This is a genomic window from Caballeronia sp. A2-2 (assembly GCF_057612605.2).
The window spans coordinates 403,364-461,034 of record NZ_CM173618.1 but is presented as its reverse complement, the minus strand read 5'-3'; the positions used below and the strand labels follow the sequence as shown (position 1 = coordinate 461,034).

General features: G+C 56.7%; 51 protein-coding genes and 1 pseudogene (2 of these 52 running past the window's edge). 27 read left to right on the top strand and 25 right to left on the bottom strand.

Features of this window, described 5'->3' with window-relative positions:
* The 6 genes in view from ACZCWR_RS25660 to ACZCWR_RS25635 are tightly spaced (at most 57 nt apart) and all read right to left on the bottom strand, a layout consistent with a single transcriptional unit that may run on beyond the window.
* Positions 1-631, bottom strand: the 5' portion of a protein-coding gene (locus tag ACZCWR_RS25660; RefSeq protein WP_487305837.1) for an NAD(P)-dependent oxidoreductase. It extends 278 nt beyond the left edge of the window; only the first 631 of its 909 coding nucleotides appear in the window; its start codon is at positions 629-631; its stop codon lies off the left edge, out of view.
* 4 nt (positions 632-635) lie between these two features.
* Complete coding sequence (locus ACZCWR_RS25655; protein ID WP_487305836.1) at positions 636-1,706, bottom strand: 2,3-butanediol dehydrogenase; 1,071 nt, start codon at positions 1,704-1,706, stop codon at positions 636-638.
* 57 nt (positions 1,707-1,763) lie between these two features.
* Complete coding sequence (locus tag ACZCWR_RS25650; RefSeq protein WP_487305835.1) at positions 1,764-2,735, bottom strand: ABC transporter permease; 972 nt, start codon at positions 2,733-2,735, stop codon at positions 1,764-1,766.
* A complete protein-coding gene (locus ACZCWR_RS25645) occupies positions 2,732-3,685 on the bottom strand; it encodes an ABC transporter permease (RefSeq protein ID WP_487305834.1) in 954 nt (317 codons plus the stop codon). Before ACZCWR_RS25645 ends, ACZCWR_RS25650 begins: the two co-directional genes overlap by 4 nt.
* The gene (locus ACZCWR_RS25640; protein WP_487305833.1) at positions 3,669-5,189 is read right to left on the bottom strand and encodes a sugar ABC transporter ATP-binding protein; all 1,521 of its coding nucleotides are present in this window, start codon (positions 5,187-5,189) and stop codon (positions 3,669-3,671) included. Before ACZCWR_RS25640 ends, ACZCWR_RS25645 begins: the two co-directional genes overlap by 17 nt.
* Before the next feature lie 47 nt (positions 5,190-5,236).
* A complete protein-coding gene (locus ACZCWR_RS25635) occupies positions 5,237-6,478 on the bottom strand; it encodes a substrate-binding domain-containing protein (protein WP_487305832.1) in 1,242 nt (413 codons plus the stop codon).
* 147 nt (positions 6,479-6,625) lie between these two features.
* On the opposite strand from ACZCWR_RS25635, the gene ACZCWR_RS25630 reads away from it, so the two are divergent.
* The 3 genes from ACZCWR_RS25630 to ACZCWR_RS25620 all read left to right on the top strand — a co-directional run bounded on the left by ACZCWR_RS25630 (position 6,626) and on the right by ACZCWR_RS25620 (position 9,877).
* Entirely contained in the window at positions 6,626-7,546 is a 921-nt protein-coding gene (locus tag ACZCWR_RS25630; protein WP_487305831.1) for a helix-turn-helix transcriptional regulator, read from the top strand.
* A gap of 437 nt (positions 7,547-7,983) precedes the next feature.
* A complete protein-coding gene (locus ACZCWR_RS25625) occupies positions 7,984-8,712 on the top strand; it encodes a hypothetical protein (protein ID WP_487305830.1) in 729 nt (242 codons plus the stop codon).
* 271 nt (positions 8,713-8,983) lie between these two features.
* Positions 8,984-9,877, top strand: a complete 894-nt coding sequence (locus ACZCWR_RS25620; protein WP_487305829.1) for a hypothetical protein — start codon at positions 8,984-8,986, stop codon at positions 9,875-9,877.
* Between the two features lie 86 nt (positions 9,878-9,963).
* Here ACZCWR_RS25620 and ACZCWR_RS25615 read toward each other — a convergent pair whose 3' ends face one another.
* Both ACZCWR_RS25615 and ACZCWR_RS25610 read right to left on the bottom strand, forming a co-directional pair.
* Entirely contained in the window at positions 9,964-10,881 is a 918-nt protein-coding gene (locus ACZCWR_RS25615) for a LysR family transcriptional regulator (protein ID WP_487305828.1), read from the bottom strand.
* A gap of 177 nt (positions 10,882-11,058) precedes the next feature.
* On the bottom strand, positions 11,059-11,928 hold the full coding sequence (locus ACZCWR_RS25610) for a MurR/RpiR family transcriptional regulator (protein WP_487305827.1): 870 nt from the start codon (positions 11,926-11,928) through the stop codon (positions 11,059-11,061).
* 287 nt (positions 11,929-12,215) lie between these two features.
* Between ACZCWR_RS25610 and ACZCWR_RS25605 the strand changes: the two genes are divergently transcribed.
* The 10 genes from ACZCWR_RS25605 to ACZCWR_RS25560 all read left to right on the top strand — a co-directional run bounded on the left by ACZCWR_RS25605 (position 12,216) and on the right by ACZCWR_RS25560 (position 22,948).
* Positions 12,216-13,544, top strand: coding sequence for an aminotransferase family protein (locus tag ACZCWR_RS25605; RefSeq protein ID WP_487305826.1), 1,329 nt, complete (start codon positions 12,216-12,218; stop codon positions 13,542-13,544).
* 1 nt (position 13,545) lies between these two features.
* The gene (locus ACZCWR_RS25600) at positions 13,546-15,126 is read left to right on the top strand and encodes an aldehyde dehydrogenase family protein (RefSeq protein ID WP_487305825.1); all 1,581 of its coding nucleotides are present in this window, start codon (positions 13,546-13,548) and stop codon (positions 15,124-15,126) included.
* Between the two features lie 18 nt (positions 15,127-15,144).
* Positions 15,145-16,464, top strand: coding sequence for an acetyl ornithine aminotransferase family protein (locus ACZCWR_RS25595; RefSeq protein WP_487305824.1), 1,320 nt, complete (start codon positions 15,145-15,147; stop codon positions 16,462-16,464).
* A 61-nt stretch (positions 16,465-16,525) separates the two neighbouring features.
* Complete coding sequence (locus ACZCWR_RS25590; protein WP_487305823.1) at positions 16,526-17,311, top strand: ABC transporter substrate-binding protein; 786 nt, start codon at positions 16,526-16,528, stop codon at positions 17,309-17,311.
* Between the two features lie 81 nt (positions 17,312-17,392).
* Entirely contained in the window at positions 17,393-18,082 is a 690-nt protein-coding gene (locus ACZCWR_RS25585) for an ABC transporter permease (protein ID WP_487305822.1), read from the top strand.
* Positions 18,079-18,894, top strand: a complete 816-nt coding sequence (locus ACZCWR_RS25580; RefSeq protein WP_488876522.1) for an ABC transporter permease — start codon at positions 18,079-18,081, stop codon at positions 18,892-18,894. Before ACZCWR_RS25585 ends, ACZCWR_RS25580 begins: the two co-directional genes overlap by 4 nt.
* The gene (locus tag ACZCWR_RS25575) at positions 18,881-19,648 is read left to right on the top strand and encodes an ATP-binding cassette domain-containing protein (protein WP_487306146.1); all 768 of its coding nucleotides are present in this window, start codon (positions 18,881-18,883) and stop codon (positions 19,646-19,648) included. The genes ACZCWR_RS25580 and ACZCWR_RS25575 overlap by 14 nt, the downstream gene beginning before the upstream one ends.
* Before the next feature lie 181 nt (positions 19,649-19,829).
* The gene (locus ACZCWR_RS25570) at positions 19,830-20,231 is read left to right on the top strand and encodes an HAD family hydrolase (RefSeq protein ID WP_487305821.1); all 402 of its coding nucleotides are present in this window, start codon (positions 19,830-19,832) and stop codon (positions 20,229-20,231) included.
* A 110-nt stretch (positions 20,232-20,341) separates the two neighbouring features.
* Positions 20,342-21,985 carry a N,N-dimethylformamidase beta subunit family domain-containing protein gene (locus ACZCWR_RS25565; RefSeq protein WP_487305820.1) on the top strand — a complete coding sequence of 548 codons (1,644 nt, stop codon included), beginning with the start codon at positions 20,342-20,344 and terminating at the stop codon, positions 21,983-21,985.
* Between the two features lie 561 nt (positions 21,986-22,546).
* Complete coding sequence (locus ACZCWR_RS25560; RefSeq protein ID WP_487305819.1) at positions 22,547-22,948, top strand: GNAT family N-acetyltransferase; 402 nt, start codon at positions 22,547-22,549, stop codon at positions 22,946-22,948.
* 131 nt (positions 22,949-23,079) lie between these two features.
* On the opposite strand, the gene ACZCWR_RS25555 is transcribed toward ACZCWR_RS25560, so the two are convergent.
* The 9 genes from ACZCWR_RS25555 to ACZCWR_RS25515 all read right to left on the bottom strand — a co-directional run bounded on the left by ACZCWR_RS25555 (position 23,080) and on the right by ACZCWR_RS25515 (position 30,447).
* Positions 23,080-23,943, bottom strand: a complete 864-nt coding sequence (locus ACZCWR_RS25555) for an anti-sigma factor family protein (protein WP_487305818.1) — start codon at positions 23,941-23,943, stop codon at positions 23,080-23,082.
* The gene (locus tag ACZCWR_RS25550; RefSeq protein ID WP_487305817.1) at positions 23,940-24,458 is read right to left on the bottom strand and encodes an RNA polymerase sigma factor; all 519 of its coding nucleotides are present in this window, start codon (positions 24,456-24,458) and stop codon (positions 23,940-23,942) included. The genes ACZCWR_RS25555 and ACZCWR_RS25550 overlap by 4 nt, the downstream gene beginning before the upstream one ends.
* Positions 24,459-24,925: 467 nt before the next feature.
* A complete protein-coding gene (locus ACZCWR_RS25545; protein ID WP_487305816.1) occupies positions 24,926-25,255 on the bottom strand; it encodes a DUF4148 domain-containing protein in 330 nt (109 codons plus the stop codon).
* Between the two features lie 599 nt (positions 25,256-25,854).
* Entirely contained in the window at positions 25,855-26,280 is a 426-nt protein-coding gene (locus tag ACZCWR_RS25540; protein ID WP_487305815.1) for an organic hydroperoxide resistance protein, read from the bottom strand.
* A 225-nt stretch (positions 26,281-26,505) separates the two neighbouring features.
* A complete protein-coding gene (locus ACZCWR_RS25535) occupies positions 26,506-26,808 on the bottom strand; it encodes a DUF4148 domain-containing protein (protein WP_487305814.1) in 303 nt (100 codons plus the stop codon).
* A gap of 61 nt (positions 26,809-26,869) precedes the next feature.
* The gene (locus ACZCWR_RS25530) at positions 26,870-27,133 is read right to left on the bottom strand and encodes a hypothetical protein (protein ID WP_487305813.1); all 264 of its coding nucleotides are present in this window, start codon (positions 27,131-27,133) and stop codon (positions 26,870-26,872) included.
* A 107-nt stretch (positions 27,134-27,240) separates the two neighbouring features.
* The gene (locus ACZCWR_RS25525; protein WP_487305812.1) at positions 27,241-27,810 is read right to left on the bottom strand and encodes a TetR/AcrR family transcriptional regulator; all 570 of its coding nucleotides are present in this window, start codon (positions 27,808-27,810) and stop codon (positions 27,241-27,243) included.
* A gap of 318 nt (positions 27,811-28,128) precedes the next feature.
* The gene (locus ACZCWR_RS25520) at positions 28,129-29,214 is read right to left on the bottom strand and encodes a YeiH family protein (protein WP_487305811.1); all 1,086 of its coding nucleotides are present in this window, start codon (positions 29,212-29,214) and stop codon (positions 28,129-28,131) included.
* A gap of 804 nt (positions 29,215-30,018) precedes the next feature.
* Entirely contained in the window at positions 30,019-30,447 is a 429-nt protein-coding gene (locus ACZCWR_RS25515) for an RrF2 family transcriptional regulator (RefSeq protein ID WP_487305810.1), read from the bottom strand.
* A gap of 138 nt (positions 30,448-30,585) precedes the next feature.
* On the opposite strand from ACZCWR_RS25515, the gene ACZCWR_RS25510 reads away from it, so the two are divergent.
* Positions 30,586-31,308, top strand: a complete 723-nt coding sequence (locus ACZCWR_RS25510; protein WP_487305809.1) for an NAD(P)H-dependent oxidoreductase — start codon at positions 30,586-30,588, stop codon at positions 31,306-31,308.
* 505 nt (positions 31,309-31,813) lie between these two features.
* Here the strand turns inward: ACZCWR_RS25510 and ACZCWR_RS25505 are convergent.
* From ACZCWR_RS25505 to ACZCWR_RS25485, 5 genes are all read right to left on the bottom strand, one after another.
* Positions 31,814-32,749, bottom strand: a complete 936-nt coding sequence (locus ACZCWR_RS25505; RefSeq protein ID WP_487305808.1) for a LysR family transcriptional regulator — start codon at positions 32,747-32,749, stop codon at positions 31,814-31,816.
* Between the two features lie 77 nt (positions 32,750-32,826).
* A complete protein-coding gene (locus ACZCWR_RS25500; RefSeq protein WP_487305807.1) occupies positions 32,827-34,077 on the bottom strand; it encodes an acyl-CoA dehydrogenase family protein in 1,251 nt (416 codons plus the stop codon).
* A gap of 25 nt (positions 34,078-34,102) precedes the next feature.
* The gene (locus ACZCWR_RS25495) at positions 34,103-34,867 is read right to left on the bottom strand and encodes an SDR family oxidoreductase (RefSeq protein WP_487305806.1); all 765 of its coding nucleotides are present in this window, start codon (positions 34,865-34,867) and stop codon (positions 34,103-34,105) included.
* Between the two features lie 36 nt (positions 34,868-34,903).
* Positions 34,904-35,932, bottom strand: coding sequence for a phosphotransferase family protein (locus ACZCWR_RS25490; protein ID WP_487305805.1), 1,029 nt, complete (start codon positions 35,930-35,932; stop codon positions 34,904-34,906).
* A gap of 24 nt (positions 35,933-35,956) precedes the next feature.
* Entirely contained in the window at positions 35,957-36,631 is a 675-nt protein-coding gene (locus tag ACZCWR_RS25485) for a histidine phosphatase family protein (protein WP_487305804.1), read from the bottom strand.
* Between the two features lie 382 nt (positions 36,632-37,013).
* Between ACZCWR_RS25485 and ACZCWR_RS25480 the strand changes: the two genes are divergently transcribed.
* From ACZCWR_RS25480 to ACZCWR_RS25460, 5 genes are all read left to right on the top strand, one after another.
* Positions 37,014-38,018 (top strand): AraC family transcriptional regulator, encoded by a 1,005-nt coding sequence (locus ACZCWR_RS25480; protein WP_487306145.1) that lies wholly within the window; start codon positions 37,014-37,016, stop codon positions 38,016-38,018.
* 172 nt (positions 38,019-38,190) lie between these two features.
* Complete coding sequence (locus ACZCWR_RS25475; RefSeq protein WP_487305803.1) at positions 38,191-39,993, top strand: acyl-CoA dehydrogenase; 1,803 nt, start codon at positions 38,191-38,193, stop codon at positions 39,991-39,993.
* 38 nt (positions 39,994-40,031) lie between these two features.
* Positions 40,032-41,738, top strand: a complete 1,707-nt coding sequence (locus ACZCWR_RS25470; RefSeq protein WP_487305802.1) for an electron transfer flavoprotein-ubiquinone oxidoreductase — start codon at positions 40,032-40,034, stop codon at positions 41,736-41,738.
* A gap of 39 nt (positions 41,739-41,777) precedes the next feature.
* Complete coding sequence (bktB, locus tag ACZCWR_RS25465; RefSeq protein ID WP_487305801.1) at positions 41,778-42,974, top strand: beta-ketothiolase BktB; 1,197 nt, start codon at positions 41,778-41,780, stop codon at positions 42,972-42,974.
* A 19-nt stretch (positions 42,975-42,993) separates the two neighbouring features.
* Positions 42,994-43,848 carry a 3-hydroxybutyryl-CoA dehydrogenase gene (locus tag ACZCWR_RS25460; protein WP_487305800.1) on the top strand — a complete coding sequence of 285 codons (855 nt, stop codon included), beginning with the start codon at positions 42,994-42,996 and terminating at the stop codon, positions 43,846-43,848.
* Positions 43,849-44,213: 365 nt separating this feature from the next.
* Here ACZCWR_RS25460 and ACZCWR_RS25455 read toward each other — a convergent pair whose 3' ends face one another.
* Positions 44,214-44,900 (bottom strand): TetR/AcrR family transcriptional regulator, encoded by a 687-nt coding sequence (locus tag ACZCWR_RS25455; RefSeq protein WP_487305799.1) that lies wholly within the window; start codon positions 44,898-44,900, stop codon positions 44,214-44,216.
* A gap of 62 nt (positions 44,901-44,962) precedes the next feature.
* Here ACZCWR_RS25455 and ACZCWR_RS25450 point away from each other — a divergent pair, with 62 nt between their 5' ends.
* The 3 genes from ACZCWR_RS25450 to ACZCWR_RS25440 all read left to right on the top strand — a co-directional run bounded on the left by ACZCWR_RS25450 (position 44,963) and on the right by ACZCWR_RS25440 (position 50,352).
* On the top strand, positions 44,963-47,146 hold the full coding sequence (locus ACZCWR_RS25450; protein WP_487305798.1) for an alpha/beta hydrolase fold domain-containing protein: 2,184 nt from the start codon (positions 44,963-44,965) through the stop codon (positions 47,144-47,146).
* A gap of 126 nt (positions 47,147-47,272) precedes the next feature.
* Complete coding sequence (locus tag ACZCWR_RS25445; RefSeq protein WP_487305797.1) at positions 47,273-48,961, top strand: long-chain-fatty-acid--CoA ligase; 1,689 nt, start codon at positions 47,273-47,275, stop codon at positions 48,959-48,961.
* 308 nt (positions 48,962-49,269) lie between these two features.
* Positions 49,270-50,352 carry a porin gene (locus ACZCWR_RS25440; protein ID WP_487305796.1) on the top strand — a complete coding sequence of 361 codons (1,083 nt, stop codon included), beginning with the start codon at positions 49,270-49,272 and terminating at the stop codon, positions 50,350-50,352.
* A 344-nt stretch (positions 50,353-50,696) separates the two neighbouring features.
* Here ACZCWR_RS25440 and ACZCWR_RS25435 read toward each other — a convergent pair whose 3' ends face one another.
* Together ACZCWR_RS25435 and ACZCWR_RS25430 are read right to left on the bottom strand one after the other, a co-directional pair.
* Positions 50,697-51,137 (bottom strand): sigma-70 family RNA polymerase sigma factor, encoded by a 441-nt coding sequence (locus tag ACZCWR_RS25435; protein WP_487305795.1) that lies wholly within the window; start codon positions 51,135-51,137, stop codon positions 50,697-50,699.
* 309 nt (positions 51,138-51,446) lie between these two features.
* On the bottom strand, positions 51,447-52,493 hold the full coding sequence (locus tag ACZCWR_RS25430; protein WP_487305794.1) for an alpha/beta hydrolase: 1,047 nt from the start codon (positions 52,491-52,493) through the stop codon (positions 51,447-51,449).
* 245 nt (positions 52,494-52,738) lie between these two features.
* Between ACZCWR_RS25430 and ACZCWR_RS25425 the strand changes: the two are divergent.
* From ACZCWR_RS25425 to ACZCWR_RS25405, 5 genes and pseudogenes are all read left to right on the top strand, one after another.
* A pseudogene (locus ACZCWR_RS25425) lies at positions 52,739-52,894 on the top strand (helix-turn-helix domain-containing protein); the annotation flags it as partial.
* 87 nt (positions 52,895-52,981) lie between these two features.
* The gene (locus ACZCWR_RS25420; RefSeq protein ID WP_487306144.1) at positions 52,982-53,734 is read left to right on the top strand and encodes a substrate binding domain-containing protein; all 753 of its coding nucleotides are present in this window, start codon (positions 52,982-52,984) and stop codon (positions 53,732-53,734) included.
* Between the two features lie 332 nt (positions 53,735-54,066).
* Positions 54,067-55,173, top strand: coding sequence for an IS5 family transposase (locus ACZCWR_RS25415; protein ID WP_487302694.1), 1,107 nt, complete (start codon positions 54,067-54,069; stop codon positions 55,171-55,173).
* A 243-nt stretch (positions 55,174-55,416) separates the two neighbouring features.
* Entirely contained in the window at positions 55,417-56,991 is a 1,575-nt protein-coding gene (locus ACZCWR_RS25410) for an EAL domain-containing protein (RefSeq protein WP_487305793.1), read from the top strand.
* Between the two features lie 70 nt (positions 56,992-57,061).
* Positions 57,062-57,671, top strand: the 5' end (the start) of a protein-coding gene (locus tag ACZCWR_RS25405; protein ID WP_487305792.1) for a methyl-accepting chemotaxis protein. The gene runs 980 nt beyond the window's last position; 610 of the gene's 1,590 nt are visible here — the first part of the coding sequence; the start codon lies at positions 57,062-57,064; its stop codon lies beyond the right edge, outside the window.

Here is a 57,671-nt window from a genome sequence, read left to right as displayed (position 1 = left end):
TCTCGGCCCAGTCGAGGCCGCCCTTTGTGCCGAGGGTGAGCGCTTCAGCCAGCAGCACGGCCGTGGAGCCGACGAGATGATTGATGGCGAGCTTCAGATAACGTGCCTGCTGCTCCTCGCCGACGTAGTACTGGCGTGCCGACATGGCCTGGAAGACGGGCAACGCGCGGCCGTACGCGTCTCGAGGGCCGGATGCGAACACGGTGAGCTGCGCCTTCTCTGCAAGGACGGTGCTGCCCGAGACGGGCGCGCAAATATAGCCAATTCCGCGCTCGCGCGCCGCGTCGCGAACTTCACCCGACGCTGTGGGCGATACCGTGCTCATGTCGATATAGACGGCGCCCTCGGGTGCGTTTTTGATCACACCGTGTGCGCCGAACGCGACCTTACGCAATACGGCGTCGTCGGGGATGATCGAGAACACGAGCGGGACCGAACGCGCGACGCTGGCGAGGTCCTCGGCGCCGCGGGCGCCAAGCCGAACCCCTTCGTCAATGCGCGCTGGGTCGACGTCATAGACGGTCACGTCGAAGCCCGCGGCGAGAAGATTGCGCAGGATTGGCGTGCCCATCTTGCCGAGGCCGATCCAGCCGATCTGTTGTGCGTTGTGTTTCTCTTGCGTTTGGGGCATGTCGTCACCGTACTTGGGGATTGATGAGGATTTTCATCTTGTCGCTGCCTTTGTCGCTTAGCACGTCAAAGCCTTTTTCGACGACATCGTCGGCATTGATCAGGTCGTGGATGAGCTTTTCCACCGGAAATTTGCCGTTCGCAATCATGCCAATGATGCGCGGCCAGATGGTCACGGGGTAACACCACGTTCCCTCGATTCGAATGTCCTTCAGCGACCATTTCATTGGGTCGACTCTGGCTGTGCCGACGTGCAGACCTGCCTGGACCACGGCGCCCGCCGAACGCACGGCATCGACGCAGGCGTTCAGCGCATGCTGGTGGCCCGCGCATTCAATCGCAACGTCGACGCCCACGCCTTCTGTCAAATCGCGAATCTTTTGCGGCAGGTCGCCGTCGGAGGGGTCGAAGATTTCAGTCGTGACGCCAAAGCCGGCCATCTTTGCGGCGCGCGCCGCGTTGGGTTCGCTGACGAAGATCTTCGTGGCTCCCGCTCCGTGACAGGCGAGGGCAGCGAGCACGCCGATCGGGCCCGCCCCTGTAATCAGCACCGTCGAGCCGACCGTGACGCCGCCCCGGTCCACGGCATACAGCGCGACGGCGGCTGGCTCGATCAGCGCACCCTGCTTGTCGCTGACGGTGTCGGGCAGGCGATTCGCGTGATAGTCGTTGAGCACGGTGTATTCCGCCATCCCGCCGCCGTCCCAACTGAGCCCGACGCAACCCATCTTCGTGCAGAGATGGCGCATGCCGCGCGCGCAGTAGTAGCACTGACCACACGATGCGAGCGGCATCACCGAGATGCGGTCACCGCGCTGCACATTCTTCACGTCCTTGCCGACTTCGACGACCTCCGCACTGAACTCATGACCGAGAACCTGAGGCGCTTTTGCTCCCGTCAACGCATGCGGCTCGGTCGGCACGACGATGGGACCCGCCTGATACTCGTGCAGGTCGGTTCCGCAGATGCCGCACCACAGCGGTTTGACGATCATCTGGCTCGCGCCCATGCTCGTCGGGTCGGGGACGTTCTCGACCCGGATATCGTGCGCACAGTGAAAACGCACTGCTCTCATATTCGACTCCTTGGTTAGACGGGCCATTTCGAATGGCCTCGTATGGATCTGGAAGATTCAGCGTTGCCGGCGGCTCACGTAGCACGCGGATGCGCCGATGATGATGACGCCCTTGACGATGATCTGCGCCTGCACGGGCATGCCGATCAGCAGCACGATGTTGAAGACGATGACGAGAATGGCTGCACCCGCGAGGCCGCCCAGCAGCGAGCCGCGGCCGCCGGAGAGCGCGAGCCCGCCCATCACAGCGGCGACGATCGAATCGAGTTCGAAACCGCGCCCCACCCAGTTGTCGACGATGCCGACATAGCCTGACAGGATCAGTCCCGCCAGCCCCGCAAGCAGCGCACTAATCACGTAACACGCGATACGCACGGTGTCGGGGCTCACGCCGACCAGTCTCGCGGCAACGGCGTTGCCGCCCACCATGTACACGCGCCGTCCGAACGTGGACAGATGCAGCAATGTGCCGAACACGATAGTGCACACGAACAGCAACAGCACGTTGACGGGCACTGCCGCGATCGAGCCTGTTCCCATCACGTGAAAAAGCGGTGGTACGTTGCCGGAAGGCGCGCCCTGCGTGTAGGCGAAGCGCAGGCCGTCGAGCACGACGGCGGTGGCGAAGGTCGCGAGAAACGGCGACACCTGACGCTTCGTGACAAGCAGGCCATTGAGCAGCCCGGAACCAATGCACAGTACGAGCGTGACGCCAAACACAGCTGGCGCCGAATGGTTCGTATCGTCGAACGCAGTGGCGGTCACGGCCGCCGTCGCCATCACAGAGGCCACGGACAGATCGAGTCCGCCCACGAGAATCACGAACACCTGGCCAATCACGACGATGCCAAGCGGCGCGAACTGCACCAGCATGTTGACGACGTTATCGGCACGAAGGAAAGTGGGCGACCACGCGCCCGAAAGCGCAATCAGCACCACGAGAAACAGATAGATGCCATAGCGCTGTATGACACGCAGCGACAGCGTGCGCAACGGTGTGGCTTCGCTGCGCGGAGCAATCGAGTTCATGCGAGCCTCCGTTTCTGCTGAACGTTGACGCAGACGGCCGCGATGATCGCGATGCCCTGCACGATGAGCTGATACTGGGACGGCACGCCGGCAAAGTTGATCAGGTTGTTGAGCATGCTGAGCAGGTACACACCAAGCAACGTGCCGACGACGCCGCCGCGCCCCCCGCTCAGAATCGTGCCGCCGACGACCACGGGCGTTATGGATGCAAGCGTGTAGTTGGCGCCGAGATACGGCTGACCCGAGCCGAACTGGGCGGCGAGATAAATGCCCGTGAGGCCGGCGCAGAGGGACGAGAACGTGTAGACGGATAGAATCACCCGTTTGCGCGGAATGCCCGAGAGCGTTGCCGCGTTGTCGTCGTCGCCGACGAGATAGACGTACCGGCCTAGGCGCGTATTGCGCATGAAGTACGACACACCGGCATAAAGAAGCAGCACGACGGTGGCGGTGACGGGCACGTTGGCGTAGCGTCCATAAGCCAGCGCGTCGAAGCCGTCCGGCACGCTGCCTGCGGGGCCGTTCGCGTAATACAGGATGCCGCCTTGCAGAATGGCACCCATACCCAGCGTGATGATCAGCGGATGCACACGCAGCGAGAGCACGAGCAGACCATTGGCCAGTCCCACCAACGCAGACAACGCAATCGCGGCCGAAATCGCCGTGCCCCAACCGCCGTGGGTCGCATCGGAGATGCCGGATGTGAGCGTGGCTGTCACGCTGATCAACGAACCAACGGACAGATCGATGCCGCCTGTTAGAACGGCCAGCGTCTGCCCCAGCGCGACGAGCGCAAGGCCCGTCGCCTGCTGATGGACGTTCAGCAGATTGGACAGCGTGGAGAAGCGGTCGTTGACGCTTGTGCCCGTGACGAACAGCACCGCGATCAACACTGCGACGATGAATGGCGCTGCGTTCGGTGCGACGTGGCGTCTAATGAGCGTACGCATGAGCGCCTCCCGTCTGCGTGAGCTGCGTGCCGCCCGTCGCGAGCGCCATGATGTCGTGCTCGGTCATCTGCTGGCCGCTGACTTCGCCCGCGATACGCCCTTCGCGCATCACCAGCACGCGGTTGGACATGCCGATGACTTCCTGTAGCTCGGAACTGATCATCAGGATGCCGAGGCCGCGATTCGTCAGTTCGCGCATGAGGCGATAGATTTCGGCCTTTGCGCCGATGTCGACCCCACGGGTTGGTTCGTCGAGAATCAGCACGCCGGTGCACACGCGTACCCATCGGCTGATGAGTACCTTTTGCTGGTTGCCGCCCGACAGCGTTGCGACGCTGCCCGCCGGTCGGGCGCCTGCGATGCCGTATTCGCGGATGGCATCCGCGCCTGCCGTGCGCTCTTCTTTGGCTCTCAGCAACCCGAAACGGGACACGCGTCGTAGGGTAGTCGCCGTGACGTTCTGCGCGACGTTCAGGTACATCAGCAAACCTTCGGATTTACGGTCTTCCGTGACGAAGCCGAGACCGAGGCGAATCGCCGTTGCCGGCGTCATACGCGTATGGCGCGTGCCACGCACTTCGACCGTGCCGCGTGCGGGCAGCGCGCCGAACAAGCCGGATGCGAGTTCCGTGCGGCCCGAGCCGACCATACCCGCGAGCCCGACAATCTCGCCAGCGTGTACACATAGCGACGCGTCGAAGACGCGATCTCCAACGTTCAGACCGTCGACCTTCATGAGCACCGTGCCGCCAGGGGGCAACGTAGGCTTGGGCGGATAGATGTCTTTCATTTCGCGGCCGACCATCATGCGCACGAGATCGGCGCGTGTAGTTTCCGACACTAGCTGTGTACCGATCTTGCGGCCGTCCTTCATGACGGTCACGCGGTCGCACAGTTCGAAGATTTCGTCGAGTCGGTGCGAGATGTAGATAATGGCGACGCCTCGCTCGCGCAGCACGCGCAGCCGTTCGAACAGAAGTTGCACCTCCTTGCCGGCGATGACGGCAGTCGGTTCGTCGAGGATAAGGACGCGTATCTCGCTCGCCATCGCCTTTGCAATCTCAACCATCTGCTGGCTCGCGACAGAGAGCGCGCCGACCCGCTCGCGCGGATCGAGTTGTACGCCGAGCTCATGCAGCAGCGTCGCGGCGCGCTCGTTCATCTTGCGGTGGTCGATCGTGCCGAGCCGTGTGCAAGGTTCGATCCCCGCGAAGATGTTCTGCGCGACGCTCGACTGCGGAAACAGCACGAGTTCCTGATAGATGATGTGAACCCCGTGCGCCTTTGCGTCTGCGGGGGACTTCCACGCGACGGGCTGACCGTCGAAGCACAATGCGCCCTCGTCTGGCAGATACACGCCCGCGAGCACTTTCATCAGTGTCGATTTGCCCGCGCCATTCTCGCCGACCAGTGCGTGAATTTCTCCGCCGCGTACGCCGAAGCTCACGTCATCAAGGCTCTTGACGCCAGGAAACTGCTTGACGATGTCGCTGACCTGGATCACGTCGGGCGGTGGAGCGCTTCCACCTGAAAAACCTATTATGTTCGCGTTCATTTTTCACCCGGCAGCTTGATCTTGAACGTCGATGGGTTGTAGTCCGCTCCCATGCCGCCGTCGATGATCTTGTCGGGCGGACCCTTGGCATCAACCACCTGATCGATGTACTGGTCGGGATGCGGCACTGATGCTGTCTCGTCGCCGCGCGTCAGCGCGATCTGCGGGCTGATCTCGAAGATTTTCGGCAGCGGTTGGCCCTGCAAAACCTTGAGCGCGACATCGAGTGACGTACCGCCCATTGAAGGCGGATAGCCAATTTCAAGCATCGGAATCTTGTATTGCAGCGCCAGTTGCAGCGGACCGTTAAGGTCGGCTGTCGTGTGCGGTGGAATTTCGCCGGGCTTGAAGCCCGCCGCGAGGAACGCTTCGATCGAGCCTGCGACGGGCAAGCCGTGCGCGCACCAGACGGCATTAATTGAGCGCCCGTATTTTGCGATCATCGCCTGCATCTGCTGCTTGGCCTTTACGGGGCTCCAGTCGGAGTAGACCGTGTCGAGCACTTTGATGCCGGGATATTGCGAGAACACTTGGTGCGCGGCCGCTTCACGGTCGGCGCTAACGCTTGAGCCCGCCTGGCCCGCCAGCATGATGACGTTGCCCTTGCCATGCAGCTTCTCGACGATCCATTGCGCCCACACGCGGCCCATCATCGCATCGGATCCCGTCACGAATGATACGAAGTTATCCGATGAAATGCGCCGGTCAACCATCACGACGGGAATGCCCTGTTTCATCGCGCGCGTGACAACGGGGTCGAGCGCCTTTTGCGTGTTCGCACTGACGATGAGCAGGTCCACGCCGCGCGAGATCAGATCCTGAATGTCGGCGGCCTGTTTGGCGTCGTCCATGTTCCCGTTGGTGATGAGCAATTGTTTGATCTGGTCGGGATGGTCTGCCGCAGCTTTCATTAGCGAGTGTTGCATCACAACCCGCCAGCTGTCGCCGAGTCCCGCATTGGAGAAGCCAATAACATATGGCGGCTTCTTCTTGAACTTCGAGGTATCGGAGAACGGAATCTGCACCGCCGGATTGAACAGGAACGTGCGCGCGGCGCCAGTGTAGTCTGCTCGAGCGGCGCAGGAAGCCGTCAATGTGATTGCTGCAGCGGCAAATATGCTTGCGCGCTGAAAGCGGGTCGAACGACGCATGAGTGTCTCCGTAAATGTTTTAATATCCGTCGGGGGAGCCGCGCGTCGTTGTACCGACCTTCCAACGAGTCTAGCGGTCAGACGCACCGGTTAGGGCTTCGATGGCCTGCGTTGCCGCCGCTTCGGACACGGCGTGCTCCCCGACGGCGTCAATTTGGCACGGTTGTCGGAGCGCATCTAGCAATTGGCATTACTAGTAATGGCAGTAACAGGGAAAGAGTGAGGAGACGAAACATGGAAAAACAGCAGCGTCTGAACGAACTGGCCGATTTCCTAAAGACGCGTCGTGCACGTCTTCGGCCCAAGGACATCGACTTTCCAAGCGGCACGCGGCGCAAAACACCAGGACTGCGCCGCGAAGAGGTTGCGGAGCGCGCAGGTATCAGCGTGACTTGGTATGCATGGCTCGAACAGGGCAGGGAAGTGAATGTCTCGTTTAAGACAATCGAAAGCCTGGCAAATGCGCTGAAGCTCTCGCCGCACGAGCGCACGCATCTGTTCGAGCTCGCCAACCATTACACGCCGCCTGGCCCGTATCCGATTGCGCAAAACGTGACGGACACAGTTCGTCGGATGCTCGATCAGCTTGGCAACATGCCAGCATATGTCGTCGACGGCAATTGGAATTATGTGACGTGGAACGAAGCGGCTGTACGGGTGTTCGCCGACTTTCGCAAAATGCCCGCAGGTCGCTGCAATCTGCTGTGGTTCACGTTTCAGCAAGACGGCGCGCGTGCGCTTTTTCAGGGCTGGGATGCCTACGCGAAATGCGTATTGGCGCAGTTTCGAGGCGACTATATTCTTCGGCCTTCCGGAGAGGTTTTTCTGCGTGATCTCGTCGAAGAACTCAGCGATACGGATGCGGACTTCTGCCGCTGGTGGGCGGAGCATGAAGTGCTCAAGCGCAGCGACTGGCGCAAGGTGATCGAGCATCCGGTGGCAGGGTTACTCGAACTCGACGCCCTATCGCTGGAAGTGCCTGATGCGCCGGGGATGCGCATCATGGTCTACACGCCGGCGCCTTCAACGGATACTGCTCAGCGTATCGAGGCGCTGATGAAAGCCAGCAATGCGGCTGCTATTCCTGTTCACGCTGCAACCGTACTTGATACGTTCCGGAAGTCTCGAGTTTCCAAATCGGGGCGCAGTGGATAGCTCCTTGAGGGCGAGCTCTACTGTTTTCGGCGTGATGATAGGAAGCCAACGCTAAGAATGGGCACGGCGACGCGCGGCGCATACGCCTGCCCGTGACACGGACTCCCGTCGTATCGCTGAGTAAAGCCTGTCTCGGCGGGTCGAATGAGGTGGGACGCGTACAAGCCTTGATTGCTGTCGTGTTAATAGACTCTGGCATGTCTTGCTGGGCTGCGGAGAAACGTCAGAATAGCGCAGATCAAGTGGTGCAAAATGCCCCACCTTGCGATTAGCACGCGCAATGCTTTGCCGTATTTTCGGTCGGTACCATCACTAACCAATTTTTGGAAGTGAGGCCGTCGTAAATGCGATACACGCCATCGAATGAGGCAACGAGAGATTAGAGAAGTGCACGATCTTTCATATACTTTCGCTTTCGTGGTTTCGAAGGGACGCTCATGTGGCAGACGCAATGGCACCAGGTGCCGGATTTTCTGGCGCAGATCAACTGGCCGGACTGGATTTCCGTTGTCGCGACGTCCAGTGCAGTAAGTTCAATTGTTGTCTTGCTCATGCAAGGTCTTCGGAACAGATTTTCACGCCGACGTGAACGTGGCGACGCAGCGCTTGAGGTCGCGCTCTCGCTCGAAGCCTATGCACGTGCGTGTCGCGCCATGATACATCGAGCCGAGTGGGCACGAAGCGCCGGGGAGGGCAATGGGTTCGAGCGCGATGGCATCGAGCGCGCGGGTCATCAAGAGATGATGGCGAGTGTCATGCTCCCGCCCTTCCTCTTTCCCGAACGGATCCAATGGCAACGCTTCAGCCGGCGCGTCGTGTCAGATTTGCGGGATTTTCCCGCGCGAATTCATACGGAGCGGGAGGAACTGTGCGTATTCGCTGACTTCGGCGATTCGATCGGTCTTTATGATGAAGTGAACCTTGCAAGCGCGAGGGCAGCGCGCGATGCCTTAGCGTTGGCGCGGGAAACGCGGAAGAAAAACGGCTGCGTGCCGTGGCGTCCCGGCGCCAAGGATGCAGATCTTAATTGCGAACTCGCAGCGTTGATCGCGCGCGCGGAAGAGCGTCGGCAGGCGCGTCCAAGTCGTTCGTCTGCGACTTCTATAAGTGACGCGGGCACTATCTCGACCGTCAGGGAGACAGTTCGAGCAAGCGGATGCCCGTGACCTGAAGACATTGCGCTTGGTGACCACCAATCCAAACAAGGCTGAAGAACGACCGAATGTGTTTCACGATGATGAGACACCTGTGTACAAGGGCAAGTCCGTCGAATGGCCTACGCTGCTGCCATGGTGCAGGCATTAAATTCTTTTGGATGATCGATCGGTCGCTGTGCCGTGCAGGGGTGCACGCGTAAGCGTCGGGACAAAGTAAGAGGACGGGATGAGTTCGTCAGAGATTTCTCGTATTAGAGAGCGGTCAAAAAGCAGAAAGAAGTTGAACGAGATCTACGATGATTCGATCAACGCATATTTGATCCATTACTCATGCGAGTCGTTTTACGTAGCTCCAGGGCAACCTGCGGTAGGCGGATCGACTCGAGTCACATCTATCGCCGTTCGAAACTTGAAATCCGCCCAGACAAAGACATGGTCAATACACAAATCGGCCGAGCTGAAGGGGCAATTACCGGCTTTGACGGCGATTCTTCCTGCTGCCGGCGCGGCCGCCGCAGCAGCTGCTGCAGCAGCAGGTCCGGGAGGGTCCGCAGGCATTCCTGCAGGGGTGCTTTCGGCGACTCTTGATCCGTTCGAGCGAGACATGCTCGATGGCTACTTTGATTTTTTGTCGAGAAACACCGACAGCACGTTCATTCACTGGAACATGCGGGACGACAACTACGGATTCTCCGCGCTGGAGCATCGATACCGAGTGCTCGGCGGGCAACCGACGGTCTTGCAGGATCATCGCAAGTTTGACTTGGCCCGAGAACTCGTCACGTTGTACGGCCTGACGTACGCACCCCACAAATCACCGAGCGGCCGAAAAGGCCGGTTGATGAGCATAGTCGAAATGAACCGTATTTCGGACGTTGATGCTTTACAGGGCGCAGAAGAAGCCGAAGCCTTTGTGAACGGTGAGTACTTGAAACTGCACCAGTCGACCCTTCGAAAGGTCGATATTCTTGCGAATATTTTTGACCGGACACACGATAAAAGTCTAAAGACGAATGCGACCTTCACTGACAAATACTTCGTGCATCCGATAGCTCTTGTCGAACTTGTAAAGAATAACCCCGTTGTTACTGCGCTGATATTTATTTCAACGTTGGGCGTAGCGTTTCTAAACTATCAAAAGATCATCTTCGGCTTAGCACATTGGGGCCATTGAGAATAGCCGTTGCGCGCGTGCAACCACGCCAGAGACAAGGAGGAGTCAGCCATACCGCGGACTGTTTTTGTCTTCGTAACATGCGTTTAATCCGCGGTGTCGCTGATTGCGGGAATAAGGGGTTGAGCCAGCGCCATTTCAATAAAAACGCGCATGGCATCAGTGACGTAGCGCTGTTTGTGTTTCAGTAATAGAAACTCTCGTAGATACGCAGGTCGGTCTACAGTAGCAAGGGTTCCCGCGCGAAGCGACGCGGCGGCGACAAGGCGCGACATCACTGTCGCACCAGCGCCAACCTCTACCGCAGTCCTTATTGCTTCGTTCGAAGGTAGTTCCATGCCTACCCTAAGTTTTGAAGCATCGATACCGAAGCTTTGTACGAACTTCTCAAAAACTCGGCGTGTGCCTGATCCTTTTTCGCGCAAGACCCAGTCCGTTGATCGTAGGTCAATCTCGGAAGGCGAGAACGCTGGATTAGCCCATGGATGGCTAGGAGCAACGACTATAATGAGCTCGTCGCGGGCAACTGTTCGGATCTCCACGGCGTCGGCATCTATCTGGTCTTCCACAAAGCCAAGGTCCACCATTCCATCATTTATCTGGCGAACGACATGATCTGTATTGCTAATTGACAGTTTCAATACAATCCCGGGGTACGCCTCCCGAAAGCGCTGCATTACCATCGGCATCCAATAATTCGCAACTGTTTGGCTCGCTGCAAGCGACAGAGTCCCACGACGCAATCCGGCTAGGTCCGCTAGAACGTTCGACGCAGCTAGTGAGCGCGCTAAGACTGCTCGAGCCTCTACGAGGAATGCCTGTCCCAGGTCGGTCAAGACGATGCTTCTGCGTATGCGGTGAAACAATTTAACGTCGTATTGTGCTTCCAACGCAGAAATAGAACTGCTCACTGCGGACTGGGACAACGCTAACATGTCGGCAGCGCGAGTCACATGCTGCTGCTCGGCTACCGTGACAAACACGCGAAGTTGATCGAGGGTCATATAGTTCGGAAGTTGGGTGCTGGCGATCCACCAGAGCGCTTCTCAAGATCAATCTCACGGACGATAAGTCTACACGCGGAGCCATCTAAGGCTCCTACTGCAGGCAACATAACGCGCCGAATACAATTTTTACTCTCACCGAACAGCGCTTCTTGGCAGTCGCCGCATCGTGACTTGCTATTGGGTCACATACACGGAGAATCGCTCCAGCTGCGCTTCGCTATTAGAGATTTCTTCCAGCATCTCCTCTTTACCTTGTGCCACCATCAAATTTGCCAGCATTTGCGCTACTGCGATAGCAGGCAAGATTGATGGAACGAGGGAGGGGCTAGCGTTCGGAGCCAGCAGAATAGCGTGCGCACCCACAGCAATGGGTGAAACCGTGCTGTCCGTGACAGCTACAACTTTTGCTCCGCGATCGCGCGCATAGTCGCAAGCCTTCACTGCGGTTGCGGCATAGGGCGCCAGGCTAAAAGCAAGCAAGACATCTGCGTCACCAATCCTTCGCAATTCGTCAACAATTGTGCCGCCTACACCTGTAAGCAACGTTGTGTTGCCGCGGAACATTCCACACACGTAGTGAAAATAATAAGCCGCGGGAAAGAGACTTCTCAGCCCGAGTATATATATGGAGCGTGCCTGACCCAACAATTCCTCTGCCGATCGAAACGCCGAAGCATTCTGATTACCGAAAGTCTGGTCAAGGTTGGCGATCTCAGTGTTGAAAGCCTCAGCTAGGAGCGGATTCGCGTCATCCGGACGCGAACGGCGACGTAAGCTAGCAGCGCGCTTCAAAAAAGTGCTGTCTTGGTTCGACAGCCACTCTGTATAGACGGCTCGGAAAGCCTCGTAATTCTCGAAGCCCAGTACCCGTGCAAGTCTCAGCATGGAAGCCGGCTGCAAGCCGGCGTTCGACGAAAGCGAACGCATCGACAATAAGGCAACCTCTTTTGGTGCATCAAGAACGTAACGCGCAGCCGCACGCAGTTTCGGCGTAAGGCTCGAGAAGTTGCTCTTGATCAACTCCTCCAAGCTTTCCTTGTTCATCGCGCACTCCTGTGAGCCTGATTAACGCGCCAGTCAAATTTACCAAATGGTAAATCAGATCAGTTGAAACACGAACCCCTAAATAGGGATCGGTGCTTCGCTTCCAAGGCTACGTGCTCACCAAAGGCCCCAACGCCGCTTGTCCCGACCAACAACCCGCCAGATCGTTTTGGCGGGTAAACCCTCTAGTGCGCCGCACAATAGATCATGTGTGAAATTATTTTGATAAATTGAACAGATGTTGTATCGTGAGCAGCAAGCTAGGCAGGCAAATTTATGGAGGTAACGTGGTGCGCGAGAAAGACGTGGTCATGCATACATGGTGCATTCAAACCACATGGAATGCGCCGACGATTGTCGGCGGTCGGGGTGCGTTGTTTGTTGACGAGCAGGGCCGCGAATATATCGACATGAGTAGTTTGGCCGAGTCGAACAACCTTGGGCATCAACACCCTCGTGTCATCGCGGCGATCAAAAAGCAAGCAGAGGAGCTCTGTTTCGTTACCTCGGAGTGGGGTGCAAAAAGCCGAGCGGAGCTTGCGGCGCGCCTGCTTGAAGTCAGTGGCTTCGAAGGCGGACGAGTGTTCTTCACGCTAGGCGGAGCAGACGCGAACGAAAATGCAGTCAAATTCGCGCGCTGGGCTAGAGGGTTGCCCAATGGCAAAGTCATCACGCGCTATCGGTCGTATCACGGCGCATCGCCTTCGACAAGTGCACTGTCTGGCGACCCCCGGACGACTCAACAAGCTCCGGGAATGGCTGAAGTTGTCCACGTACCTCCGCCGTACTGCTATCGCTGCCCATTCAGCTTGAAGTACGGCGAATGCGGTATCAGGTGCGCCGACTACATTGATGACGTAGTAGGTTGGGAAAATCCTGGCACGATCGCTGCCGTCCTGATGGAGCCCAGTGCTGGTACTAATGGAATTATCGCGCCACCTGAGTACTGGCCAAAGTTGCGACGCTTAACTAGGAGTCATGCAATTCCGCTCATCGCCGACGAGGTAATGAGTGGTTTTGGCCGAACGGGACGATGGTTCGCCTGGCAACGTTACGGCGAGGCTGGCCGTCCTGACATGATGACCCTCGCGAAAGGGTTGACGGGCGGGCATCTGCCTTTGGGTGCGGTGGTCGTGTCAGCAGACATCTCTCGGAAGCTCGAGGGACAAATGTTGTACACGGGATTGACCTACAGCGGCCATCCGCTGTGTTGTGCTGCTGGATTGGCAGCAATCGAAACATACAAAGAGGAGCGGCTGATTGAGCGCGCGGAGGACATGGGCGCACTGCTTTGCGCTCGCCTGCGAGGCATGAAGTCACGCTTCAGGATGGTCGGCGACGTCCGCTGCGACGGCCTTTTTGCAATCATTGAGTTAGTTTCAGATCCTGAAACTGCAAAACCGGTTGTTCGATGGGGGGATACGTCCGCTCTCCTGCGCCGAATCGTCGATCGCGGTCGAGAGCGCGGCGTTTCGTTTGCAGTCAGAAGCAACCTCATAGTCATTGCACCACCGCTCAACATCGAAGAAGAACAGCTGCAATATGCGCTGGACGTTCTGGAGGAGTTGGTCGGCGAGTATGAAAAAGAGCTCTATCCAATAGCACAGGAGATTTGAAATGAGTGACTTCAAGCTCACTTATTCGACGATGTTTGATCCGCCAGCGGAACTGCATACCAATTTCGAAGCCGAGTTGGAAGCTGTCAATCAGCGACTCGGGGAAGAGTATGCAATGTACATCGATGGTCAATGGTCTGGCGGAACGTCTCATATTGAGGCTAGAAATCCTGCAAATAGGGCGAGTGTGCTCGGCCGTTTTGCACTAGCTAACACCGCCGATGTAGAGGCGGCCGTTCAAGCTGCAAAGCGGGCTCAGCGCGCTTGGAGTGCGACCCCCCTTGCCGAGCGGATCCGGCTGATGCGTCGCGTCGCCGAATTGGTACGTGCGCGGACCTACTCTATTGCGGTGGCCGTTTCGCTGGAGGTGGGAAAAAATCGAATGGAGGCGATCGGGAAGGTTGCCGAGGTCGCGGAATTTTTCGAGATCTATGCGCTCGCAATGGAGACGAACAACGGCTTCGACCGGAAGCTTCCGAACGACCCGATGCGCGATGTAGTGATTCGGAACCGCAGCGTGCTGAAGCCCTACGGTGTCTGGGCGGTGATCGCGCCGTTCAATTTTCCTTTCGCACTTGCTGGTGGCCCGACGGCGGCCGCGCTGGTTACTGGGAACACAGTCGTTCTGAAAGGCTCGACTGACACTCCATGGGCAGGATACCTGCTTGCGCAATGTATTCACGATGCCGGGATCCCCGCAGGCGTGTTCAACTACCTGGTGGGTGATGCTACGCCGGTGGGCGAGGCGCTTGTTAGCCATAAAGACATTGGCGGTGTTACGTTCACTGGATCGTACAAGGCGGGGATGAGTATCTCCCGTACACAAGCAGCCCAAAAGATTCCGCGTCCGATTATCGCAGAGATGGGCGGAAAAAATGCTGTGCTTGTCTCTGAGCATGCAGACATAGATGTAGCTGCACAGGGTATTGTCCGTTCTGCGTTCGGAATGTCCGGACAGAAGTGCTCGGCCCTATCGCGCATATATGTTCACGAAGCCGTAGCGGACAGTCTGATTGCCCGACTTCTCGCTGAAATGAAGAAGATCTCGATTGGTACTCCGCAAGCGGCCGCCAATTGGATCGGTCCCGTCACCACTCGGCGAGGATTCGATGGCTTCAAAGAGTTTTGCGGACAACTGCGTGAAAACGGTTCAACTATCCTTGCGGGCGGCAATACACTGACAGACGCGGGATTCGCAGAAGGCTTCTTTTGCGAGCCGACTTTGGCTGAGAGCCCACTCAACCATCCGCTGTGGCAGACGGAAATGTTCGCCCCAATCGTAATGCTGGCCAGGGTAAGCAGTTCGGAGCAAGGCTTGGATCTGCTGAACAGAAGCGACTTTGGTTTGACGGCAGGATTCTATGGATCGGAAGCGGAAGTTGACTGGTTCTTTGAGAACGTAGAGGCGGGAGTTACTTACGCAAATCGCCCTCAGGGAGCAACAACTGGAGCGTGGCCGGGCTACCAGCCGTTCGGTGGATGGAAGGGATCGGGCACTACGGGCAAGGCTATCGCGTCTGACTACTATCTCCCAATGTATATGAGGGAGCAGTCTCAAACCCGAATTCATCCACAAATCTAATAGACATAAGGAAGACACATGAAATCCGAACATATCAAAACCAAACTGCCAGGCCCGAAGGCAAAAGCTATGCTGGCCCGGGATCTGGCGGTTGTCTCCCCCTCGTATCCGCGTGACTATGAATTCGTTATGAGTCACGGGCGCGACACCGAGGTTTGGGACGTCGATGGCAATAGGTTCATTGACTTTGCGGCGGGCATTGCCGTTTGCTCGACAGGCCATGCGCACCCGGATGTGGTCAATGCAATCAAGGGAGCGACCGATCACTTCCTCCATATCTCTTCGGACTATTGGCACGAGGAACAGATCGCTTTGGCTGAGCTGGTTGCTGAAATTGCGCCGTTCGGTGAGCCAGCAATGAGTTTTTTCTGTAATTCAGGCACAGAAGCCGTCGAAGGCGCATTGAAGTTGGCGCGCAGCGTGACTGGTCGCCAACGGTTCATCGGTTTTCTTGGTGGGTTTCATGGCCGGACGATGGGCTCGCTGTCTTTCACGGCGAGTAAATACACCCAACAAGTTGGCTTCTTCCCCACGATGCCTGGGGTGACGCATGTGCCTTATCCGAATAACTATCGCCCCTTGCTCGCGGGTGCAGACCAAGGGAAGGCCGTACTGGACTACATCGAGAACGTGCTCTTCCAGAGCAACGTTCCGGCCAACGAAGTGGCTGGCATTCTTGTAGAGCCCATTCAAGGCGAGGGCGGTTATCTGGTTCCGCCCGACGGCTTTCTTGCAGGCCTGCGAGCGCTCTGTGACCGTCACGGCATTTTGCTGATTGCGGATGAGGTTCAAGCTGGTGCCGGCCGCACTGGGAAAATGTTTGCATGCGAGCACTGGAACGTGCGGCCGGACATTGTCACGATGGCGAAGGGGCTGGGCTCCGGAATGCCCATTGGTCTCGTCGCCGCTAAACGCTCGATTATGAGTCAGTGGAAGCGTGGCGCACACGGAAACACGTATGGTGGAAATCCCGTGTGTTGTGCCGCTGCTTCCGCCACATTGCGCCTTGTACGAAACGGCCTCATGGAAAACGCTGCGCAAATGGGCGAGTACATGATGGGTCGTCTGCGCGAACTCCAGACGCGTTACCCCGACGTAATCGGCGAGGTTCGCGGCAAAGGCTTGATGATCGGCGTTGAGTTGATTGAGGGCCGTAGCACGCGCACGCCGGCGAAGAAGCTGGCAAATGATCTTCTGACACAGGCTTGGCGGAACGGGCTGCTTTTGCTCACGTGCGGAGCGAGCACGCTGCGCCTCATGCCGCCACTTACGGTCTCGAAAACCATCGCTGATGAAGCGCTCACAATCCTGGAAGAGTCGCTGAAAGAGCTTCTCTAAGGCAGCAAGCACTGACCGGGGTCCACCGGTCAGCTAAAACTAGATCTCAGTGGAGTGCGATATGAAAATGATGAAGTTTGCGTCTGCCGTACTTGCTCTTTCCTTGTCAATGGGCGCTTATGCCAAGTCTTGGACAGACATTCGTTTGGGCGTCGAAGGTGCGTATCCTCCGTTCAATGAAATGGGCGGCGATGGGAAGCCTAAGGGATTCGACGTAGATATTGGGAACGCCTTGTGTGCGCAGATGCATGCAAAGTGTACTTGGGTAGTGCAAGATTGGGACGGAATGATCCCGGCACTGTCCAGTCGGAAATTCGACGCAATCCTTTCGTCCATGACGATCACCAATGAACGTAAGGAAAAGATTTCATTTACCGACAAGTACTATGCTGCTAGTGCTCGGTTAGTCGCTGCGAAGGGCGCAACATTCGATGCAGCGAAACCTGCGACCTTGGCCGGGAAGCGTGTCGGTGTGCAACGCTCGACGCCGCATGAAGCATTTGCAAACGCCGTCTTGGCTCCGGCGGGTGCGACGGTCGTTTCTTACCCGACACAAGACGAGGTATTCGCTGATCTCCGCACAGGGCGCATCGATGCCTCTCTGCAAGATACGCCTCTCGCCGCTTCCAGCTTCTTGAAGACTCCGGATGGGTCCGCATTCGGTTTCGCGGGTCATGCCGTTGACGATCCGAAGTACTTTGGCAGTGGCGTTGGCATTGGCGTACGAAAGACTGATCCCGACCTGGTCAATCAACTCAACCAAGCTCTCGCACAGATTCGGGCGAACGGCGTCTATGAGCAGATCGCGAAACGTTATTTCACGTTCGATATCTACACCGGCAACTAACGTCGCGTTAAGCCGATTATGAAAGATCGGCTATACGCAACTTCTTGCGTGGACAAGATGACGTAGATTCAGGAGACAAGAATGCTTTACGGCTATAGCGACGCCGTCATCACCGGGGCGGTCGTCACCATCAAGGTAGCGTTCGGAGCATTGATTATTGCTTTCGTGCTTGGGCTCGCTACCGCGGCGGCCGGGACATCACGGAATGGCGTACTGATTGCGGTTGCCAAAACCTACACGAGCCTGGCTCGATGTGCGCCGGACTTTGTTTGGCTATTGTTTCTCTATTACGGCGGCCAGGCTTTACTCAATACCGTCGTCGAAAAAGTTTCACCCGACACCCATGTCGACATTGATGCGTTCACGGCTAGCGTCACAATCCTAGGATTGGTCTATGGAGGCTACCTTGCCGAGACGTTTCGAGGAGCGATTCTCGCAGTGTCAAAAGGGCAGATGGAGGCGGGTTACGCTTTTGGATTGCGCCGGTCGACGGTCATGTTTCGCATCTTGTTCCCACAGATGATGCGGTTTGCCTTGCCGGGTATCAGCAATAATTGGCTTGTGCTTGTAAAAGCCTCTGCTATCACGTCCATGGTAAGTCTGAATGAGCTCGTGTTCTTATCAACGGCAGCTGGTCGTGCGACACATCACCTTTTGATTTTCTTCTGTGTCGCAGGGTTAGTTTACCTCACCATAACGAGTGTGTCGCTATGGCTGTTGCGTGGATTAAACCACCGTTACTCGCTTGGTACCCGTGAGGTGGTGCTTTGAACTTCAACATTGTCTTCGACAACCTTGCGATGTTCTTGTGGGGTAGCAACGGCGTTACATCCGGTTTGCTTCTCACCGTCGAGCTTCTACTCACCTCCCTGCTTTTAGGGTTCCTGCTCGCGTTGCCGCTCACTGTCATGCGCGTTTCCAAGCGAGTCTGGGTAAGCGGTCCGGTATGGATGTTTACCTATGTGTTTAGAGGCACTCCGTTGCTGATACAGCTGTACGTGATCTATTACGGTCTTGCCGAAATCAGCTTCGTCCGGGAGAGCTGGGCGTGGACGTTTTTGCGCAATGCCCATATTTGTGCGTGGCTTGCTTTCAGTCTGAACACCGCCGCCTACACATGTGAAATATTCGCTGGCTCGCTTCGTTCTACCGCGCCAGGAGAGGTTGAAGCGGCAGTTGCGTATGGTATGAGCTGGTGGGGAAGGATGCGCTACGTGCTGCTTCCCGGTGCACTCAGAAGGGCGCTTCCAGCTTACAGTAATGAAGTGATTTTCACCTTGCATGGCACAGCCTTGGCATCGGCGGTTACGCTTTACGACTTGGCTGGAGTAGCTCGCGCAGTCAGTATGAGATACGCCGCTCCTTACGAGCCGTACATAGCAGCCCTTATTTTGTACGCAGTGTCTACATTTACTCTCTTCCAGATCTTTCGTATGGCAGAGAAGAAATGGATGCGCCATTTGACCGTAAGCCACGGCTCGCAGTCTTCAAAAAAGCGTGCTTCCAGCAAGTCGCCACAACCAAGTGAAAAGTCGTCGTTAAACGCTTTCCATAGTCACGAGGGTAATGATGTCCGCTCTTGAGCTTGTTAATATCCACAAACGCTTCGGCGATCACGAAGTGCTTAAGGGCGTTTCGATCAGCGCTTCGCGCGGTGACGTAATCAGCATCATTGGCTCGAGTGGATCCGGTAAGAGTACGCTGCTTCGCTGCATTAATCTGCTTGAGCATCCGTCGGAAGGAAGCATCACTGTCGGAGGTGAGGAGATCCGTTTGCGACCGACCCGCGACGGCCTAACCGCAGTCGACCGCCGACAGCTTGAGCGCATGCGGACCCGTCTCGCCATGGTCTTCCAGCACTTCAATCTTTGGGCACATCTGACCGTAGCAGAGAACATTATGTTAGCGCCGATGCGCGTCCAGAATGTATCTCGCGGTGAAGCTCAGAGGACTGCTCGGGAGATGTTGGCGAAGGTCAAACTGGATCCTGACAAGGTGATGGACTCTTATCCATCTCAACTGTCAGGGGGCATGCAGCAGCGAGTTGCGATCGCGCGTGCTTTGGCTGTTGACCCACAGGTCCTACTTTTCGACGAGCCCACGTCAGCGCTTGATCCTGAGCTGGTCGGAGAGGTGCTTGGCGTGATGAAAGATCTCGCACGCGAGGGTCGGACGATGGTGGTGGTTACGCACGAAATGGCGTTCGCGCGTGAAGTGTCGCAGAAAGTGGTTTTTCTACATCAGGGCGTCGTCGATGAGGAAGGGGCGCCAAGCGAAGTTCTTACTAACGGAAAAAGCGAACGGCTTCAGCAATTCTTGCGGGGCGCGCTTAAGTAACAGTGAGATAAGTAGAGGGACGTGGTGCGAGTCCGATCTCGCACCCACCATTTGCGTTTTAGAGTAATGGTCCTCTTGGTTCTGCGTGCCAGAAACCCAGAGTTGAACTTGCTCGAGAGACGCGAGATGTTCAGGATGACGCTAGTGGGAGTATTGCTTATCGACTTTGTGGGAGTTTGTGATGGCATTCGAAGCAATCATAGCAAACATGGATTTGCTATGGAGTAATGCGCTAAGCGGAGACGCTTCTTCGCGAGAAAAAGAGTCCTTGAACAAGTTCCTTTCACAGGTACGCGATGAGGGCTATCCGGTCTTGCTGTTAAGCGATTTTGATGCCGAAAAGCTTAATAACGCGATCAGCGAGACATTGGGCCACAGTGGCGTAACAGAATTCTCCGCAATCTTATCAGCAGTCAGCCACGGACCACGGTTTGCTGTTGCGATCCAAACGCTTTCAGTCCCAGCGGACCGGATAATTGCCATTGGCATGGATGAGCACGAGATGGAGGAAGCTCGCAACGCCGGCATAAGCAGCTTCGTCAGTCTAAATCAAGCGCTAACTGATTCATCGGCAATTTTCTAGCGCTCGTCACCATCGAGCCCTCAGAGCAATGAATCTGACGAGTCAGGACAAGAAGATCCATTGTGAGACTCGTATTGATGTAAGTTGGCAAAGCGAACAGGAGTGAAGCAGTGACTGAATCCAAACATAATGCCTTTCCCGATTTTGGTCTCACCCCTGCCCAGCAAGTTGCCGCTGTTCGCGAGCATCGCTACGAGTACCAAGGTATGGACGGGCACCGCGGCGAGATTTGGTGCTATACCGACCGCTATTCATATCAGCCTGGCTCACTGGTAACGTTGTATGTTAGTTCCACATCGCCAACGTACGAGCTCAATATCGTCCGCGACGGAGCAGTTGAAACGAATGTGCTCCGCGAAACCGAGCTGAAAGCGAATTGGCAACCCGTCAGCGAGCAATGTTCCGTACTAGGCTGCGGATGGAGTGAGTCATTCCAATTCGCGATACCTTCTTCTTGGTCTTCGGGCGGGTATCGCATCACGTTGAAAGCAGATGGCCTGGACGGCGGACTCATCGAGTGCCATCACTTTTTTATCGTGCGCCCCCCGCTTGGCAAGCGATCAGGACGGTATCTGCAAGTGGCCGCTACAGGGACATGGACGGCCTACAACACTTGGGGAGGCTCAAACCATTATGAAGGATTTACTGGGCCAGATAAGAACCTTTACGCGACCGCGGTGAGCACTCAACGTCCGTGGGGCAGGGGCTTCATTAGCCTGCCTCCAGACGCTCCAAGGGTTCCATTGAAATTTGCGACGCCATTGGGTACTAGGCCGAGGTATCCCCACATGGAGTGGGCATATGCACATGGCTACTCAAAGAAATACGCGTCCGCCGGTTGGGCAACCTACGACAGCCATTTTTTTCGTTGGGCCGAACGTCACGGTTTCGGTGTCGATTTAGTAAGTCAGCACGACCTTCACTTCGAGCCCGAAATACTCGACGGCTATGACTGTGTCGCGTTTGTTGGTCACGATGAGTATTGGACGTGGGAGATGCGCGACGCCGTCGATAGCTACGTCGAGCGCGGCGGCAAAGTGGCGCGTTTCGCTGGAAACTTCATGTGGCAGGCACGTCTTGAGGATGAAGGGAGACGGCATGTTTGCTTTAAGTACCGAGCGCGCGACGAAGACCCGATATACCGGAGTGACGTCAAGCATAGGACGACGACCGCTTGGGAGGCGCCCGAGATTCAACGGCCGGGCGCTCTGACTTTCGGTCTCAATGCAACGAATGGCATATATGCCGGCTGGGGCGGCTGCGCGGCGCGCGGTGTACGAGGGTTTCCAGTTTATCGCCCAGAGCATTGGGCCTTCAAAGGGACTGGGCTCTACTATGGAGATTTGCTCGGGGCTGACGCACAAGTCTACGGCTATGAGGTAGACGGTCTTGATTATGTGATCAGAGGCGGGCTTCCGTATCCTTCGTCAAGATCTGGGGCGCCAGGAGGGTTAGTCATTCTTGCGTTGGGGGTGGCCTCGCTGATAGAGGAGAGCGCCGACCTTGTGATGGAAAGTTCGTTTCTCGCAGACGACGACGCTAGGTTCGTCGCAGAGACAACGCTCGGCGGCACAACGCGCGGAAATTTAGATCGCGTCAAGAGAGGCTCGGGAATGATCGTGAATTTCAGTAGAGGGAAGGGCGAGGTCTTTCATGCGGGAAGTTGTGAGTGGGTCGCAGGTTTGAAAAGCGAAGATCCCATGGTTACTCGCGTCACAGCAAATGTGCTCGAGAAATATCTGGCATCTGACTGACCTCGATGTCGGAGATCATGTGCTTTTCGCGGAGTACATGTGCTTTCTGTTATACGGACCGGCACGTGTTTGACCTAGCCTGTACTTCTTTCTCCATCGGATTACTTCTGTCTCACTGGAATATTGAGCAACTATTGGCGCGGTTGTCGGCGGGTGGCCGTTTTATCAAGCCCATCCTGAACTTTTTACGGAAAATCAAGCCTCGATGAATAGATCTCAAAAGAGTGTTGGATGTACCCGCTTGGTAAAAAATGATTTGGCGAATCCGGAAAGCGAAATGAAGTCTGGAAAGCCTGCTCAAAATTGGGCTTGGTCTACAAAGAGTCATTTCGACTGGATGGACATCCATGCTCCGTGGACTGACATTGACATGGCGGACCATTCAATTTGCCAAACATCGATTGGGCTCTTAGGGCCGGTCTAAGATACGTAGCGGAGGGCGTGAACATCCACGCGAAAACCTTGGGGAGCGCGTTGCAGTATCGGGCTAGTTGAACCAAAACGAGGCAACGAATAAAGATCAAAACCGTAGATATTTTCGATGTGGAGGCTGTCGCGCCGTTGTTCGACCAATACCGAGAATTTTACGGTGAACGCGGGGATCTGGAGGCAAGCAAACGATTTCTATATGAGCGCGTTGTCAATCAACAGTCAATTATCTTGCTGGCGCAAGGCGATGCCGAGTCGGCTTTGGGCTTTACGCAACTTTATCCGTTCTTTTCGTCCGTGTCGCTTCGCAAGAAATTCATTTTGAATGATCTGTTTGTGGTGGCGGGCGCGCGGGAAATGGGTGTCGGCACGGCGCTACTGGACCGCGCCAAGGCTCTTGCGATAGCTGCCGGGGCCCTCTCGTTGACCCTTTCAACGTCGGTCAGCAATCACACGGCTCAGAGTCTGTATTGTGCAAACGGCTGGCAGCAGGACAAAAAGTTTTTCAACTTCGACTTCACACTCGAGAGTTGACCACGCTGCGGCGCGAAAGCGCTGCCGGCAAACGGAGGCAACAGCAGCGAACTGTTCGCCGTTTGCATAGTTGGTTGATTGAACTCGGCGCTCGAAGTACGCCTCCGATACTTTTACAAATATTTAATTCTTTATTGTTCTGCTTTCTGCGAGGTTTCGGAGGCAAGCTGCTCATGTACGTCATGGGATATAGCCAGCAGTTGCGTTCGAGAAATGGCGCCCGAAACTGCATACCCGAAACTCCCATCAACCCAATAAAACACGTTCACCAAACCTTCTTGATACAGCTTGAACGCGGTAACATCGGGGCTTTGCTTGCGACGCGACACATTCAACGTGATGCGTTCGCCCGCAGCATTGTGGTACATAAACTGGGCAATTGGCCCCTCGTCTCCGGGCAATAGGCGACCGCCCATGAGGCTGAAGCCCACGCGCGTAAGCACTGGCGCATGCACGTCAGTCCCAAGCCGGTTTGACAACCACGTTATTAGTTCATGCTCTTGTTCCGCGCCCACTTCGACAGGGCGTGTGACCATCGGCGCATATGTGACATAAGCGATGGCCGATTGTCGCGCAAATGATTCATCCCGGGACAAGCTAACGCGATTGAACGGGGCACCGGTTTCGTTAGGCATTAACATGTTGCGCGCCGTCTGGCTAAGCATGCCGCCAGCGCCTATGCCCACACCTAGCAGTAATGCGGCCGCAAGCCCTGCAAAGCGCGGCCAGTTGGATGAAACGGCACGGCCGAAACCGACTTGCTTAGGCGTCGGTGTACATAAAGCAGCAAGACGTTGCGGAATCGGTTCCTGCAGCGCATGATCGTATCGCGCGTGCAGCATCGTGGTGAGCGAGATGTAGTCACTGGCGCGGCTTGCCAGTTCGTCGTCAGATTGAAAAAGCAGTTCGATCTCGTCGCGCCGTTGTTGATCGAGTGCGCCATCAACATAGGCATGGATTTCGTCTTTGCTAATAGAGGTCGATTGTCTGTTCATCGCACCACCTTCAGTTGAGGGCTCTGCCGTGTGCCCGCCATCAATGCGCGAAGCCGATCACGCCCGCGTGACAGCCGCGACATCACCGTGCCAAGCGGTATATCGAGGGCGAGGGCCACCTCGGCATAACTCATCTCTTCAAGGCCAACCAGGAGCACCACTTGACGTTGTTCCACCGGTAAGCGCTGCAGTGCGTAGTCTAGGTCACGCATTTCCAGTGACTGCGTGACGCGACTCGCTACCGCAAACTCGTTTTCACTGAGCGGGTCTTCGTCGACGGAGACGTGAACAGCCCGTGCAGAGGTGCGCCGACTTTGGTTGGCAAAGACATTGTGCATAATGGTAAAGAGCCAAGCACGCAAATCAGTGCCTGAGTGAAACTTTTCTGTATTACGCAATGCGCGTTCGAGTGTGTCCTGTACAAGATCATCAGCAAGTTCCTGGTTGCGGACGAGAGCACGCGAATATCGTCGTAGACGCGGCACGTGATCGATAAGTTGATCGCGCACGGTCATCGCCCATCCTCAGTGCTAATTGATATGAGCGAGACCATGACGACAATGCCGATGTTCCGCACACTAGAATGAATAAGCGTGCTCACAAAGCCTCCTGCAAATCCACCGCCGCATAAGTCACCGTTTGCCTACGTGTGGACCAGTAATCGTGCGCCCTGCGAGCTATCAAGTCCATTCAAAAATGCCGGCTCTGGGCGATGATGTGCTGGTCGGCCTCTTGCAAAGGGCGCTCGCGAAAGCGCGTACAACAGCACGAGCTGGCTATGCGCGCGCCATGTTATATGATGACGCTGGCCTTCGAGAACTCGCGGAGCATCATGGTTCCGTACGAATGGCACAAAAGCCAGCGGAGAAAAGCCCGACGCGTCATGAACGTGCGTAGACGTAGCGTTGAAAAAGCCCGGAAAGCTTTTCGACGATTGCACACGCACATTACAGCAGCACGTTGACATGCAAGTCACCAGCGATCAGGACCCCGCGTAGAGATTGCAGAAGCTGTAAGGACCGACGCATTGCGACGCGCCGATTTTTGTGCCCATATTGCCGGTTGGCCTCTCAGCGTGGCTGCCGTTCGCGACGGCGCCATAAGCGTTCATGTCGGCTGCTACGGGCCTCGCCACTTGATTCTGGTAGATGATTCCAATTTCCGGATACGAAGCATTGGTGACGAGTTGCGAGCCGCTCTGTTCTGCCTGTACGAGTTGCGCACGAACGTCGGCACGTGTGAGGCTCTGCGCCGAAGCGCCCGTCGCCAGAATGAGAGCGCTGCTCAGAATCGCGATTTTTGCGGTATACATGTGAACCCCTTTTGGTTGCGTTAGTAGACTTACATTGAGGTGAACAAAGTGGGGGATCGATTTATTCCAAAGAATTTTCACTCATGTTATGAAGCAGCGCGCGCAAGCCGCAATTGCCTCAAAGGCAACGAATTCGGCGCTCTATTGGTTGCACGTAGATACATCGTCAACCCGAGGTGCTGCGCGAAACTGATAATGCGTAAGGCCATACGGGTGGCGCAGGAGGGTCGCAAAGCTCACGGTACCTTCGTTTGCGGAGCAATAAAGTTGACACCGGGCGGGTCAGTTGCAGGCACTGATGGCCGCAGGGTCGGCATACCACAAGAAGCACGAAGGCGTGTCTTGCAAGCGCTGGTGTGGTAGCTAGTCGACGCCTGCAAAACCGCGTGCGCTCGATACTGAGTACTGCGTCGCGGAAAGCTGAGCCTCGAAGACCATCGACCTGCGCTAAAACAGCGGGACGAGTCTTACGAAGTTTTCGTGCCGTAACATCGGTTGACGCTGCAAATTTCGGTTAATCAGATGCAATCGGTGAGCTTGCTACTGGATGTAGCCCTCACAGCGGCGCATGCATCACCGCTGTGAGGGCGCTGTTGACATTAGACGAGCGTAAGAGTCACGTCGATGTTGCCGCGGGTTGCATTCGAGTAGGGGCAGACGTTGTGCGCTTCGTCGATCAGTTTCTGTGCCGCATCTCGGTCCATGCCAGGTAGGGAGATCGTCAGCTCGACTTCGATTCCAAAGCCACTTGGAATTGCGCCTATGCCCACGCTGCCGTCGACTGCGATGTCCGCAGGCAAGCTCACCTTGTTGCGGGCGGCGACAAACTTCATCGCACCCAGGAAACATGCGCTGTAACCTGCTGCAAAGAGTTGCTCAGGATTGGCTCCATCACCACCGGCGCCACCGAGCTGACGCGGCGTGGTCAGCTTGAAATCAAGATTGCCTTCGGCGACAGTGGCTCGGCCATCGCGGCCGCCAGTTGCATGAGCATGGGCGCGGTAAAGAACTTTTTCGATTGACATGTCTGACTCTGCGAATAAGGGAAGATATCTAGGGGTGCCTTTAAAACTACCTATTCACAGATAGTTTTGAAGGCCGACGAAAGAGGCTTTCACAAGCCACTGCTTGCAATCGCAGGCGCTACGAGTAATGCGGTTGCCACAACCAGCAGAATCGCGAAGATATTGGCGCCGGCAATTAGCAACGACGCAGTGAGCTGTGTGTTCATACGGTCAAACTCCGTTCGCTTACCGGCCGGCGTAGATCGAGCGCAAACCGATCGTCGCATCGGAGCGGGTTCCTGTTTCTACTGAACCACTGCTCACTCCACCAAAGCCGGTTGCCGGCATCGACACGCGTGCGATGGCTGCCTGAATTTGATTGGGGTAGCTGGACTGGTCACCGTCCCCAACGTGGTACCCCGACTTCTCCAACTGAACCAATTCGGCACGTACCTGAGCGCGAGTAAGTTGCGTGCTGGACTGAGCGAACGAAACGATTGGGGCGGTCAGTGCAACGACAACAGCAACAGCATTTATGAGCGATTTCATGATCTTGTCCTTGATGGTTGATTAACGTTTCGACTCGTAAGGGTTTCAGATAATTCGGGCCTTAATGATGCGCAAAATCCTTCGCTGCGTGGTCCACTGCGGTTCGTGCGCCGCTGCTGACATGGCCATCAACCGCACCGCCGTATGCGTGGAAGCCCGTTGTCGCTTGAGCATCGAGAGTCAGCACGTTAGGGCCGCTCTGTGAGGCGGGCGCTCCAATGCTCGGATTGTAGGACGGGGCCGGGCCAAAGCCGCTCGCAAGCGCCGGAGTGGCGATAGCGACAATTGAGGTGGCCAGCAACGAGGCGATGAGCTTATTCTTCATGATTTCTCCTAGCATTAGTTAGTGGAAACAACAAGTTGCGATCTATCTATTCATAGATAGTTTAATTCGCCAATTAAAAGGCGGGAAACCGCCTTCTGCTTTTTCCTTCATGTCGAAGCTTTGAACATCCTCGGCACGTCATCCAGCCGGGCTTTCGTGTTGAATAACCGACTAGTCAGAATCGCACCCTGGAAGCTTGCAAACAGTACTCTGGCTGCATGCTCCGCATTGCCGTTGACTACTAGCGTACCTTCCAGAACTCCTTTATCCAACACGCCCGCTAGCCACTTTTCGTTAGCCTTGAAGAACGATTGAACTGCGTTGCGAATGTTCTCCGGAAGCGAACCTAAATCAGCAGCAAGCATCCCGCAAAGGCAAATTTGCTCACCATCGCCCAAGGTCCGACCCACTAGTTTCGTATATCGTTCTAACTTCACATCAGCGGGTAGATTCGGATCAATCCCGTACACCGATGCCAACACCTTACTGCTGTACTCGCTTACCGCTTCGCGGACCAGATCGTCCTTGGTCGGGAAGTGGTAATGAATGCTCGAGGTCTTGACGCCAACTAGGGTCGATAGATCTCGATAACTGAACCCGTTGTATCCCCTCAGCATTATGAAGGTTATGGCGTGGTTCAGTAGCTTCTCTCGTACCGGTGATGTCGTCGTGTCCATGTGGTGTACTGTACCTACTGGTAGATAGTCTGTCAACACTCTTTTTCGACTTTTCTACCGCTCGTCACCGGACGACATCAGCTACTTTGTACTAACGCTTAGCCTTGCATTGCCTCAGCTACAACGCCGTTGGGGTTGCAGTAGGGAGGACTCACGCCTCCCGTACGGACCAGCACGGCGATGTAAGTCCCTACCTCTACCGGGACTGCGGCGATCGAGCAGGAATCACTGTAACGCCAACACCAGGCTGCGGTCCCTGCCGCTTCGTTCGGCGGAGGCCCCGGTTCAAGCGTTATTCAATGCGAACGGCTGCTTGTTTCATGCAATGCCCAACACCCGAATGAGAACGAGGCTGATGACGGCGAGCGCAACGATTGAAAGCACAACCGCAAGAGTCACACGAGGACCAGCTTTGGCAACCATTCGCACATCGACTCCCAGCCCCAGGGCTGCCATTGAAATAATGGTCAATACATTCGCCGTACCGCTGATTGGTTGCAGAGCGGCCGTCGGAATGAGATTGGCCGAACGAGCCGCAACCATCACCAAGAACCCGATGATGAACCAGGGCACGAGCTTAGTCCATGCCATGCCTTTAGCCTTCGGTGCATCTGACTTCGGATCAGGGTTCATGCGACGTGCGCCGATTGACAGCACGAGCATCACCGGACCAAGCATAAGAACTCGTACGAGCTTGACCAACGTGCCAAGATGTACGCTAACGGTAGAAACCGGAACGGTAGCAGCGAGCACCTGCGGGACCGCGTAGACCGTCAACCCGGCGAGGGCGCCGTATTGAAGATTACTCAGGTGAAGCAAAGGCACCAACAGCGGCAAGCCTAACACCACCATTACACCGAACACAGCAGTGAAGGCGATTGACGCAGCCACGTCATCGCTGTGCGCACCGATGACAGGCGCTACTGCAGCGATCGCTGAGTTACCACAGATTGAATTGCCGCATGCCACCAGCAATGCCATCCGATTATGAAGTCCCAACATTCTCCCGATGGTGTAGCTTATGACGATTGCAGCGAAGACCACCGCCATAATGCCTAGGAGCAAGCCGATTCCGGCAGCCTTGAGCGTCTGGGTGCTAAGCGAGGCGCCTAACAATACCACGGCGACCTCGAGCATCGTCTTGGCACTGAACTCAATTCCGGCATGCCAGTGCTGAGCGGGCTTCCAGAGACTACGTACAACGGTTCCAATGAGGATGGCAAGGACCAACGCCTCAAGCCAGGCTCGACCGAACAGATGTTGCTCAAGCCCTTGCAGCCCGAATGCGGCCAATGTCACCGCGATGCAAAGCACGATTCCACTTGCATGATTCTGCGCCCACGCAAGAATTCTGGATTCAGTCGGGGCTTGTACTCGTGCAGTTTGGTTGGCGACGGTAGTCATGGAGGTCTCGATCTATGAGTCGGTGTGAAATCATTATCGCCAGCTCCTTTGCTTTATTCCAACGAAGAATATAGAACGTATCAATCGGTCATATAGAACAATGGCTGCAGAACTTGCTTACAGGTGTAAGGCGGACGTGCATTGGCGGTGACCGTGCACTCGATTGCCAACGGTGAGGCGAATCGTTATGGAGGAGAAAAAGCGCGGGAGGGCCCGAGATTTCGTCGCGCTCACCCATGGCCGTCCCACCGGGTCCTCGGCATTGTCATCCACCGTCTCGAATGAGAAAGACAAAGGCGGTCGGGAAAGTGGCGCTCCAGCACGAGGCTGCGTTGGGAGCCAAAAGCGGCCTGACAGTTTGAACTCGAGCGGCCTATGAGACATTGAACAGCCGAAGCGCTTCCTTCAAGGTCCCGCGATGTCGAGTAGATATCGCAGACTCGCGGGTGCGACATACAGCAGCCGCATCTCAACCTTGTCACATCGGCCGCCGCCCATCGACCCCTTTCAAGCCAAAGTCCTACACGATCCGTGCTGACGTCATCTCAGTCCGTTAGCTGGTGAAAGGCGAGATGATTTAGTCAGCCGACCTTCGGGGCGTGCCGTTGAGCGAGCGCATGAAAATGATCCGTTCCGCAATTGCCGACGATCGCGACACCCGCAGCGGGTCGCGCCCGTCCGCGCTGCGCTCGATGCTTGTGATTGCCTCCAGTCTTCGAACAACAGTAGAGGAGTCGGCCGAAAGGCTGCCTGCCGCGCATCAGACCAGGTGATAGCCCTCATACCGGGATGTCGCACTGAAGGCTATTCCACACGGGTCGGCGCGGTCTTCCACGGCACGAAAACATCGCTGAGTCTAATTTGTCCTAGTTCTTTTCGTATCGATTTCTCGATGTCACTTTGCGCCTGTGTGAGTGCACCGTGCACGCCGCAATGTTCCGACCACTGAGAGAACGGATTGTCCACGGAGAATTGAAGCAATCGGTCGCCGATCGCGTCGTAGATGTCGAGCAGTGATATGTCGTTAGGGTTCTTCGCGAGCCGAACGCCGCCCCCACCACCTCGTGAGGCAGTCAAAAGCCCTGCCTTTACAAGACTTGATACGAGCTGACGGACCCGCGTGGCATGGGCATCGACCCACCTGGCTATGACCTCGGTTGTGAGGACGCGCGGATCGTGGGCGCCAACAAAAGACATGACATAGCACGCTGTTACGAACTTTGTCGATTTCAACTTGCGCTCCGTTTGGGTAAGCCCAACGTGGGAAGCCTATTAGGTGTACGTCGTAGAGACGCATTGACTTCCACGCACGGCGGGGCTACCCTGAATGTTAATGTTACTATGACTAATACATGTAGACGAGGTCGAACCATGACAGATCGCGATGTTGAAGCTCGCCGAGTGCTTATCGTTCACGCGCATCCGGAGCCGCATTCCTTCACTTCCTCGATGTTTCGAGCTGCCGCCGAAGTGCTGTCGGGTGCAGGCGCGCAGGTGCGTACATCTGACCTGTATTCGAAAGGATTCGACCCCGTGGCTGGCGCTAAAGACTTCGGACTGCGCGCCAGGCCGGATTATTTAATCTACGCGATGGAGCAGCGAGCGAATTTCGAAGCGGGCACTCTAGCGACCGATATTGAAGAGGAGGTCGCAAACGTATTGTGGGCAGACCTAGTGATCTTTAACTTTCCTATCTTCTGGTTTTCGACGCCGGCCATCCTGAAAGGGTGGATCGACCGGGTATTTTTGTCGGGGACGTTCTACGGCGGTAAGCGATTCTACGACCGTGGCGAGATGAAAGGAAAGCGGGCGTGGGTGACAGCAACCCTAGGCGGTAGGCCTCATATGTTCGGCGATCGAGCGGTGCATGGCGAGATCGAAGGGATGCTATCCCACCTTCTTCGCGGTACTTTGGCATACGTCGGATTCGACGTATTGCAACCGTTTCTCGGTTACCACATCCCGTATCTCAGCGATCGGGAGCGTGCGGAGATTCTCGCACGCTTCCGACAGGACGTTGCTAACTGGCAGACGCGCGAAGTTCTTAAGTTTCCATCGCTCGACGCCTTTGATGAGCGGCTTTACCCGTTATGAATCAGGAAGCGGACTAGCCTCGTATCTACGGACGGCAATTTGGGTTGCATCACACGGTGGCGCGGAATGCACAACCAGGCCGTGAGCGGGCAGCTACGGGCCCATGGCCGTATCTTGCCCTGAAAATTGAAGGGCACGTTCTGACACCGCACCCCAGCCTGTTTTACCGCCTCCCTGGGGCTTGACGGCGCCGCGCAATTTCGGTCCCAAGGGCCGGCCGGTTGTAGTCGACGGCGATATTTGCTGTGACGTAGCGTCGGTCGCCTTGAATGACTTGAGGCTTCGCTAACAGTCGGGCACGCTTGCCTCTGATGTGCGGGATAGCCTCAACCAGTACCGTCTTTGCAGTTGGCGTCGGGTCGGCGAAGTCAGATCCTGTTTTGGCCTGCGCCCGCAGCATGGAATTAAGATAGGTAGACGAGTTCATCGAGCGAGCACAGCGCCTTTCTCCGGTTTTTAAAGGGTCTCTGAGGTGGCTGTTCGATGAAATAACTGATGAGAAGGTTCATGTAGCGAAGCCGCCACCAGAGAACGGTCCTGAGCAATCGTCCTTACCGCTCACCAGTTCGATCACCTTGCTTCGAACCCAAATGCTTGCCTTATCCTGCTCGCTGCTTCGATGCCAATACAAGTGCCATTCGAGGTTAGGTATGGGAAACGGAAGGTCGAACATCCGCGCGTCGTACCGCTTGAGCAATTGCATTGGCGCAGTCAGTGCGAGGTCGGTTCGCAAGGCAACGAGTGGAGCGACCATGTAGTGCTGCACACGCATCTGTATGCGCCTGTGCTTGCCGAGCCTTTTGAGCTCCGCATCGACGATCCCACTGCCCTGACGTCGGCTTGACACCTGAATGTGGCCGAGCGCAAGGTAGTCGTCCATCGTGAGCGTTTCACCGGGAAAAGGATGATCGTGGCGCAGCATGCAGGCATATCGGTCGCGGCCAAGGCGCGTCTGATGCAGTTGCGGATCATCAATGAGAGGCACGTCGATGGCGAAATCGATCTTTCCGCTGGCGAGCGCTGTGCTGACCTCGCTGCGCGGCGTAAAGTAGGACTCTATGCGCATTCCCGGCGCCTGCTGTTGCAGAAGTTCGCCGAGCGTCGGGAGCAGGCTCGCCTCAGTCAAATCCGGCATGCTAAGGCGAAAAGTGCGCTCCGACGCTGCCGGGACAAACACGTCGCCTTCTGTCGCGCTCGCCTCCAGCAGTTGCAATCCTTGACGCACGCGCCCGATGATGTTCTCTGTGAGCGGCGTGGGAACCATGCCCGACGAAGTGCTCACGAACAGTGGATCGCCGAACGCCTTGCGCATGCGTGCGAGCGCATTGCTGACCGCGGGTTGGGTGATGAAGAGCGCCTCGGCCGCGCGGGTCAGGTTGCGCTTCTCATAGATCGACTCCAGCACGACAAACAGATTCAAATCCAGCTTAGGTAAGCGCATGCACAGTCTCCGTTTGCCTATCATGATAAACGGGAGACGCTGTGAGCAAGCGTACGCTTGCATGTGATCAGCCAGAGTCAGCCACGCGGCGGCGTGTTCAAATACTTTGCCATTTCGCCCAGCCTTTTCTTGCCTTGCGCTAGTTCTATTTTAGCGATCGCCTGGAGATGCACTTCGTCGGGACCGTCTGCGTAACGCAATGCGCGGCCCCAAGTCCAGTGGTCGGCGAGCGGCGTATCGGGACTCACGCCCATCGCGCCGAATACCTGCATCGCGCGGTCGCAGACGGCCGTATGCACTTGCGGTATCAGTGCTTTGATCATTGAAATTTCCTTGCGTGCGGCTTTGGCGCCGACCTCGTCGAGAAGCCACGCTGTCTTTAGCACGAGCAGGCGTGCCTGATCAATTTCGATGCGTGACTTCGCGATCCACTCGCCGATGGTGCCGTGCTGATGCAGGTACTTGCCGAAGGTCTTGCGCTCTTCGGCGCGCTCGATCATCAGTTCGAGCGCGAGTTCGGCTGCGCCGATCGAGCGCATGCAGTGGTGGATGCGACCCGGTCCGAGCCGCGCCTGCGCAAGTGCGAAGCCGCTGCCTTCCTCGTCGAGCAGGTTCGACGCGGGGACGCGCACGTTCGTAAACGTCATCTCGCAATGTCCCTCCGGCGAGATGTGATTCATGACCGGAATATTGCGCACGATCGATACGCCGGGTGTACCCGCCGGCACTAGGATCATGCTCTGCTGCCGATGTGTTTCGGCATCTGGGTCGGTCTTGCCCATCACGATAAACAGCTTGCAGTTCGGATGTGCCGCGTTCGTGATGAACCATTTGCGGCCATTGATCACGTAGTCGTCGCCATCGCGGCGAATGGAGGTCGTAATGTTGGTCGCGTCGGAGGAGGGCACGTCCGGCTCGGTCATCGCGAACGCGGAACGGATTTCGCCATTCAGCAGCGGCACGAGCCACGATTCTCGCTGCGCGGGCGTCGCGAACATGTGTAGCAATTCCATGTTGCCGGTATCGGGCGCATTGCAGTTGAAGACCTCAGACGCCCACGAAACGCGGCCCATGATCTCGGCAAGCGGCGCGTATTCGAGGTTCGTAAGGCGCGTGCCCGGCTCGCCTTCCTTCAGGTGCGGCAGGAAGAGATTCCACAGGCCTTCTGCCTTTGCCATGGCTTTGAGATCTTCCATAAACGATACGGGAAAGTGCCCCGCGTGGACCTCTTCGTGCCAGTGACGTTGGCGCGGCACGATATGCTCGTCCATGAACATGCGCACGCGTCGCATGAGGTCTTCGACTTTCGGGCTATGAGCGAAAAACATAATGGGTTCCTTTTTGCGCAGTGCGCTAGATCGTTAGCCCGCCATCGACGACGATGCATTCGCCATTCGTATAGCTCGCCGCATCGGATACGAGGTAGAGGACAGTGCCTGCCATTTCGTCGGGTTCGCCGTGACGGCGTAGCGGGATCGAGTTGATCCAGCGCTCGTATGCAGCCTTGTCGTCGAACAGCGCGCCGGCGAACTTCGTTTTAGTGAGACCTGGCAGAATCGCATTCACCCGGATGCCGAGAGGCCCGCACTCCTTCGCGAACGCCTTGGTCATGTTGACCACGGCGGCCTTGGTGATGGAGTAGATGCCTTGCTGATCGCCGGGCTGAAGTGCGTTGACGGAGGCCGTGTTGACGATTGCGCCGCGGCCCTGTGCCTTCATCATTTTGCCGGCCTCGACCGACATAAAGAAGTACCCGCGCAGATTCACATCGACGGTCTTGTTGTAGGCGGCAAGGTCCGTATTGAGGATATGGCCGAAATACGGATTGGCTGCGGCGTTGTTTACGAGGATGTCGAGACGACCGTGCTTCTCGCGAATGTGATTGAACATGACTGCGATGTCTTCGAGGCGGCCGACGTGGCAGGCGAATGCTTCCGAGCTCGCGCCCGACGCGCGGATGCGCGCGGCGACCGACTCGCTATCCTCAAAGTTGCGGCTCGATACGATGACGTGTGCGCCCTGTTCGGCCAACAGCATCGCGATGGACTCGCCGATGCCGCGGCTCGCGCCTGTCACGAGGGCAATTCGTCCCGAGAGATCAAAGAGCTTCGTAGTCAATGTCGTTCCTTTTGACGAGTTGGGAGAGATAGCCCGTTATGCGAGCAGTTCCTCGGCGAGTTGTGCGAGTGGTTCGACCATGCGGCCGACTTCGTGTGCATCCGCGCTTGATGCATTGCCTTGTAACGCACGCGCCTTCACGCCCTGAGCAATTGAAGCGAGGCGGAAGAAGCTGAATGCTAGACAGAAGTTCCAGTTCCCGATGGTGCTGAGGCCGCGCAATGCACAATACTGAGCGAGGATGGCCTCTTCCTCAGGGATGCCGAGCGCGGCGCGATCCAGACCGCGCAGCCCGGTGATATGCCCTTTCGATGGCAGGCGCAGACACATGCAGAAGTAGGCGAGGTCCGCGAGCGGATTGCCGAGGGTCGAAAGCTCCCAGTCGAGCACGGCACGCACTTGCGGTGCATCCTCGGCGAAGATGAGGTTGTCGATGCGGAAGTCGCCATGCACGAGCGCCGGGCGTGGGGAATCGGTTTGGCAATGGGCCGGCAGCCAGTCGATGAGCGCCTCCATCGCCGCTATATGCTCGGTTTCTGCGGCGCGGTACTGCTTCGTCCACCGTTCGACCTGTCGCTGAAAGTAGTTGCTGGGCCGGCCGTAGTCTCCGAGGCCGACGCTTTCCGGTTCGACATTATGGAGTGTCGCGAGTGTCGAGACGATCGATGCGTAATACTCACTCCGCGCATCGCGATCGATTTCCGGGAGGGCAGGGTTCCAGAAAATGCGCCCCGGCTCGTAGCTCATCAAATAGAAAAGGCTGCCGATTATTTCGCGGTCTTCACACAGATGCCAGACGCGCGCAACGGGAACCTGCGTTTTCGTGAGTGCGCTCAGCACGCGGAATTCGCGATCGACTGCGTGAGCCGACTTGAGCAGTGTCCCAGGCGGCTGGCGGCGCAGTACATAGCTGCTGCGTTGCGTGTCGAGCCGCCAGGTCGGGTTGGACTGCCCACCGGAGAACTTCGTCGCGTGCACCGGCCCGCGAAATCCCGGAAGATGTTGTTCCAGGTAAGGCGTGAGCCGGTCGATGTCGAGAGACTGGCTGGATGGTTCGCTGGTCATATCGTTCGATGCGTGACGGATGGACTAACCGTAGGTTTGGAACGCGTGACGTTGTGGATCGTCAAGATGTGCGATGCCGTTGAAGCTCGATAGCTGAATCGCATTGCGATTGAAATAACAATGCGTGACGCTGCTGTTACGAATCTGCATATTAAGTTCGATGGCCATCGCAGCAGGGGCTTGCAAAATCTGCTGCGTCATCGTGCCTATGACGCCACCGGAGGTGACCACGAGAACGGCTCGTGCACCGCTTTGCTGGATGGTGGCGCGCGCAGCCGTCACGCGCGACTGAAACGCTCGCCACGTCTCGGGCACGCAAGTGTCGAGCGCGCCTTCGCGCCAGAGGTGCAGGACCGCCCGCAAAGCTCTGAAAAATTCCCGAGGACTGCCCCTGGCGGATTCGATGAGCCCGCGATCTTCGTCGCTCAGGGCGCGAAAGAGGGCGGTGAAGTCGTATTCGTCAAGTCCGGGATGAACTTCGCATTCGACATTTGCACCCGTTGTGGCAAGTCGCATCGCATTCAGCGTCTGGGCATGACGCAGCAGTGAACCCGTCATCACCCGATCGAATCGGATACCTTTGCGCGCTAGGTGCTCACCGAGCCAGATACTCTGTTGCCTGCCGGTATCCGAGAGATGATCGTAGTTCTGGCTGCCTAGTGACGCCTGTCCGTGTCGTATCAAAAAGAGTTCGGCCATCGCTTCTTCCCGCATCCAGATCGTCAACCAAGCCTACAAAGGAGCACGGTATAAATGAACTTTATTTTTTGAATGGACGGGCATTCATAGCGGTGATGGTTTTTGGTCGCCCGAGAACAATGCTTCGCTAGGCGAAAAGGAGAATTCGATGTGAGGATGCATCCTGTTGCGCGCGGGGACCCTTAGTGTCCTGCCATGTCACTCGGGCGTGGGACAAGTGGTTGTTAGTCGGAACTCTTCGACGTGGAACCCAGAAAGCGGGCGTATCAGTTCAGGCTGCAATGCCATACTGCCGTTTAATTGCGCCCGAATCCCTTAAGAGATTTGTGGCCGCCGCGCCTTGCAAATTGTGCGCTCGACCAATGTAATCAAAGTCCACGTCATGAAGCAATTCTCGGCCACTGTTCCGATCTCAGTCGTCAACGGCTTCCTTTCTGGCGCCGACCGGGCTGCAGTTGCGCGTCTCGCAGAGCATTCAGGCATCCCGCACGATCTGCTTGGTATGCCCGCTGCGCGCGTCACGCAGGAGCAGTTCTCGACGCTCTACCGGCTGCTCGCCATGGAACTCGATGATGAAATGCCGGGTATATTCGCGCGTCCGCTACGCAACGGCACGCTCAAGTTCTTGTGCCTAAGTCTTATCGATGCGCCGCGGCTCGAAGTGGCGCTGCATCGTTTCGGCCAGTTCTTTCATCTGGTCCTCGATGAATTCGAGCTTGTGTCACGGCGGGAGGGCGCCTATGCGATTGTAGAATTCGTCGCGAATCCGCGGGGTCCGAAGGCAAGTGCGCTTGCGCGTGAGCTCGTGCTGAAGCTCGTGCATGGCGTCGCGTCCTGGCTCATACGCCAGAAGATTCTGCTCGCCGAAGCGGCGTTCGAGTTTTTGCGGCCGGCGCAGTCGGGAGACTTGCTTTACTTGTTCCCAGGTCCAGTGCGTTTTGGCTGCGATCGCACGCTCATCGCGTTCGACGCCGCTTATCTCGACCGTCCCATCCGGCAGCGAAAATCGGATCTCGACGCATTCCTTCAGCGCGCCCCGGAGGACTGGATTTTTGTGTCGTTCACCGACGAGATGGTGTGCCATCAGGTGCGCCAATGCATCGCCGCGGGCCTGCCGAAGACGCCGACCGTCGATGCCGTCGCGCAGCAGCTGCATTACTCGGTGCGGACGCTATGCCGGCGTCTAGACGCGGAGGGCACGTCCTTCCAGGCAATTAAGGACGAAGTGCGCCGCGACATTGCCATTCAGCGTCTCACCCGTTCGGACGATGCAATTACGGCGATTGCCTTCGATGTCGGGTTCGACAACTCAACCGCGTTCCATCGCGCATTTCGCCACTGGACCGGCAGCACGCCGGCCGCCTACAGGCAGAAGAAGGCCGGCTGAGCCGCGACCGCAGATCGGCGGGCGTCGATTTCATCTTTGGCAGATTTTGTCAACGAAAGGGCAGATTCAGATAACCGGCATGCACGGAACCGTTGTTACCATGCGCGGCAACACTTCCATATTTGTCGCCACTCGGCCTTGTGATTGTCGGGCCATGCATCTGGAGTCGACCATGACTTATACAGCTCCCGTCAAGGACATGATATTCGTACTCGAAAAGCTGGCAGATATTGCAAGCGTCAGCGAGCTCAGCGGCCTTGGAGATTCGAATGCCGACACCGCAGAAGCCGTTCTGGACGAAGGGGCAAAGCTTGCCGCCGAAGTCATCGCGCCGCTGAACACGCGCGGCGACCAGCAGCCGAGCACTTGGCACGACGGGCAGGTCACCGCGACGCCCGGTTTCGCCGACGCATACCGCCAATACAGAGAAGGCGGCTGGCAGGGCATCGGCCATCCAACCGAATTCGGCGGACAGGGACTTGCGAAACTGATCGCGGCGCCGTGCCTCGAAATGCTGAATGCCTCGAACCTATCGTTCGCGCTGTGCCCGCTACTCACCGACGGCGCAATCGAAGCACTGCTGCTCGCCGGTTCCAATGAACTGAAGGCGCGCTATCTGCCGAAGCTGATTGAAGGCGTGTGGACCGGCACGATGAACCTCACCGAGCCGCAAGCGGGCTCTGATCTCGCGCTCGTGCGTTCGCGCGCCGAACGGCAGGGCGACGGCACGTACAAGGTGTTCGGCACCAAGATTTTCATCACCTGGGGCGAGCATGACATGGCCGAAAATATCGTCCATCTCGTGCTGGCGCGCACGCCGGATGCGCCCGAAGGCGTGAAAGGCATTTCCCTGTTCGTCGTGCCGAAGTTCCTCGTCAACGACGACGGCAGCCTCGGCGCGCGCAATGATGTCCATTGCGTGTCGATCGAGCACAAGCTCGGCATCAAGGCGAGCCCGACCGCCGTGCTCCAGTATGGCGACAACGGCGGCGCGACTGGCTATCTTGTCGGCGAAGAGAATCGCGGCCTCGAATACATGTTCGTGATGATGAACGCGGCGCGCTTCGGCGTCGGCTTGCAGGGCATCGCGCTGTCCGACGCCGCTTATCAGAAGGCCGCCGACTATGCGAAGGAACGCGTGCAGAGCCGTCCCGTCGATGGTTCGAGCGGGGGTTCTGTCGCGATCATCCGTCATCCCGACGTGCGGCGCATGCTCGGCACGATGCGCGCGATGACCGAAGGCGCGCGTGCGCTCGCCTACGTCGCGGCCGCGCACGCGGATATCGCCCATCATCACGGCGACGCCGACACGCGCGCCCGCCATCTCGCGCTCAACGAATTCCTTGTGCCGGTCGTGAAAGGCTGGAGCACCGAAATGGCGAACGACGTGACAAGCCTTGGCGTTCAGGTGCACGGCGGCATGGGTTTCATCGAGGAGACCGGCGCGGCGCAGCTCTATCGCGACGCGCGCATCCTCGCGATCTACGAAGGCACGACGGCGATTCAGGCGAACGATCTCGTCGGCCGCAAGACGCTGCGCGATCGCGGCGCGACGGCGCAGGTGCTGCTCGCGCAGATCGACGAGACGCTCGACGCTCTGAAATCCGTCGATGCCGGCGATGCCGCGCGCGTGTTCGAATCGATGCATCGCCGTCTCGCCGATGGCCGCGACGCGCTCGCGAACGTCGTCGCTTATGTCCTCGAATCGGCGAAGCGCGATCCGAACGCGGTGTTCGCGGGCAGCGTGCTGTATCTGAAGCTCGCGGGCATCGTGTTGTCGGGTTGGCAGATGGCGCGTGCGCTGCTCGCGGCGCAACGCAAGCGGGACGAAGACCCGCAGTTTTACGGCGCCAAGATTGCGACCGCCCACTGCTTCTCCGAATACGTGCTGACGCAAGCCCGTGGACTCGAAACCGCTATCACGTGCGCGCGCGGCGACGATCCCCTTTTCGCATTGAACGAAGCGCACTTCTGACGCCTACGCTTGTCCTGAGCCTGAGAGGAGGAGGCGGTATGACGGTGGGTAACGCTAGCACGCAGGTGTCGACGAACTGGATCGAGCAATACGGTCCGCGTGAGTCGATGGACTACGACGTGGTGATCGTCGGCGGCGGCCCCGCGGGACTTTCCGCCGCGATTCGCCTGAAGCAGCGCGCGGCGAAGCTGGGCGCCGAGGTCAGCGTGTGCGTGCTCGAGAAGGGCTCGGAGATAGGCGCGCATATTCTGTCGGGCGCGGTCATGGACCCGCGTGCGCTCGACGAGCTCCTCCCCGACTGGAAAGCGCAAGGCGCTCCGCTCAATGTCGCGGTGACTGAGGACCGGTTTTTGTTTCTGTCGGAAGGGCGCGCGCGGGCCGTGCCGAGTTGGGCGCTGCCGGAGAACTTCAGGAATCACGGCAACTACGTAATCAGCCTCGCGAACCTGACGCGCTGGCTGGGCCAGCAGGCCGAAGCACTGGGCGTCGAGATCTTCGCTGGCTTCGCCGCCGCTGAAGTGCTCTATCACGATGACGGCTCGGTTAAGGGCGTTGCGACGGGCAACATGGGCGTCGGCCGCGACGGACAGCCGACCGGGGCCTTTCAACCCGGCATGGAGCTTAACGCGAAGTACACGCTGTTCTGCGAAGGCGCGCGCGGTCATCTCGCGCGGCAGCTTTCGGGGCGTTTCGGCCTGCGCGACGGCGTCGATCCACAGGTGTACGGCCTCGGCATTAAGGAGTTGTGGGAGATCGATGAGGCGCAGCACAAGCCGGGGCTAGTCATTCACACGGCCGGCTGGCCGCTCAAGTCCGACACTTACGGCGGCTCGTTCCTCTATCACCTAGACAATCGCCAGGTGATGGTCGGCTTCGTCGTTGGCCTCGGATATACCAACCCGTATCTCTCGCCATTCGAGGAATTTCAGCGCTATAAGACGCATCCGGCGATCCGCGCGTTCCTCGATGGCGGCAAGCGTTTGTCCTACGGCGCACGTGCGATCGCGGCGGGCGGGTTGATGTCCTTGCCGAAGCTGGTGTTTCCGGGCGGCGCGCTTGTCGGCGACGATGCGGGCTTTCTTAACGCATCGCGCATCAAGGGGTCGCACGCGGCGCTCAAGTCGGGGATGCTTGCCGCCGATGCCGCAATCGAGGCGTTGCAAGCCGGGAGGGAATCGGACGAGCTTGATGCCTATCCGGAGTGGTTCCGGCGCTCCTGGCTGCACACGGAATTGCATCGCGCGCGCAACTTCAAGCAATGGATGGGCAAGGGCCTCTACCTCGGCACGCTGATGGTGGGCATCGAGCAGAAGGTGCTGGGTGGCAAGGTCCCGTGGACGCTGCATCACCGGCGCGCAGATCACGAGACGCTCAAGCCTGCCGCGCAATGCACGCCAATCGTCTATCCGAAGCCGGACGGCAAGCTGACGTTCGACCGCCTTTCTTCGGTGTTCATTTCGAACACAAATCACGACGAGAACCAGCCAACGCATCTGACGCTGAAAGACGCCAATGTGCCCATCGACGTCAATCTTCGCACTTACGCAGGCCCGGAAGCGCGCTTCTGTCCGGCAGGCGTGTACGAGTTCGTCAAGGACGAGACAGACGGCAAAGGCGAGGACCGCCTGCAGATCAATGCGCAAAATTGTGTGCACTGCAAGACCTGCGACATCAAGGACCCGACGCAAAACATCGTCTGGGTGACACCGGAAGGCGGTGGCGGGCCCAACTATCCAAACATGTAACCGCGCGATGCGCACGCGCAAACCAACCGGAGCGAATCAATGAGCGAAGCAAATCGTGAAGTAGTCGTGGTGAGCGGCGTACGGACCGCGATCGGCGATTTCGGCGGCAGCCTTAAGGATTTCGCACCAACTGAGCTGGGCGCGATGACCGTGCGCGAAGTGCTCGGGCGGGGGAACGTAACAGGCGATGAAGTGGGCCACGTTGTATTCGGCAACGTGGTTCATACAGAGCCGAAGGACATGTATCTGGCGCGCGTCGCCGCGATTAACGGAGGCGTCGCGCAGCACGTGCCGGCGCTGACAGTGAACCGGCTGTGCGGCTCGGGCCTGCAGGCCATCGTCTCAGCCGCGCAGACTATCTTGCTGGGCGATGCGGACATCGCCATCGGCGGGGGCGCCGAATCCATGAGCCGCGCATTGTACGCGTTGCCGGGCGCGCGCTTCGGCCAACGCATGGGAGACGGAAAGTTAGTCGACATGATGCTCGGCGCGCTGCACGACCCGTTTCAGACGATTCATATGGGCGTGACAGCGGAGAATGTCGCGCGCAAATACGACATTGCTCGTGAGGCGCAGGACGCGCTCGCGCTCGAATCGCATCGCCGTGCGGCGCGTGCGATCGCGGAAGGACGCTTCCGCGACCAGATCCTGCCGGTCACGCTGCGCACGAAGAAGGGCGAGACGGTCTTCGACACCGACGAGCATGTGCGCCTCGATGCGAGCGCCAAGGACTTCGAAACCCTAAAGCCGGTGTTCGTCAAGGAGAACGGCACGGTCACGGCTGGCAACGCCTCGGGCATAAACGACGCGGCGGCGGCTGTGCTCCTGATGGAGCGCAGCGAAGCCGAGCGACGCGGCGCCCGGCCGCTTGCACGGCTCGTGTCCTACGCGCATGCCGGTGTCGATCCTGCATATATGGGCATTGGCCCAGTTCCGGCGACGCGCAAGGCGCTCGAACGCGCAAATCTCGACATGGCGCAGCTCGATGTAATCGAAGCCAACGAAGCATTCGCCGCACAGGCATGCGCGGTCACACAGGAGCTGGGTTTTGATCCACGCAAGGTTAATCCGAACGGCTCGGGCATTTCGCTTGGGCATCCGGTCGGCGCGACAGGCGCGCTTATCACCGTCAAGGCGTTGTATGAACTGAAGCGCATCGGTGGCCGCTATGCGCTCGTCACGATGTGCATAGGAGGCGGTCAGGGAATTGCCGCAATCTTCGAAAATCTTCAGTAATCGAGTCGAGCGACACTCTATGAATATCGAAACGATTGGCGTTGTGGGCGCCGGTACGATGGGCAGCGGCATCGCGCAGGCGGCGGCCGTCGCGGGGCTGAACGTCGTTATGATAGACGTAAGCGAGGCGGCGCTCGGCAAGGGTAGTGAGACAGTCCGGGCGAGCCTCGCGCGGCTTGTGACCAAGGGTAAGCTCAACGCGGCTGCGCAGGACGCCGCGCTCAGGCGCATCGCGACCTCGACCGACTATAAGCGGCTTGCTTCGGCGGATATTGTCATCGAAGCGGTGACCGAGAACGTCGAACTGAAGAAACGCATTCTCGGGCAGATCGAAGCGGTGGCGCGGCAGGATGCGATCATCGCGACGAATACATCGTCCATCTCGATCACCGAGCTTGCCGCACAGCTCGCCGACCCGTCGCGCTTCATCGGCATGCACTTCTTCAACCCCGTGCCGGTGATGCCCCTCGTCGAGATCATTAGCGGCCTGCAGACGAACAACCAGACGTCGGCGGCCGTGCGCACGCTCACCGAGCGCATCGACAAGTCGCCGATTGGCGTCCGAAACTCGCCCGGCTTTGTCGTGAATCGCATTCTCGTACCTATGATCAACGAGGCGTTCTTCGCCTTGCACGAGGGAGTGGCGAGCGCGGCGGAAATCGACGAAGGCATGAAGCTCGGTGCGAATCATCCAATCGGTCCCCTTGCGCTCGCCGATCTTATCGGGCTTAACGTGTGCCTGTCCGTGTTGGACGTCTTCCTGAAGGACTTTGGCGATCCGAAGTACCGCGCTTGCAACTTATCGCGCGAACTTGTCGCGGCCGGACGGCTTGGCCGCAAGTCAGGGCGTGGGGTGTACGACTACCCCGCGTAAATCGCATGTTGAGCGGTGGCGCCTGTCGAGGAATTCTCGCGGCCATAGCTCAGTTAGATTTTAGCGCCGATGGACGACTAGGAGTCGCTTGGCGTACGCGGTGGCCCTCTGACTGAGAAAACCGCTCGCTTGTCGGTGCCTGGGTGACGAGGCAAGCGCTGCGCAGTTCATCGAGCGACCCGCGCGCGATTGTTTTGGCGTTATGCGTGGCGGCGCATCCGACGCTTTCACTCGTTCAGAGCAGGCGGCCGGCTTCGGCATCGTCAAACTATGCGAGGAGGGAAGTCGACTTCACTCTCAGGACTTTTGTCCGTGTGCACGTCCAAACTCGTCGCGCGTATCAAAGTGAATGCGTGGACCTCGCTTTACGGACTTTCTGCTTGACCTAACGCGGAATTCGTTTCCTCGGAGGGAGCCGCGCTGAGCATGCTTTCGAACGTGTCGAGCATCCCGGAGATGGCGTAGGGTGTCGACCAAAGAGGAGCCAATTTGCCTTCCGAAGAACTCGCTTCCCAGGCTGCCAAGATTGCGTTACCGGAAATCCCGAGTAACGACAACCGCTGATCGACCACAGGTTGCGGCACGTGCATTAGCAACTCTCTCAAATGGCTAAGACAGCGCCGGTACCCGATGTTCCATGTATCCGCCAGCGCAGCGCGTAAGAACGCGCGGTCGTTGAGTTGCAGGTTAGCAATCATTCGAATGTATGTTGCCTGCCCAGTATGGCTTGCCAGATTCAACACTGGGAGAGTTAGTGCCTTAAGCACATTGCGGATCGTTACTCTTCCGTCCGCTTCGAATCCGTCCAGTAGTGCCTGACGGTCTTCGTCTATTAGCCGAGCGCCATCAATAACCAGCTCTCTAGCAAGTTCCGATTTGGTGCCGAAGTAATAGCGCAGTGAGGCGCTATTTCGCTGTCCGGCAGCGGAGATGATGTCTTGTACCGACACACCCTCCATCCCACGCTCAGCGAAAAGTCTTTGGGCCTCTTGTTTAAGTCGGGCGCGTGTTTCAGCACCGTCTGTGCGAAGGGTTTTCCCTACGGTCGTCATTATTTACCACCATCGGCTAAGTAACTATACTGGGTTAATTAACCCGACAGGAGAAACTGTACATGAAAATAGTCATTGTTGGTGGCGGCGTCGGGGGACTCACGACGGCCCTAGCCTTACAGCATCATGGAATTGAATCGATTGTACTGGAGCGCGCGCCGCGACTAACGGAAGTGGGTGCCGGCGTGCAAATCGCCGCAAACGGCACACTTGTCTTTCGGAAGTTGGGACTCGAGGCGGCCCTCGCGAATGCATCGATGGTTCCCGAACGATTCGACTACCTCGACTTGGCCACAGGGAAGCTCTTGTATCAGGCGCCGCTTGGCGAGGCAGCTGCTGACCGTTACGGAGCTTTGCTCTATAACATCCATCGAGCCGACTTGATCGACCTTCTCGCCAATGCGCTACCAGAGGGCGTCGTTCGCCTAGGTGCCGAATGTGCATCTGTAACCCAAGATCAATCTGGCGCGTATGTAACGTTGAAGAGCGGTGAGACAATTCGAGCCGACGCTGTGATTGGTGCCGACGGGATTCACTCAGCTGTCAGGTCTGCGTTGCGCGGTCCAGAAGAGAAGCAGTTCGCAAACATCCTAATGTGGCGGTCGCTTATCCCTGCAAGCAAACTCACGAGTTTGAACCTACCCGTTGCCGGAAATAACTGGTTCGGCGTCGGGCGGAATGTGGTGTCTTACTGGGTTCGCAAGGACCTGTATAGCGTCCTTGCCTCCGTACCCGCGACCGAAGTAAGCCGTGAATCGTGGACACAATCCGGCAATGTGGAGGAGTTGAGGAGGTCTTTCCTCGGCTCTGAGCCGCGAGTAATGGCGATGCTCGAAGCAGTTGAATCGGCATTTATCACAGGAATGTACCACCGCGATCCAATCGAACGCTGGAGTACGGGGCGCATAACACTGCTCGGCGACGCAGCGCACGCGATGGTGCCATATCTGGCTCAGGGTGCGTGTCAGGCGATTGAAGATGCTTGGGTGCTGGCATCGTGTCTCGACTCTCATGGTGAGTCGGGCGTCGCCGAGGCACTCGTGGAATACGAACGTCGTCGTCAACCCCGCACTACGCGTATTCAGGCCGGAGCGCGGTTCGTAGTCGATTGGGCACACGAGCCAGACGAGCAACGGGTGCGCCAGCGCAACGCTCGAATGAAAGGTCTTTCACGAATCGACCCGTTGGCTGAAGCTTCTTGGTCCTTTGCTTGGGGACATGACATCCTGAAAGCAGCGAAATTAGCTCCCGGCGAAGTGGTGGGTTTGAGTGCTGCCCGTGAGGGAGTTGTTATGGCACGCCCCGAAAGCCAGCGAGCCTTTTCTCTATGGAAAGGGGTTTTTAGTCCAGATGACATCGCCCGCGGGGACCGTGGCCAACGGGCGGCTTACGAGCGGTTCCTTGAGACGCAATTTCCGCGGCCAGACGACTGCGAAGTAACCTCGAGCGAACTCCGCGACGTGAACGTATTGCGAGTGGTCGCAAACGGCGCAGGCGACAGCGCAACTATCCTACATTTTCACGGCGGCGGATATGTGTTGGGCTCTGCGAAAAGCTCCACTGAATACGCTTGCAGACTCTCGGAGACATTCGACGGACCCTGCTTTACCGTCGATTATCGACTCGCCCCCGAACACCCGTACCCTGCGGCAATCGACGACGCCTTCAGCGCCTATCGCGGTCTGCTTGCGACAGGCGTTGATCCTTCGAGGATCTTCCTAAGCGGAGAGTCATCCGGTGGTGGACTGGCTTTGGCACTCGCTCTCGCTCTCGGGCGTGCCGGCCTTCCTGCCCCGGCCGGTGTTATTGCGATATGCCCGCTTACTGATCTTACGCTCAATGGCCCCTCGGTGTCGCTTAATTCAGGAAACGATCCTGCCGCAAGTCGAGAAACCCTTATCAATTTAGTAGCGTCGTACTTCCAAGGCCACGAACCGACTGATCCAATGGTGTCTCCATTGTTCGGGGACCTTGCTGCTTTGCCGCCAGTTTTTCTATCTGCAGTTCGCGGCGAAGTCCTTGAGAGCGATACGACGAGATTCGCTGAGCGTGCGATTTCTGCAGGTGTCAACGTGACGCTAAAGATGGTATCGGACTCGGTTCACGTTTTCACTCTCTTTCCATTCCTGCCGGAGGCACGAGAGACGCTGGCAGAAATCGGTGCATGGAGTCAAACAATTTTAGGCGTTGATCGGCGGGCCCACGTCGCCGGACTGCAGGAGTCGGCGGGAGCGCGCGTCGTTTAGCTCGCGTCAACTGTCGGTGCTGACCATCCGTCCGGGAAAAACTCATCCTCGGACGGCATATGGATCTGCCATCGCTCGCCCTGAGGCGATAAGCGGTAACGCCTCACGTTTTTGATTGGAGGAGTCGTGACAGCAAATACCAAAAGTACATCTCTGCATTGGCCGCCGACGCTGCCACAGCAGATTTCTACGCCACTGACATCCCTATACGGCAATCTGGAAGTGGCGGCGCGGCGTTATCCAGACAAAACCGCGATTTTCTACTACGGCAGCGGTTTGAGCTACAGCAAGCTTCTTAACGACGTCGATGCGATGGCGGGATTTCTTCAAAAGCACTGCGGCGTTGTCCGCGGTGACCGCGTTATTTTGTATCTGCAGAACAGTCCGCAGTTCATCATCGCCTATTACGCGATACTTCGTGCCGACGCTGTAGTCGTGCCTGTCAACCCGATGAGCGTGACCCCAGAGATCAAACACATCGTTGAGGACAGCGGTGCCAGGGTCGCTGTCGCTGGCGGCGAAATTCTCTCCCAGATTCTTCCTCTTTTAGGCACTGCGCTCGATTGGATACTGCGCGTGCGCTACGCCGACTATCTCTTTGAAGAAACCGATCTCCGCTTGCCTGACGCCTTGGTCTCCGTCGACCGACCTGCAGCTTCTGTCGACGATCCCAAGCCCCAACTAGTGGAGTGGGGGGATGCGCTAGCAAACAACTATAGTCCTGATGCGCATCAGGCGGGGCCTGAGGATCTTGCTGTAATTCCCTACACATCCGGAACGACGGGGCGACCAAAAGGTTGCATGCATACGCATCAAAGCACGATGCACGCCGCAGTGTCGTGCGCTGAATGGCCTAGAACGCCCAAAGATAGCGTCTCCCTCTGCTCGTTGCCCTTATTCCATGTCACGGGCATGCAAAACTGTATGAACATGCCGATCTTTCTCGGCGCGTCAATGGTCCTGATGAGCCGCTGGGATGCTGAGTGTGCAGCGCACTTGATTGAACGTCACCGGGTGAGCATGTGGGTCACGATCCCTACGATGCTCATCGACCTTCTGAATCTACCTAACGCTGGTGACTTCGACCTGAATTCGATTTCTTATCTTAGCGGCGGAGGCGCGGCGATGCCACAGGCTGTCGCACAGCAAATTCAAACCCAATGGGGAATCACATACGTGGAGGGCTACGGCCTGTCAGAGACGATGTCGGCGACTCACATCAATCCGCCACACCGGAGCAAGCAGCAGTGTTTGGGAATTCCGATTTTCAACGTCGAGTCTCTTATCGTTGAGCCGCATAGTCTGGAGCCGGTAGGGCAGGGTATCACCGGAGAAATCCTTGTTCGAGGCCCCCAAGTATTTAAAGGATATTGGCGATCGCCAGAAGCGACACGTGAAGCATTTGTCGATGTGGATGGAAAAAGATACTTGCGGACGGGCGATCTAGGATACGCCGATGAAGATGGCTATCATTTTATGATCGACAGATTGAAGAGGATGATCAACGTTTCCGGCTTCAAGGTATGGCCTGCTGAAGTCGAGGCTGTGTTGTTTCAACATCCGTCTATTCAGGAAGTTTGCGTCATAGCGGTGCCCGACGCGCGTCGGGGCGAAGCAGTAAAAGCTGTTGTTGTATTAAGGGATGGACGGGACGTTAGCGAAGAAAAGCTAAAGGAGTGGGCCCGCGAGAACATGGCGCCGTACAAAGTGCCTCGTTTTTTTCAAATTGTATCTTCTTTACCGCGCTCCGCCAGCGGGAAGGTCCAATGGCGTGCACTCCAAGAGCTAGCGCTCTCACAATCCGCGGGCGTTTAATACGTTAACTTCCGCGGTCTGTTTTTCTAGAGGCTGAAGGCAGGATCGAATGATCCTGCTGGTGACGCTGTTCGCGTCAAGTAGACGAGCGGGACCGATTGCAAAACCAAGGTGCCTAATTGCACATAGATTAGTTGTACTAACGCTCTGATGTACGGTGCATTCCTGACTTTGACGAGCACATCATAACCGATTAAAAACGCAAGCGGACGTTCAAGAATTGCCACGAGACAGGCATTGAGGCTTTTCTGTCGAGTAGTCTGAAGTTATTTCAAAATAAAAAAGTAACTTATAAATTGGAGATTGAAATGAAAGATGGTAAGACTATGCAAACGGTTGGCATTACAGCTATCGCTTTACTTGCAAGTATTGCGACGACGCCAGTGCGTGCGCAAAGTAGCGTCACCCTATATGGGGTTGCAGATATCGGCGTGTTATATACCAGTAAAACCGCGAACAAAGCCGGGCAAAACGAAGGATCGCAGATTTCGTTAATAGAAGGTCCGCTTTCTGCGTCGAGGGTCGGGATAAGGGGCGTGGAGGATCTAGGCGGAGGCCTGAAAACTGTGTTCACACTCGAAAGCGGGATTGATATGGCTAACGGTGGATTTGCGGACTCAAACGGCAACTTCTTTGGCCGACAAGCTTGGATTGAGCTCGAGGGAGGTTTCGGTCAGGTCAGAGCTGGGCTGCAATATTCCCCATTCGTCCTTGCGCTGATTGCGACGGACCCACGTGATATTTCCTATTTCGGCAGCGGCGCCATCAACTACGTGGACAATGTGCTGGCGACTGGTTTATTTAACCAGAACGCCATTTCTTATACATCACCATTCCTAGGCGGCTTCCAAGGAAAAGCGATGCTCGGACTGGGCGGAAAAGCCGGAGACTTTCAGTCAGGCAGGCAATATTCGGCCAGCTTGTCGTATCATCTCGACGGCTTTGTCGCGAACGTTGCATACTATGATGGGAATGCTGGCGGGGCGACTACCACACCGATTCCGAGCAATGTGCCGTTCCAGGGGCGAACGATCGGGGTGGCATACACTTATGGACGTCTGACGTTAAAGGGATCATTTGTCAATTACAAGGTGTCGGGGTCGTTCGACAACCGAGTCTATGGCGGCGGACTGAGCTTCAACGTTACCCCTTCATTCAACGTGGATGGTGGGGCCTGGATTACGAGTGACGGGAACGATACTTCGAATCACTCTGTGTTGAGCGCGGTCGGTATGCGATACAGTCTGTCGAAGGCGACGGCGCTATTTGCGCAGGCGGCGTTAGTTAATAACCATGGAAAGATGAACACGGGTGTAGCAATCAATAATGCACTTTTTAGTGTTTCGGGGACCACCTACAGTGCGACCGTTGGCATTGACCATGTGTTCTAGCATGCATTAGTCAGTCTACGTTTGTTTCTTTCCGAGACAGCCATGACATCGGCTTAGGATTGGTTCGAATGCATGGTGGCCAACGGACAAGTGGCAAGTTTGCGCAAATGGAATCGATGCGTGAAGACCGGCGAAGGTTCAAACGCTTCTGTGTGCGCTGCCGGTCTTGGAAAGGCTTCGAATCAAAGCTTCCGTCAGCTTGGAGCGGTACCGTCCTCATCAATCGCAAACCCGCGCTTAATTAGAAGTCAGCCTTCCGATCGCAGCACTGTTTATCGTAGGCGGGCAGGTTTCCTTCCTACGGTGACCATAGAGCGACAGATGCAAAGACAGAAATGTTCCAATCAAGAAAGAAGCTGGCGTAGTTTCTCGCGGCCCCTGTGTAGTTGAGACTTGACCGTCTCTACAGGGATCTCGAGGGTTAATGCTGCTTCAGCATAGGTCATTTCTTCAAGGCCCACTAGGAGAACAACCTGCCTTTGTTCTACCGGAAGATATTTCAGAGCGGTCTCGATATCGAAAATCTGCTCCCGCAAATGCGTCTCGCTATTCGTCCAGAATGTTCCTAGCATCTGCCTGACACTCAAATGGATATCATGACGCTTGTCGTTGGAAAAAACATCGTGAAAAAGCCCAAATAACTCAGCGCGATCGGTAAGCCCGCTTCTCAGATCCGCTCTTAGCAAAGGATGCTCAAGCGTTTTTTGAACGAGGTAATTTGCAACGCCATCGTCGTGCACTAGACTCAATGCATAGCGGCGCAATCGGGGTATCCAATCCACCATTTGCGATCGTTCGCTCACGATACCTTGCCCAAAACAGTGAGATTTTGCGTGGTCAGGCGGTTATCCATCCGACTTCCAAGCGTTTCTGAAAGAAGCACGGCAACGCAACTGATTACGTGCCTCGCAGTGGATCGTATAAGTTTGCTTACCGTGCAGCCTTTGTTTCCGCGTTATTAATAAGGATGACGGGCGACAGTGTGGCCGGAACGATCCCCGGGGCGCTGAGCACCCCGGTCATGCTTCTCTGAATCCAGAACGAATTCGTGCTAGCGCTGAATCCTTGCGCCCTGTCTATTGCAGCAGATACGCCTACTTAGACAGGTGCTCTCTGATTTCGTCGGAGATGACGGTCAGAGCGGCCTGCGTTGAAGGCACGGTCTTCAGCGCATTCAAAAGCACAAAGTCATGGATGGTGCCGTTGAACCGAATCGCTGCGGTGGGCACGCCAGCAGCTTTCAGCTTCCGTGCATAAGCTTCACCCTCGTCGCGAAGAGGATCGTTTTCCGCGGTAACCACCAATGCCGGCGGAAGTCCTTTCAACTGTTCGGGAGTAGCGCGCAGCGGCGATACATATGGGTTATTGCGAGTCGCCTCGTCCGGCGCGTACAAGTCCCACCCGTATTTCATGAAGTCTCGTGCAAGGAAGCGGCCGGTTCCAAACTCCTTGTACGAAGCGGAATCAACGCTGGCGTCCGTTGCCGGAATAAGAAGCGCTTGATAACGAATCTTTGGTCCGTTCTTGTCTTTGGCCATTAGCGCAAGCGCAGCGGCCATGTTACCGCCGACTGAGTTGCCGGCGAGCGCGATACGATCCCCATCAGCACCGTATTCTGCCGCGTGATGTTTGACCCAGGTCAGCGCAGCATAGGATTCGTCCAATTGGGTCGGGAACTTTGCTTCCGGCAGCGGTGTGTATTCTACGAACACACCTACTTGGCCTGATCCGACAACAATGTCACGGAGGAGACGCTCATGATTTTCAAAATTACCGACGATCCACACTCCGCCGTGGATGAACAGAACAACGCCCGGATTCTTCGCAGGCTTGTTCGGCTTCATCACATACAGCTTGATAGACCGCCCATCCACTGTAATAGACGTCTGGGTTGTTGAAACACCGGATACGTCTACAGGAGTCTTCTTTTGCAACCCCGTCAAAATGTCTTGAGGTTGTGGCTGCGGCAGTTTCCAAAAGGGGCTGCTGTCCTTGTTGATTTCAGCGAGGAATTCCCGGACTTGAGGGTCGATGCGTGCATCGGACGTCGGGTCAGTGGGCTCCGCGGCTTGCGCCCCGGCAGACGATGCAATGGCAGAAAAAGTAATTCCAAACAATGCACTTAGGACAGTCTTCTTCATAAAGCCTCTCTTGGTTTTGAGTCGAAGGGAAAACATTGCATGTATGTCACTAGTGCCTTGGCATGCTGATTCGGCAATCATGCGCAACGCCGCCGATCTTAAGGGACATCAGTAGATTTTGCGGCATGCGAAACTCGCAAACATGATTGCGTAAAGCGCAACGTGTAAACGAATAGAATGCTTGAATTGTCGGAAATGACATACCATTCGTCATCGATGTCCACGCTCCATTGATCAAATGAATCATGACCCAACGAAAGCGACCGCCCCTGGATTCTGGACTTCTGCATGCCATGAGGCTGTTTGTACGAACCGCAACCTGCGGCAGCATTTCCAGTGCTGCAGTAATAGCGCAGCTCACTCCGTCGCAAGTCTCGAGGATGATTACCGAGCTGGAAAGCCGACTCGGTTGCAAGCTACTGCATCGGAACGCGCGTGGACTTTCACTAACCGCGGTTGGGAAGCGTTACCTGGAACGGTGTCGGGTGGTGCTCGACACAGTTGATGACGCCGAGCGCGAAGCGTCCGACTTTGCAGGCGAACCTAACGGTTTCGTGCGCGTTGCGAGCATGGATGGTCTCGGAAGGCGTTACGTTCAATCCGTTCTCGCGGCGTACGCTTCCCGGTACCCGAACGTATCGGTCGAGTACATCACACGCCAAAGCCCGGCAGACCTGGTCGCGGAAGAGATCGACTGCAGTGTTTTTTGCGCAGTGAGTCTTCCGTCATCCAACCTCATGGCCCGCAAGGTAGGGGCAGTCAGCGCGGTACTTTGTGCCAGTCCCGCATATATTGCACGGCGCGGTTCGCCAAGTGCGCCATCCGAACTCCTGTCACATACGTGTCTCAATCTATCTACGACTCCGTTCGAAGGGTGGCCGTTGCAAGCCGGCGTGTCCAGCCAGACAATCCAGGTGCACACTTCGTTTGCTGCTGATTCGCCGGAGTTTTTGAAGTCGCTCGCTATCCAAGGGATGGGTATCAGCCTTTTGCCAGTGTATTCGGTGATCGATAGCCTTGAGTCAGGTGAGTTAGTTCCGGTCTTACCTTCGTGGCGTACGCAAAGTGTTCCAGTTTTTGCGGTGGTGCCTTCTCGGAATCTCCTGCCGGCGTCAACACGGGCGCTAGTAGATTTGCTCTACCAACACTTGCCCGATGCGGTTGCAAAGGACGAAGACAGGGTCCGACAGCTTACCAACATTGTAGGAGCCGCTCAGGAACATCAGCTCATTCATGATTAGGCCGCTCTCGTCCCGATTTGCTACGGCTTGTTTGTAATGCATTTGCTAGCTATCCACAAAAAGTGACAAGGTTATTGCTGGCCTATTAGGACTCCAGACGAAAAAACCCTAAAGGATTGACAACTCTTACCGTAAATGTCTTTGCAAGTGACAAACGGCCCGGTTCATCTTGCGGAGAGGCACGAACGCCGTTAAAGCGTTACGACCGAACAAATGGCACGTCGGGGCTTGTTCGATCTGTAGCAGCCTGTTGAAATACCCCCTTCCAAGTCATCCATACGCAAGGCAGAAACGTTGATCTAAACAATCGAACGACACAGAGACCAAAAGCGATGCGCGGCCCCGACGGCTATACCGAATCGATGTTCACGATGTCCAGACTGGACGATTTCGTTCCGGCCAATCATCCGCTGCGACCCATTCGCTTGTGGCTGAACGAGGCGCTCACGCGCATGGACGCGGTGTTTTCGCGCATGTACGAAAGCGAGGCCAAGGGCGGTCGCCCGAGCATCGCGCCGGAGAAACTGATACGCGCGCTGTTGTTGCAGGTGCTGTATTCGATTCGCAGCGAACGCATGCTGATGGAGCAAATCTCCTACAACATGCTGTTTCGATGGTTCGTCGGACTGGCGATGGACGATGCGGTCTGGGACCACTCCACCTTCAGCAAGAACCGCGACCGGCTGATGGTCCACGATGTCATGGTCAGCCTGTTCAACGAGACTGTCGAGACGGCGCGCGGGCGAGGTCACCTGTCGGGCGAGCATTTCAGCGTCGACGGCACGCTCATTCAGGCGTGGGCGGGGCACAAGAGTTTCGTGCCCAAGACGAAACCGGATGACGATTCGCCGCCTGAGGGCGGAGACGGCTCGCAGGAGAACTGGCGCGGCGAGAAACGCAGCAACGACACACACGAATCCAGCACGGACAATCAGGCACGACTGTTCCGCAAGAGTCGTGGCACGGGCGCGGTGCTTTGCTACATGGGTCACGTGCTGACCGATAACCGGCATGGTCTCGTGGTCAACGCGCAGGTCACGCAGGCCAGCGGCACGGCCGAACGCGACGCTGCCGCGCAGATGCTTGCGGATGCTGCGCAATGTGCCGGTACGACCATAACGGTCGGTGCCGACAAGAACTACGATACGGCTGGCTTCGTGGCGACGTGTCGCGCGAACAACGTGACACCGCACGTGGCGCAAAACGATGCCCGCGCGGGCGGTTCCGCGATTGACGCTCGAACCACGCGATGGCCCGGCTATGCAATGAGTCAGTGCAAACGCAAATGCATCGAGCAGGTGTTCGGATGGGGCAAGACCGTCGGGCGGATTCGGCAGGCGATGTATCGAGGTCTGAAGCGAGTCGACCAACTCTTTCTGCTGACTCAGGTGGCGTACAACTTGACCCGCATGCGCACGCTTGCTGCTCGCGCAGCTTGAAAGCGTAAGCGAGAAGCAAAGCGGCATTGGCAGCAGATGAATCAAGGAAAAGTCGGCGTCAATTCATTTGGAACACCGCATTGTGCTAGCTCTTGCGGATAAACAAGCGCGCGTTCATTTAGGGTTATTTCAACGGCCTGGTAGGGATGAGTGTGTTATCTAGAGTCATGGACAAAAACTGTTCGTTGAGCCAGTTGTGCATGATCCATTCAGACTTGTATGGGTTTTCAGCAGGGTCTCGGAATGCCTGAGCTTCGTCGTCAAGGAGTTAGCGCGTTAGTGATTCTCGGCGCTACGCTAGCCACGCTGCTTCCCACTGCTGCCGGTGTTTTGGAAGCAGAGCAACAAGCGAAGCGTCATGAGCTCGCTCAAATCGAAAGATTTGCTAATGCCACTATCGGTCGTGTAGGCACAGTGGTTGATCAGGCAAACCATGCCCTTGTTGAAATGAACAAGCACAACGGTTTGCCTTGTTCAGCTATTGATCTGTCTGAGCTCAGAAGGATTTCGGCAGCGTATCGATACATCCACGATGCAGGGGTTTATGACGCGCGTGGCTATCTCTGTTCTGCGGTAATGGGAGCCCGATCTATCGGCGAGTTGCCCATGCCGGCGCCGGACATCCAACAGCAAGACGGCACACAAATTTGGCTTGATGCGCCGAGTCCCCTTGGCGGGCGACGCCGTGTCATCGTAGGCAGGAACGGCTACTTCGTTTCTATGGACAAAGACTCTTTGGTTGACACCGTAGACCTGTCCATGCGCAGCCTTGCAGCGATTAACACTAGCAAAGGAGATGTCTTTGCGCACTCCGGTAGTTTGACTAAGCAGGAAGCGACCGATGCGATTAATGCTGTTAAGTCGGGCGCAACCCTTACTGACACGCTTCTGATCAAGCAGTCACCGCATTTGCCCATAGCCGTCGCAGTGGCTGTGCCAAGACCAAGGTTCATAGAAAACGTGAGAACTTTGTTTTCGGCTTGGGCGCTATGCGGCGCGGCGTTGGGAATGATGTGCGGCTTAGCGGTCGCTAGATTGCTCAGTCGCAGCCTCTCTTTTGAAAGCGAACTGGCACGTGCCATTGACCATGGACAGCTTGAAGTTCACTATCAACCGATCGTAGATCTTGACACGCGACTATGGGTTGGGGCGGAAGCACTGGCGCGATGGCGCTACCGAGGGGAGTATGTTTCGCCGGATATATTTATTCCTATTGCTGAACGTAGCGACCTAATCCAAAAAATCACCAGTGCTGTTTTGCGAAACATAGGCGCCAATCTCTCAAATTATTTGAGAAAGGATCAACATTTTTATGTCTCTGTAAATGTTAGTTCCCGCGACTTGATGGGCGACGAACTGTTAAATAATTTAAGGGAGACGGTCAGAAAATCGAAAATCTTGCCTAAGCAAATTCGCATTGAAGCTACCGAACGTGAACTGCTTGATGATTCTCGCACCGAAAGCGTCTTCCAAGCATGTCGCACTGCGGGACACCCGCTCTATATCGATGATTTTGGTACGGGCTATGCCAGTCTGTCCTACTTACAAAGGTTCAATGTCGACGCACTTAAGATTGATAAGAGTTTCGTAGATACTATCGGGCATCATTCGGTCACAAGCGACGTAACGCCTCATATTGTTGCGATGGCTAAGGCCCTTCAGACAGATGTAGTAGCAGAAGGGGTCGAGACGACGCATCAGGCCGAAAAGCTTAGGCAGTTCGGAGTGAAGTATGGGCAAGGATGGTTGTATTCAAAAGCGATCCGGCCGGAAGAATTGGTTTACTACCTAAAAAACAAAAACTGCAAACGCAGTTAGCAAATCGAGCCGTTGGGCTGATGTGTTGTAGGCTACGCCCGACGGTGCAAGTCAGAAACGGTGAGAAAACATGAAAAAAGCTTTGTCTGTCCGTACAAAATTGGCGACGGTCCTGTCGATTTTAGCCGGATTTCTTCTTGTACTTGGTTCTGTAGCAATTATCGGACTTCATGATACAAATAAGGATTTGGCTGAAGTGTCCGAGAATGTTCCGACGGTAACCGAAGTCCTTGCTCAACAGGAATCACTTGCACGGGCTCGCCTAAAGCTTGACCGACTGACGCTCAGTACGCAAGGTGATACCGCCGTTACGCTACAGTCCGCGCGAGATTTGATTGCTGAGTCGGACGCTCGCTGGAAGCACTATCTATCTTATGAGGCGGGCCCATATGAGAAAGAGCTTGCCGAGGGCGTTAATCAAACACGAACGCAGCTTATAAACGAGGGACTAGTCCCAATGATCAATGCACTAGCGCGAGGGGAAGGGGCGACAGTTCAGGCACTAGCTTTCGACAAGGTTCCAAGTATGTATGCTCGTTTCAGCGAGCAGACAAAGAAATTGTCCGACTTCCAGGTAAGCGACTCCGCTAGCCTGGTGGCGCGTGCGCGGAAAAGAGAACAACTTCTCTCAATCGTATCTATCTTCTTTGGACTTACTGGGTTAATAAGCGCGATTATTA

Excerpts from the sequence above, each read along its gene's own strand:
- ACZCWR_RS25555 (WP_487305818.1), bottom strand. The coding sequence starts at position 23,943 with ATGAACAGACAATCGACCTCTATTAGCAAAGACGAAATCCATGCCTAT.
- ACZCWR_RS25490 (WP_487305805.1), bottom strand. The coding sequence starts at position 35,932 with ATGACCAGCGAACCATCCAGCCAGTCTCTCGACATCGACCGGCTCACG.
- ACZCWR_RS25480 (WP_487306145.1), top strand. The coding sequence starts at position 37,014 with ATGAAGCAATTCTCGGCCACTGTTCCGATCTCAGTCGTCAACGGCTTC.
- ACZCWR_RS25590 (WP_487305823.1), top strand. The coding sequence starts at position 16,526 with ATGAAAATGATGAAGTTTGCGTCTGCCGTACTTGCTCTTTCCTTGTCA.
- ACZCWR_RS25440 (WP_487305796.1), top strand. The coding sequence starts at position 49,270 with ATGAAAGATGGTAAGACTATGCAAACGGTTGGCATTACAGCTATCGCT.
- ACZCWR_RS25520 (WP_487305811.1), bottom strand. The coding sequence starts at position 29,214 with ATGACTACCGTCGCCAACCAAACTGCACGAGTACAAGCCCCGACTGAA.
- ACZCWR_RS25470 (WP_487305802.1), top strand. The coding sequence starts at position 40,032 with ATGACGGTGGGTAACGCTAGCACGCAGGTGTCGACGAACTGGATCGAG.
- ACZCWR_RS25455 (WP_487305799.1), bottom strand. The coding sequence starts at position 44,900 with ATGACGACCGTAGGGAAAACCCTTCGCACAGACGGTGCTGAAACACGC.
- ACZCWR_RS25625 (WP_487305830.1), top strand. The coding sequence starts at position 7,984 with ATGTGGCAGACGCAATGGCACCAGGTGCCGGATTTTCTGGCGCAGATC.
- ACZCWR_RS25500 (WP_487305807.1), bottom strand. The coding sequence starts at position 34,077 with ATGTTTTTCGCTCATAGCCCGAAAGTCGAAGACCTCATGCGACGCGTG.
- ACZCWR_RS25475 (WP_487305803.1), top strand. The coding sequence starts at position 38,191 with ATGACTTATACAGCTCCCGTCAAGGACATGATATTCGTACTCGAAAAG.
- ACZCWR_RS25485 (WP_487305804.1), bottom strand. The coding sequence starts at position 36,631 with ATGGCCGAACTCTTTTTGATACGACACGGACAGGCGTCACTAGGCAGC.
- ACZCWR_RS25415 (WP_487302694.1), top strand. The coding sequence starts at position 54,067 with ATGCGCGGCCCCGACGGCTATACCGAATCGATGTTCACGATGTCCAGA.
- ACZCWR_RS25615 (WP_487305828.1), bottom strand. The coding sequence starts at position 10,881 with ATGACCCTCGATCAACTTCGCGTGTTTGTCACGGTAGCCGAGCAGCAG.
- ACZCWR_RS25645 (WP_487305834.1), bottom strand. The coding sequence starts at position 3,685 with ATGCGTACGCTCATTAGACGCCACGTCGCACCGAACGCAGCGCCATTC.
- ACZCWR_RS25595 (WP_487305824.1), top strand. The coding sequence starts at position 15,145 with ATGAAATCCGAACATATCAAAACCAAACTGCCAGGCCCGAAGGCAAAA.
- ACZCWR_RS25585 (WP_487305822.1), top strand. The coding sequence starts at position 17,393 with ATGCTTTACGGCTATAGCGACGCCGTCATCACCGGGGCGGTCGTCACC.
- ACZCWR_RS25525 (WP_487305812.1), bottom strand. The coding sequence starts at position 27,810 with ATGGACACGACGACATCACCGGTACGAGAGAAGCTACTGAACCACGCC.
- ACZCWR_RS25450 (WP_487305798.1), top strand. The coding sequence starts at position 44,963 with ATGAAAATAGTCATTGTTGGTGGCGGCGTCGGGGGACTCACGACGGCC.
- ACZCWR_RS25545 (WP_487305816.1), bottom strand. The coding sequence starts at position 25,255 with ATGTATACCGCAAAAATCGCGATTCTGAGCAGCGCTCTCATTCTGGCG.
- ACZCWR_RS25540 (WP_487305815.1), bottom strand. The coding sequence starts at position 26,280 with ATGTCAATCGAAAAAGTTCTTTACCGCGCCCATGCTCATGCAACTGGC.
- ACZCWR_RS25610 (WP_487305827.1), bottom strand. The coding sequence starts at position 11,928 with ATGAACAAGGAAAGCTTGGAGGAGTTGATCAAGAGCAACTTCTCGAGC.
- ACZCWR_RS25550 (WP_487305817.1), bottom strand. The coding sequence starts at position 24,458 with ATGACCGTGCGCGATCAACTTATCGATCACGTGCCGCGTCTACGACGA.
- ACZCWR_RS25530 (WP_487305813.1), bottom strand. The coding sequence starts at position 27,133 with ATGAAGAATAAGCTCATCGCCTCGTTGCTGGCCACCTCAATTGTCGCT.
- ACZCWR_RS25510 (WP_487305809.1), top strand. The coding sequence starts at position 30,586 with ATGACAGATCGCGATGTTGAAGCTCGCCGAGTGCTTATCGTTCACGCG.
- ACZCWR_RS25410 (WP_487305793.1), top strand. The coding sequence starts at position 55,417 with ATGCCTGAGCTTCGTCGTCAAGGAGTTAGCGCGTTAGTGATTCTCGGC.
- bktB (WP_487305801.1), top strand. The coding sequence starts at position 41,778 with ATGAGCGAAGCAAATCGTGAAGTAGTCGTGGTGAGCGGCGTACGGACC.
- ACZCWR_RS25460 (WP_487305800.1), top strand. The coding sequence starts at position 42,994 with ATGAATATCGAAACGATTGGCGTTGTGGGCGCCGGTACGATGGGCAGC.
- ACZCWR_RS25655 (WP_487305836.1), bottom strand. The coding sequence starts at position 1,706 with ATGAGAGCAGTGCGTTTTCACTGTGCGCACGATATCCGGGTCGAGAAC.
- ACZCWR_RS25575 (WP_487306146.1), top strand. The coding sequence starts at position 18,881 with ATGTCCGCTCTTGAGCTTGTTAATATCCACAAACGCTTCGGCGATCAC.
- ACZCWR_RS25600 (WP_487305825.1), top strand. The coding sequence starts at position 13,546 with ATGAGTGACTTCAAGCTCACTTATTCGACGATGTTTGATCCGCCAGCG.
- ACZCWR_RS25535 (WP_487305814.1), bottom strand. The coding sequence starts at position 26,808 with ATGAAATCGCTCATAAATGCTGTTGCTGTTGTCGTTGCACTGACCGCC.
- ACZCWR_RS25630 (WP_487305831.1), top strand. The coding sequence starts at position 6,626 with ATGGAAAAACAGCAGCGTCTGAACGAACTGGCCGATTTCCTAAAGACG.
- ACZCWR_RS25430 (WP_487305794.1), bottom strand. The coding sequence starts at position 52,493 with ATGAAGAAGACTGTCCTAAGTGCATTGTTTGGAATTACTTTTTCTGCC.
- ACZCWR_RS25505 (WP_487305808.1), bottom strand. The coding sequence starts at position 32,749 with ATGCGCTTACCTAAGCTGGATTTGAATCTGTTTGTCGTGCTGGAGTCG.
- ACZCWR_RS25570 (WP_487305821.1), top strand. The coding sequence starts at position 19,830 with ATGGCATTCGAAGCAATCATAGCAAACATGGATTTGCTATGGAGTAAT.
- ACZCWR_RS25650 (WP_487305835.1), bottom strand. The coding sequence starts at position 2,735 with ATGAACTCGATTGCTCCGCGCAGCGAAGCCACACCGTTGCGCACGCTG.
- ACZCWR_RS25435 (WP_487305795.1), bottom strand. The coding sequence starts at position 51,137 with ATGGTGGATTGGATACCCCGATTGCGCCGCTATGCATTGAGTCTAGTG.